This window comes from uncultured Tateyamaria sp. (assembly GCF_947503705.1).
In the GTDB taxonomy this organism is placed as follows: domain Bacteria; phylum Pseudomonadota; class Alphaproteobacteria; order Rhodobacterales; family Rhodobacteraceae; genus Tateyamaria.
This window is the reverse complement of record NZ_CANNES010000001.1, coordinates 504,574-560,817: the sequence shown is the minus strand read 5'-3', so window position 1 is coordinate 560,817 and position 56,244 is coordinate 504,574. Positions and strand designations below refer to the sequence as shown.

Annotated in this window: 57 protein-coding genes (2 of these 57 cut by a window edge); 35 read left to right on the top strand and 22 right to left on the bottom strand. The window is 58.8% G+C overall.

What is annotated here, in order from left to right:
• The 5 genes from gyrB to Q1A44_RS02760 form a co-directional block, all read left to right on the top strand.
• Positions 1-392 carry the final stretch of a DNA topoisomerase (ATP-hydrolyzing) subunit B gene (gyrB, locus tag Q1A44_RS02780; RefSeq protein WP_299619313.1) on the top strand. Its footprint begins 2,026 nt before the window's first position, so 392 of the gene's 2,418 nt are visible here — the last part of the coding sequence; its start codon lies beyond the left edge, outside the window; the stop codon is at positions 390-392.
• A gap of 25 nt (positions 393-417) precedes the next feature.
• Positions 418-1,107, top strand: coding sequence for a nitroreductase family protein (locus tag Q1A44_RS02775; protein WP_299619310.1), 690 nt, complete (start codon positions 418-420; stop codon positions 1,105-1,107).
• Positions 1,108-1,821 (top strand): extensin family protein, encoded by a 714-nt coding sequence (locus tag Q1A44_RS02770; RefSeq protein ID WP_299619307.1) that lies wholly within the window; start codon positions 1,108-1,110, stop codon positions 1,819-1,821. It abuts the gene before it with no gap.
• Between the two features lie 73 nt (positions 1,822-1,894).
• Positions 1,895-2,404, top strand: coding sequence for a PRC-barrel domain-containing protein (locus Q1A44_RS02765; protein WP_299619304.1), 510 nt, complete (start codon positions 1,895-1,897; stop codon positions 2,402-2,404).
• A gap of 185 nt (positions 2,405-2,589) precedes the next feature.
• Positions 2,590-2,931, top strand: coding sequence for a DUF2853 family protein (locus Q1A44_RS02760; RefSeq protein WP_299619301.1), 342 nt, complete (start codon positions 2,590-2,592; stop codon positions 2,929-2,931).
• A 231-nt stretch (positions 2,932-3,162) separates the two neighbouring features.
• Here the strand turns inward: Q1A44_RS02760 and Q1A44_RS02755 are convergent, their stop codons facing one another.
• The 5 genes from Q1A44_RS02755 to tsaD are packed head-to-tail and all read right to left on the bottom strand — an operon-like array spanning position 3,163 to position 6,355.
• Complete coding sequence (locus Q1A44_RS02755) at positions 3,163-3,564, bottom strand: DUF1761 domain-containing protein (RefSeq protein ID WP_366942590.1); 402 nt, start codon at positions 3,562-3,564, stop codon at positions 3,163-3,165.
• 58 nt (positions 3,565-3,622) lie between these two features.
• Complete coding sequence (locus tag Q1A44_RS02750) at positions 3,623-4,042, bottom strand: EVE domain-containing protein (protein ID WP_299619298.1); 420 nt, start codon at positions 4,040-4,042, stop codon at positions 3,623-3,625.
• Entirely contained in the window at positions 4,039-4,314 is a 276-nt protein-coding gene (locus Q1A44_RS02745; RefSeq protein ID WP_299619295.1) for a YciI family protein, read from the bottom strand. The genes Q1A44_RS02750 and Q1A44_RS02745 overlap by 4 nt, the downstream gene beginning before the upstream one ends.
• A gap of 2 nt (positions 4,315-4,316) precedes the next feature.
• Positions 4,317-5,264: an NAD(P)H-dependent glycerol-3-phosphate dehydrogenase gene (locus tag Q1A44_RS02740; RefSeq protein ID WP_299619292.1), complete on the bottom strand. Its 948-nt coding sequence runs from the start codon at positions 5,262-5,264 to the stop codon at positions 4,317-4,319.
• A complete protein-coding gene (gene tsaD, locus Q1A44_RS02735) occupies positions 5,261-6,355 on the bottom strand; it encodes a tRNA (adenosine(37)-N6)-threonylcarbamoyltransferase complex transferase subunit TsaD (RefSeq protein ID WP_299619289.1) in 1,095 nt (364 codons plus the stop codon). The genes Q1A44_RS02740 and tsaD overlap by 4 nt, the downstream gene beginning before the upstream one ends.
• Before the next feature lie 91 nt (positions 6,356-6,446).
• Between tsaD and Q1A44_RS02730 the strand changes: the two genes are divergently transcribed.
• The 4 genes from Q1A44_RS02730 to Q1A44_RS02715 all read left to right on the top strand — a co-directional run bounded on the left by Q1A44_RS02730 (position 6,447) and on the right by Q1A44_RS02715 (position 11,341).
• Entirely contained in the window at positions 6,447-7,127 is a 681-nt protein-coding gene (locus Q1A44_RS02730; protein ID WP_299619286.1) for a uroporphyrinogen-III synthase, read from the top strand.
• 73 nt (positions 7,128-7,200) lie between these two features.
• On the top strand, positions 7,201-8,592 hold the full coding sequence (locus Q1A44_RS02725) for a hypothetical protein (protein WP_299619283.1): 1,392 nt from the start codon (positions 7,201-7,203) through the stop codon (positions 8,590-8,592).
• 11 nt (positions 8,593-8,603) lie between these two features.
• Positions 8,604-10,079, top strand: a complete 1,476-nt coding sequence (locus Q1A44_RS02720) for a heme biosynthesis HemY N-terminal domain-containing protein (protein ID WP_299619280.1) — start codon at positions 8,604-8,606, stop codon at positions 10,077-10,079.
• Positions 10,080-10,231: 152 nt separating this feature from the next.
• The gene (locus tag Q1A44_RS02715) at positions 10,232-11,341 is read left to right on the top strand and encodes a polysaccharide biosynthesis/export family protein (protein ID WP_299619277.1); all 1,110 of its coding nucleotides are present in this window, start codon (positions 10,232-10,234) and stop codon (positions 11,339-11,341) included.
• A 51-nt stretch (positions 11,342-11,392) separates the two neighbouring features.
• Here Q1A44_RS02715 and Q1A44_RS02710 read toward each other — a convergent pair whose 3' ends face one another.
• From Q1A44_RS02710 to Q1A44_RS02700, 3 genes are all read right to left on the bottom strand, one after another.
• A complete protein-coding gene (locus tag Q1A44_RS02710; protein WP_299619274.1) occupies positions 11,393-12,256 on the bottom strand; it encodes a DJ-1/PfpI family protein in 864 nt (287 codons plus the stop codon).
• A 139-nt stretch (positions 12,257-12,395) separates the two neighbouring features.
• Positions 12,396-13,784 carry an adenosylhomocysteinase gene (gene ahcY / locus Q1A44_RS02705; protein ID WP_299619271.1) on the bottom strand — a complete coding sequence of 463 codons (1,389 nt, stop codon included), beginning with the start codon at positions 13,782-13,784 and terminating at the stop codon, positions 12,396-12,398.
• A gap of 83 nt (positions 13,785-13,867) precedes the next feature.
• Positions 13,868-14,170 carry an S-adenosyl-L-homocysteine hydrolase gene (locus Q1A44_RS02700; RefSeq protein WP_299619268.1) on the bottom strand — a complete coding sequence of 101 codons (303 nt, stop codon included), beginning with the start codon at positions 14,168-14,170 and terminating at the stop codon, positions 13,868-13,870.
• Positions 14,171-14,240: 70 nt separating this feature from the next.
• Between Q1A44_RS02700 and Q1A44_RS02695 the strand changes: the two genes are divergently transcribed.
• A complete protein-coding gene (locus Q1A44_RS02695) occupies positions 14,241-14,837 on the top strand; it encodes an HD family hydrolase (RefSeq protein ID WP_299619265.1) in 597 nt (198 codons plus the stop codon).
• The gene (locus Q1A44_RS02690; RefSeq protein WP_299619262.1) at positions 14,834-15,319 is read left to right on the top strand and encodes a GNAT family N-acetyltransferase; all 486 of its coding nucleotides are present in this window, start codon (positions 14,834-14,836) and stop codon (positions 15,317-15,319) included. The genes Q1A44_RS02695 and Q1A44_RS02690 overlap by 4 nt, the downstream gene beginning before the upstream one ends.
• A 71-nt stretch (positions 15,320-15,390) precedes the next feature.
• On the opposite strand, the gene Q1A44_RS02685 is transcribed toward Q1A44_RS02690, so the two are convergent.
• Together Q1A44_RS02685 and Q1A44_RS02680 are read right to left on the bottom strand one after the other, a co-directional pair.
• Positions 15,391-15,945 carry an ActR/PrrA/RegA family redox response regulator transcription factor gene (locus tag Q1A44_RS02685; RefSeq protein WP_299619258.1) on the bottom strand — a complete coding sequence of 185 codons (555 nt, stop codon included), beginning with the start codon at positions 15,943-15,945 and terminating at the stop codon, positions 15,391-15,393.
• A gap of 88 nt (positions 15,946-16,033) precedes the next feature.
• Entirely contained in the window at positions 16,034-16,654 is a 621-nt protein-coding gene (locus Q1A44_RS02680; protein WP_299619255.1) for an SCO family protein, read from the bottom strand.
• Between the two features lie 78 nt (positions 16,655-16,732).
• On the opposite strand from Q1A44_RS02680, the gene regB reads away from it, so the two are divergent.
• The 8 genes from regB (at position 16,733) to trxA (ending at position 28,597) form a co-directional block, all read left to right on the top strand.
• On the top strand, positions 16,733-18,133 hold the full coding sequence (gene regB / locus Q1A44_RS02675) for a sensor histidine kinase RegB (protein WP_299619252.1): 1,401 nt from the start codon (positions 16,733-16,735) through the stop codon (positions 18,131-18,133).
• 87 nt (positions 18,134-18,220) lie between these two features.
• Entirely contained in the window at positions 18,221-19,735 is a 1,515-nt protein-coding gene (locus Q1A44_RS02670; protein WP_299619249.1) for a PAS-domain containing protein, read from the top strand.
• A 48-nt stretch (positions 19,736-19,783) separates the two neighbouring features.
• The gene (tsaE, locus tag Q1A44_RS02665) at positions 19,784-20,251 is read left to right on the top strand and encodes a tRNA (adenosine(37)-N6)-threonylcarbamoyltransferase complex ATPase subunit type 1 TsaE (protein ID WP_299619246.1); all 468 of its coding nucleotides are present in this window, start codon (positions 19,784-19,786) and stop codon (positions 20,249-20,251) included.
• A complete protein-coding gene (locus Q1A44_RS02660) occupies positions 20,244-21,266 on the top strand; it encodes a phosphotransferase (RefSeq protein ID WP_299619243.1) in 1,023 nt (340 codons plus the stop codon). Before tsaE ends, Q1A44_RS02660 begins: the two co-directional genes overlap by 8 nt.
• Positions 21,242-21,934 (top strand): nucleotidyltransferase family protein, encoded by a 693-nt coding sequence (locus Q1A44_RS02655; protein WP_299619240.1) that lies wholly within the window; start codon positions 21,242-21,244, stop codon positions 21,932-21,934. Before Q1A44_RS02660 ends, Q1A44_RS02655 begins: the two co-directional genes overlap by 25 nt.
• Positions 21,927-24,878 carry a double-strand break repair protein AddB gene (addB, locus tag Q1A44_RS02650; RefSeq protein ID WP_299619237.1) on the top strand — a complete coding sequence of 984 codons (2,952 nt, stop codon included), beginning with the start codon at positions 21,927-21,929 and terminating at the stop codon, positions 24,876-24,878. Before Q1A44_RS02655 ends, addB begins: the two co-directional genes overlap by 8 nt.
• Positions 24,875-28,237, top strand: coding sequence for a double-strand break repair helicase AddA (gene addA / locus Q1A44_RS02645; protein ID WP_299619234.1), 3,363 nt, complete (start codon positions 24,875-24,877; stop codon positions 28,235-28,237). The genes addB and addA overlap by 4 nt, the downstream gene beginning before the upstream one ends.
• A gap of 39 nt (positions 28,238-28,276) precedes the next feature.
• Positions 28,277-28,597: a thioredoxin gene (gene trxA / locus Q1A44_RS02640; protein ID WP_299619227.1), complete on the top strand. Its 321-nt coding sequence runs from the start codon at positions 28,277-28,279 to the stop codon at positions 28,595-28,597.
• 54 nt (positions 28,598-28,651) lie between these two features.
• Here the strand turns inward: trxA and Q1A44_RS02635 are convergent, their stop codons facing one another.
• Positions 28,652-29,629 (bottom strand): phosphotransferase, encoded by a 978-nt coding sequence (locus Q1A44_RS02635; RefSeq protein WP_299619224.1) that lies wholly within the window; start codon positions 29,627-29,629, stop codon positions 28,652-28,654.
• 84 nt (positions 29,630-29,713) lie between these two features.
• On the opposite strand from Q1A44_RS02635, the gene hslV reads away from it, so the two are divergent.
• The 4 genes from hslV to Q1A44_RS02615 all read left to right on the top strand — a co-directional run bounded on the left by hslV (position 29,714) and on the right by Q1A44_RS02615 (position 34,317).
• The gene (gene hslV / locus Q1A44_RS02630; protein WP_299619221.1) at positions 29,714-30,280 is read left to right on the top strand and encodes an ATP-dependent protease subunit HslV; all 567 of its coding nucleotides are present in this window, start codon (positions 29,714-29,716) and stop codon (positions 30,278-30,280) included.
• Between the two features lie 334 nt (positions 30,281-30,614).
• On the top strand, positions 30,615-31,922 hold the full coding sequence (gene hslU, locus Q1A44_RS02625) for an ATP-dependent protease ATPase subunit HslU (RefSeq protein ID WP_299619218.1): 1,308 nt from the start codon (positions 30,615-30,617) through the stop codon (positions 31,920-31,922).
• Between the two features lie 56 nt (positions 31,923-31,978).
• On the top strand, positions 31,979-33,076 hold the full coding sequence (locus Q1A44_RS02620) for an alpha/beta fold hydrolase (RefSeq protein ID WP_299619215.1): 1,098 nt from the start codon (positions 31,979-31,981) through the stop codon (positions 33,074-33,076).
• Positions 33,076-34,317, top strand: coding sequence for an MFS transporter (locus tag Q1A44_RS02615; protein WP_299619212.1), 1,242 nt, complete (start codon positions 33,076-33,078; stop codon positions 34,315-34,317). The genes Q1A44_RS02620 and Q1A44_RS02615 overlap by 1 nt, the downstream gene beginning before the upstream one ends.
• Here Q1A44_RS02615 and Q1A44_RS02610 read toward each other — a convergent pair.
• The 3 genes from Q1A44_RS02610 to Q1A44_RS02600 are packed head-to-tail and all read right to left on the bottom strand — an operon-like array spanning position 34,300 to position 36,574.
• Positions 34,300-34,890 carry a Smr/MutS family protein gene (locus tag Q1A44_RS02610; RefSeq protein WP_299619209.1) on the bottom strand — a complete coding sequence of 197 codons (591 nt, stop codon included), beginning with the start codon at positions 34,888-34,890 and terminating at the stop codon, positions 34,300-34,302. The two genes, Q1A44_RS02615 and Q1A44_RS02610, sit on opposite strands and share 18 nt — an antisense overlap.
• Positions 34,887-35,876 carry a murein transglycosylase A gene (locus Q1A44_RS02605; RefSeq protein WP_299619206.1) on the bottom strand — a complete coding sequence of 330 codons (990 nt, stop codon included), beginning with the start codon at positions 35,874-35,876 and terminating at the stop codon, positions 34,887-34,889. Before Q1A44_RS02605 ends, Q1A44_RS02610 begins: the two co-directional genes overlap by 4 nt.
• Positions 35,877-35,914: 38 nt before the next feature.
• Positions 35,915-36,574 (bottom strand): Tim44/TimA family putative adaptor protein, encoded by a 660-nt coding sequence (locus Q1A44_RS02600; protein ID WP_299619203.1) that lies wholly within the window; start codon positions 36,572-36,574, stop codon positions 35,915-35,917.
• A gap of 115 nt (positions 36,575-36,689) precedes the next feature.
• Between Q1A44_RS02600 and Q1A44_RS02595 the strand changes: the two genes are divergently transcribed.
• Positions 36,690-37,175 (top strand): FxsA family protein, encoded by a 486-nt coding sequence (locus Q1A44_RS02595; RefSeq protein WP_299619200.1) that lies wholly within the window; start codon positions 36,690-36,692, stop codon positions 37,173-37,175.
• 59 nt (positions 37,176-37,234) lie between these two features.
• Positions 37,235-37,735: a protein-export chaperone SecB gene (secB, locus tag Q1A44_RS02590; RefSeq protein ID WP_299619197.1), complete on the top strand. Its 501-nt coding sequence runs from the start codon at positions 37,235-37,237 to the stop codon at positions 37,733-37,735.
• Positions 37,736-37,785: 50 nt separating this feature from the next.
• On the opposite strand, the gene dnaQ is transcribed toward secB, so the two are convergent.
• From dnaQ to Q1A44_RS02570, 4 genes are read right to left on the bottom strand one after another with little or no spacing between them, the layout of a single operon-like run.
• Entirely contained in the window at positions 37,786-38,472 is a 687-nt protein-coding gene (gene dnaQ / locus Q1A44_RS02585; protein ID WP_299619194.1) for a DNA polymerase III subunit epsilon, read from the bottom strand.
• Positions 38,465-39,058 carry a dephospho-CoA kinase gene (gene coaE, locus Q1A44_RS02580; protein WP_299619191.1) on the bottom strand — a complete coding sequence of 198 codons (594 nt, stop codon included), beginning with the start codon at positions 39,056-39,058 and terminating at the stop codon, positions 38,465-38,467. The genes dnaQ and coaE overlap by 8 nt, the downstream gene beginning before the upstream one ends.
• Positions 39,055-39,885, bottom strand: coding sequence for a shikimate dehydrogenase (locus Q1A44_RS02575; RefSeq protein ID WP_299619188.1), 831 nt, complete (start codon positions 39,883-39,885; stop codon positions 39,055-39,057). Before Q1A44_RS02575 ends, coaE begins: the two co-directional genes overlap by 4 nt.
• Positions 39,886-39,898: 13 nt before the next feature.
• Positions 39,899-40,498 (bottom strand): nucleoside triphosphate pyrophosphatase, encoded by a 600-nt coding sequence (locus tag Q1A44_RS02570; RefSeq protein WP_299619185.1) that lies wholly within the window; start codon positions 40,496-40,498, stop codon positions 39,899-39,901.
• Positions 40,499-40,903: 405 nt separating this feature from the next.
• On the opposite strand from Q1A44_RS02570, the gene Q1A44_RS02565 reads away from it, so the two are divergent.
• The 7 genes from Q1A44_RS02565 to Q1A44_RS02535 all read left to right on the top strand — a co-directional run bounded on the left by Q1A44_RS02565 (position 40,904) and on the right by Q1A44_RS02535 (position 48,240).
• Positions 40,904-41,353 (top strand): CopD family protein, encoded by a 450-nt coding sequence (locus tag Q1A44_RS02565; protein ID WP_299619182.1) that lies wholly within the window; start codon positions 40,904-40,906, stop codon positions 41,351-41,353.
• Positions 41,354-41,489: 136 nt separating this feature from the next.
• Positions 41,490-42,767 (top strand): transcription termination factor Rho, encoded by a 1,278-nt coding sequence (gene rho, locus Q1A44_RS02560; protein ID WP_299619179.1) that lies wholly within the window; start codon positions 41,490-41,492, stop codon positions 42,765-42,767.
• Positions 42,768-42,788: 21 nt separating this feature from the next.
• Complete coding sequence (gene mnmE, locus Q1A44_RS02555; protein WP_299619177.1) at positions 42,789-44,072, top strand: tRNA uridine-5-carboxymethylaminomethyl(34) synthesis GTPase MnmE; 1,284 nt, start codon at positions 42,789-42,791, stop codon at positions 44,070-44,072.
• 4 nt (positions 44,073-44,076) lie between these two features.
• Entirely contained in the window at positions 44,077-45,945 is a 1,869-nt protein-coding gene (mnmG, locus tag Q1A44_RS02550; protein WP_299619174.1) for a tRNA uridine-5-carboxymethylaminomethyl(34) synthesis enzyme MnmG, read from the top strand.
• Entirely contained in the window at positions 45,942-46,553 is a 612-nt protein-coding gene (gene rsmG / locus Q1A44_RS02545; protein WP_299619171.1) for a 16S rRNA (guanine(527)-N(7))-methyltransferase RsmG, read from the top strand. The genes mnmG and rsmG overlap by 4 nt, the downstream gene beginning before the upstream one ends.
• On the top strand, positions 46,546-47,352 hold the full coding sequence (locus tag Q1A44_RS02540) for an AAA family ATPase (protein ID WP_299619168.1): 807 nt from the start codon (positions 46,546-46,548) through the stop codon (positions 47,350-47,352). The genes rsmG and Q1A44_RS02540 overlap by 8 nt, the downstream gene beginning before the upstream one ends.
• A gap of 3 nt (positions 47,353-47,355) precedes the next feature.
• The gene (locus Q1A44_RS02535; protein ID WP_299619165.1) at positions 47,356-48,240 is read left to right on the top strand and encodes a ParB/RepB/Spo0J family partition protein; all 885 of its coding nucleotides are present in this window, start codon (positions 47,356-47,358) and stop codon (positions 48,238-48,240) included.
• Here Q1A44_RS02535 and hemW read toward each other — a convergent pair.
• From hemW to rph, 3 genes are read right to left on the bottom strand one after another with little or no spacing between them, the layout of a single operon-like run.
• Positions 48,237-49,382: a radical SAM family heme chaperone HemW gene (gene hemW, locus Q1A44_RS02530; RefSeq protein WP_299619161.1), complete on the bottom strand. Its 1,146-nt coding sequence runs from the start codon at positions 49,380-49,382 to the stop codon at positions 48,237-48,239. The two genes, Q1A44_RS02535 and hemW, sit on opposite strands and share 4 nt — an antisense overlap.
• Positions 49,375-49,986, bottom strand: a complete 612-nt coding sequence (gene rdgB, locus Q1A44_RS02525) for an RdgB/HAM1 family non-canonical purine NTP pyrophosphatase (protein ID WP_299619157.1) — start codon at positions 49,984-49,986, stop codon at positions 49,375-49,377. Before rdgB ends, hemW begins: the two co-directional genes overlap by 8 nt.
• A complete protein-coding gene (gene rph / locus Q1A44_RS02520) occupies positions 49,983-50,696 on the bottom strand; it encodes a ribonuclease PH (RefSeq protein ID WP_299619154.1) in 714 nt (237 codons plus the stop codon). The genes rdgB and rph overlap by 4 nt, the downstream gene beginning before the upstream one ends.
• Before the next feature lie 96 nt (positions 50,697-50,792).
• Between rph and hrcA the strand changes: the two genes are divergently transcribed.
• Together hrcA and Q1A44_RS02510 are read left to right on the top strand one after the other, a co-directional pair.
• A complete protein-coding gene (hrcA, locus tag Q1A44_RS02515) occupies positions 50,793-51,863 on the top strand; it encodes a heat-inducible transcriptional repressor HrcA (RefSeq protein ID WP_299619151.1) in 1,071 nt (356 codons plus the stop codon).
• A 3-nt stretch (positions 51,864-51,866) separates the two neighbouring features.
• Entirely contained in the window at positions 51,867-52,430 is a 564-nt protein-coding gene (locus tag Q1A44_RS02510) for a nucleotide exchange factor GrpE (protein WP_299619148.1), read from the top strand.
• Positions 52,431-52,463: 33 nt separating this feature from the next.
• Here the strand turns inward: Q1A44_RS02510 and mutS are convergent, their stop codons facing one another.
• Complete coding sequence (mutS, locus tag Q1A44_RS02505) at positions 52,464-55,094, bottom strand: DNA mismatch repair protein MutS (protein WP_299619145.1); 2,631 nt, start codon at positions 55,092-55,094, stop codon at positions 52,464-52,466.
• Between the two features lie 124 nt (positions 55,095-55,218).
• Here mutS and Q1A44_RS02500 point away from each other — a divergent pair, with 124 nt between their 5' ends.
• Positions 55,219-56,244, top strand: the 5' end (the start) of a protein-coding gene (locus Q1A44_RS02500; RefSeq protein ID WP_299619142.1) for an NADP-dependent malic enzyme. 1,230 nt of this gene lie beyond the right edge of the window; 1,026 of the gene's 2,256 nt are visible here — the first part of the coding sequence; its start codon is at positions 55,219-55,221; the stop codon falls past the right edge of the window.

Below are 56,244 nucleotides of genomic sequence, written 5' to 3'. Positions count from 1 at the left end.
GGACGTTGGATGGCCCAATGCTGCGCTCGGGCGAGGCGCGCAAGACGGGCACGTTTACCCAATCGCTTCAGGACGTCTATGACCAGCCTGCCACGCTGAACCGCAAGGACAGAACGCAGCAGATCATGGGGCCGATGGACCTGCTGGATGCGATTTTGGCCGAGGGCGAAAAGGGTCTTTCGCTGCAACGCTATAAGGGTCTGGGCGAAATGAACCCCGATCAACTGTGGGAAACCACGTTGGACCCCGATGCACGGACCCTGTTGCAGGTGCGGGTCGAGGACATGGCCGAGGCCGATGATCTGTTCACCAAGCTGATGGGCGACGTGGTGGAGCCGCGTCGCGAGTTCATTCAGCAAAACGCGCTGAGCGTGGAAAACCTCGACTTCTGACACCGATCAACAGGGGATGTGCCGCATGTTCTCCAAGGACAAGCTTGAATACCGTCAACTGCCCCTGCCCGACCGGCAGGGCCTGAGCGATGCAGAGATGCTGCGCAAGGCAGAAGACTATCGCGACTTTATGGCGACCCGCCACACGGTGCGCGACTATACTACCCAAGCGGTGGACCGCGCAGTCATTGACGCTTGTGTGGCAGCGGCGGGCACGGCCCCCTCTGGCGCAAACCATCAACCCTGGCATTTCGTGGCCATTCAAGAACCCGCAATCAAGAAACAGATCCGCGACGCCGCCGAAGAGGAAGAGCGCAAGTTCTATGCCGGTGGCGCCAGTGACGAGTGGATCAAAGCCCTGGAACCCATCGGGACAAATGCCGACAAGCCCCATCTTGAGGATGCGCCCTGGCTGATCGTCGTTTTTGCCCAGCGTTATGGCACCTTTGATGATGGCACACGGTACAAGAATTATTATGTCCCCGAAAGCGTCGGCATCGCCACTGGCATGTTGCTCACGGCACTGCATATGGCGGGGCTGGCAACACTGACGCATACGCCCAATCCGATGAAGTTTCTGGGTGATCTGCTGGACCGCCCCGACAGCGAAAAGGCCACGATGATCATCACCGTGGGCCATCCGGCAAAGGATGCGACCATTCCCGCGGTGGCCAAGATCAAGAAGCCGTTGGACGAGATCCTGACGGTCCGCTGAATGCGGATCGTATCGCTTGTCTATGCGCTGTTGACGATTGCGCTCATGGCTTTGGCCGGTGGTGCGCTGTTGATCTATGCAACCGACACGCCCTTGCCGGATGAATGGAACCCGATCAAACCGCTGGTTATTTCAGACCCCGTGACCCCCCTGACCGCGGCCAAGATGCAGCGCGCGCTGCGCGATGGGCCAAGTTGCCGGGCCGCGTTGGCGACCGGAGCCACCTTTGACGCGATGGACGACCTTGTGACCTCGCCGCAATGCGGGATCGCGGATCGGGTGCGCCTGACGGCTATCGGAGGGGCAGGGTTGAGCCCGGTGGAAACCCGATGCCAGACCGCGCTGCGCCTCGCGATGTGGCAGGCCCACGGGATTGAGCCCGCCGCCCAACGCCACTTTGGTCAGGGCATCGCGCGGATCCACCATGCGTCCAGCTACAATTGTCGCCAGATCAGGACCACCTCGGGCAATTCAGGGCGGATGAGCACCCATGCAACCGCCAATGCCATCGACATCAGCGGCGTGACATTGGACGACGGGCGGCGGTTGAACCTGTTGGATGGGTGGCCAGCCGCCGACGCTCGTGCCCCGTTTTTCCGCGACCTGCGCGACAGCGCGTGCATGTGGTTCCGCCTTACACTCGGCCCTGATTACAACCGTCTGCACGCCGATCATTTCCACCTTCAGCATACCGGTTGGGGACTGTGCCGCTAAAAAATTCTTAGGCCCCAGGGAACCGTTTTGGCGGTCCAAAGTTGTCCTCTCAGATGAAACAACGGAGGTCACTATGACACGCAACGTATTGAAAACAAATGCTGCCATTGCCGCTCTGATTGCTGCCCCCGCCTTTGCCGGTTCAATGGGCGACAAGGACGAAACCGCCATCGACAGCCAGGTTGGCACCGCCACTCTGGCCACAGCCGAGCAACTGGCAAACGAAACCCAGGACGGCTTTGAAACAGCGCTGGACAGTGTGGATGGCGTTGAGGCTGGCGCGCCGATGATGGTCTCTGAGATCATTGGCACCAACGTGCTGACCGCCACAAACGAAACCGTGGGCGAAATCGACTATGTCATCAAGTCCCCCGAGGGCTACGCAGCCGTGATCGGTATCGGCGGTTTCCTGGGTCTGGGCGAATACACGGTTGCCCTGCCGCTGGATCAGTTTGACATGACCAGCGAAGACGAACTGCGCCTGGCCACATGGACCGAAGCAGAGCTGGAAGCCCTGCCCGAAATCGACGAAAGCGAGTTGGAAAGCCTGCCATCGGACTACAAAATTCGCGTCCAGTCCTAAACGCTGAGCGATCTTTCGACATCAAGGGGTGCCTGTCGGGCGCCCCTTTTTGCAGCGTTAGGCCCTATTTTCCCCCTCGAATTTGTTTGTCCTCTGACAATTTGCCGTTATCGTACCGCCACATTAACGCAAAGCCTTGCGCCTTGGCCGAAATCTTGGCGCGTCCAACTGGTAGGAGACAAAATATGGGCAAACGGGACGATCTGATCGCGCAATATGCAGACGATCTGAAGAACAAGTGCGGCATGACACCGGATATGGACCTGCTGACCAAAGTCACAATCGGCTGCGGCCCGGCGATCTACAATGCCGATGCGTCCACTGTTGCGGGCAGCCAACCCTCTGAGTTGGAAACCGTCAAAGAGAACTTCCTGAAGAAAAAGCTGGGCCTTGCAGATGGCCCCGAATTGATGGATGCGATCAACAAGGTCATTGAAATCTATGGCAAATCCGAGCGCAACAAGTACCGTGCCGTGGTCTATTACATGTTGACCAAGCACTTTGGCAAAGAGGCCGTCTACGGCTGAGCCAAACTCAGATTTACGACGACACAACACCCGCTGGTAAAGCGGGTGTTGCTGTTTTGGGTCCAATTCGAACAATCAAAATGTTGTAAAATCCGTGGCCCCCAACTAGGTATCTCAGTGTTCGACCAGAACGGTCAGACCCGAAATTCTTACGACAGTGCGGTGGCTCATGGGAGCTGCGAACGGGTGAGAGAGGGTTCTGATCGCAATTGGTCAGAACCCTTTTTTTCGTCAAAACAGCATCAGAACCGCGCCGATCACGGTGCAGCCGAATGTGGCGTAACCCCCGTCGATCAGCGTCAACGGGAAGGGTCGGCCGCTAAACCCGTAGAATGTGGCAATCCAGGGCGATACCAGAAACAGCCCCACGCCAAGGCCCGACACCAACCCTTCGCCAAAGGTGTCAATTCCGCTCAGCGCAAAGACATGCCGCATCATCCCTGCGACGAGGATCGCGCCGATGATGCTGGTGATGTAGGGAATTGGGTCTGATTGGTTCGCCGGGGCATCCCCCGCATCATTCAGGGCCACTCCCGATGCGGCCATCCACGGTTTGGCCAGGGCCGTGTACCAGACAGCCCCAAACATGAAGCCCGCCACACCCGCGACAACAACTGCAAGAAAATCCATCATTCCCTCCTTTGGCTTTGTGAGCCCAAAGGTGCCAGACTTTCGCACAAATCCCTAGGAATTATAGTGCAACACCCGCCATCTCGCAGACGATTTGCCATTCGGCCTCTGTGACCGGCTGCACCGACAGGCGCGAATTGCGGATCAGCGCCATGTCCGATAGGCGCGGGTCGTCCTTGACCATCTCAAGCGTGACGGGCGTTTTCACCGGACCAATGGCCTTGATGTCGACACAGTCCCAACGGTCATCATCGGTCGTGCTGTCGGGATGTGCCTCGGCGATCACCTCGACGATACCAACCACCGATTTTTCCTTTTGCGAGTGGTAAAAGAAGCCCCGGTCGCCCACCTTCATCTCGCGCATGAAATTGCGGGCCTGATAGTTGCGGACGCCATCCCATTCCTCGCCCGCATCCCCTTTGGCAACCTGATCATCCCAGCTCCAGGTGCTGGGCTCGGATTTGAACAGCCAGTATTTCATCCGCCGATCACCTGTTTCCAGGCGCTGATCTGCACATCGCGAAACAGGCCCGCTTTGGCATAGGGATCGTTGTCGGCCCAGGCTTGTGCCGCCGCCATGTCATCCACTTCAAGCACGATCAGCGAACCGCAAGGCTGACCATCGTCGTTCAGGAACGGGCCCGCCTGCCGCACGACGCCGGTGCTGTCGAGATAGGCGAGGTGATCAGGCCTGTTTTCCATCCGCACATCCAGCGCGCCATCCTTGTCCCAGGCCATCAGGGCATAAAGCATTATCATTCCTCCCGCAGGGGGCGCGCCAGCAAACGGTCAATCGCCCCGGTTATCGTCAACGTGCCGTCCACCAGATCGGCAATGGTCAGGCAGATGGGCAAATCCAGCCCGTGATTTCGGGCCATTTTGCGCAAGGCCCGCGCCGTCGCCGCACCCTCGACCGTAATGGCACCATCAAAATCCGTTCCCGCACCAAGGGCAAGGCCAAGCCGGTAGTTTCGCGACTGGTCTGACGTGCATGTGAGCGTGAGATCACCAAGACCACTGAGACCCATCAACGTTTCAGGTTCCGCGCCCATCGTGGCCGCAACCCGCTGCATCTCGGCAAAGCCACGTGTCATGAGGGCCGCGCGCGCGCTGTCGCCAAGCCCTGCGCCCATGACCGCGCCGCAACCAATGGCAATCACGTTTTTTAATGCGCCGCCGAGTTCGGCCCCGATGACATCGGTGCTGGAATACAGCCTGAGCGTTGGCGTCGAAAGCATCTGCTGTAGCTGTGTCGCTATGTCGGCGGAGGCACAGGCGAGGGTCAGGGCGGTCGGCAGTCCAGTGGCGATATCCTTGGCAAAGCTTGGGCCCGTCAGGATGGCCACGTGCGCGGCATCCGCAAGGATCGCGCTTGGGCCTTGGCCCGTGGTCAGGTCGATGCCTTTGCAGCAAGCAACGACCGTTTTGGTGCTTAGATCGTTGGCTTTTGCAAAACCCGCCAGCGCCTGCATCGGCATGGCGAGAAGGATGATATCGACGTCTAAAACGGTCTCTAAATTGGTCGAAACGGTAAGTTGGTCAGGAAAAAGGGCACCCGAGAGCCGCCTTTTGTTTTCTCGATGCTTCGCCATTTCGGTCACATGATCCGCGTCCCGCGCCCAAAGCGTTATGGGCTGCGTTTGTGCCAAAGCGATGGCCAGAGCGGTGCCAAAGGCCCCCGCGCCAATAACGGCCACGCTCATGCCTTGGCCCCCTTTTTACCCGATCCGAGCATGGCAGCGCTTTGCGTGTCCAGCGGCATTCGGGGTCGCGCGGACAGCCCCATGTCGTCGGGCGGCCGCAGCGGCATTTGTTCGATCCCGGCGGCGGCGATCATGGCTGCGTTATCAGTACAAAGCGACAAGGGCGGTGCGAGGAAGGTGGTGTTTGCGGACGCCGAAACAGTCTCTAACAAGTCACGAATTGTCATATTTGCGGCCACGCCCCCGGCCACACAGAAGGTGGGTACCGCCGGCGACAGCTCTGAATACCGTTGCAGGGCACGGGTGCTTTTGCCCGCCAGGCTGTCGGCCACGGCCATCTGAAACGACGCGGCAAGGTCGGCCTGATCCTGTGCGTGCAGTCCGCCCTGACCCGCCACCAGACCATCCCGGGCGCGCAGAACAGCGGTCTTGAGGCCGGAAAAGCTGAGGTCGCAGCCGGGCTTGTCCCGTAGCGGCCGGGGGAAAGCGAAACGCTTGGGGTCGCCGGTTTTCGCAGCCGCCTCGACCGCCGGGCCACCGGGCTGTCCCAGACCAATCAGCCGGGCGACCTTGTCAAAAGCCTCGCCGGGGGCGTCGTCGATAGTGCCACCCAAACGCTCGAACCTGTCCGGCCCATGCGCAATCAGGAACTGGCAGTGCCCGCCAGAAACCAGCAGCATCAGATAGGGAAAGGGCACGCCATCGGACAAGCGCGGCGTCAGCGCATGACCCGCCAGATGGTTCACCCCATAAAGCGGTTTACCAGTGGCTGCCGACAGCCCCTTGGCCATCATCACGCCCGACACGACCCCGCCGATCAGACCCGGGCCACATGTCACGGCAATCGCATCGACGTCGGCCAAAGCGACACCTGCTTGCTCCAAGGCGCCGACGACGCTGACATCCAGCCGTTCGGCATGGGCGCGCGCGGCAATCTCGGGAACAACACCGCCGAAGGACGCGTGCAATTCCGTCTGCCCAAAGACGACTGAAGACAGGATTTCCATATCCCCCGGCACACCACGCACAACAGCCGCTGCTGTATCATCGCAGCTGCTTTCGATGCCGAGAAGGGTCAAAGGGGTCGTCATTTCTGTCTGCTTTTGTTGCGCGGCGCACGCGGGCGAGGTAACACCCAAAGCCGTGGCAAACAATGCATCCCCTGATCCAGTCCCTTTGTTGATGACGCGCCCGCGCGGCGCGGCAGAACGGTTTGTGGCGTCGTTGCCCGCCGTCCTCCGCCCAAAGGTCGTGCCGGTTTATGCCCCCCTGATCGCGATCAAACCGCTGAACGTTGCGATCGCCTTTGAGGATGAGGCAGCGATTTTCACCTCTGCCAATGGGGTGCATTATGGGCCGGATGGCGCGGAGCGCGTGGCCTATTGCGTCGGCGCGGCCACGACCGACGCCGCCTGCTCCAGAGGGTGGATCGCCGAGCGGCGGGGCAGGAATGCCGATGATCTGGTTGCCAGCCTGATCGCAGATCCCCCGTTATCGCCCCTGATCCATGTGTCGGGCGTGCACAAACGCGGCGATATCGCCGAACGGCTGACCGCCCATGGTATCCCAACCCGATCCGTGGCCGTTTACGATCAGGTCGCCCAAGACCTGACACATGAGGCCCGCGCACTGATCCAGGGGGGAAAGCCCCTGATCCTTCCCCTTTTTTCGCCCCGCACCGCGCATCAATTTGCCAGCCAGGTGCCTCAGGCCGGGACAGTGCGCGCAATCGCCCTAAGTGAAGCGGTTGCAGATGCTCTGGTGCAAGGGTCTTATGGCGCTGTGTCCGTTGCTGCCACCCCGGATGCCACTGCAATGTGCGACGCAATCGCCCGCGTGCTTTCTGACCTGCCTTCGGGTTGAGGGGGGGCAAGGGTCAGAGTAGACTTCCCCGGTGGGTTACGGCCCACAAGGTGAGAATCGGAAAGGTAGGATCTTGGCCAAGCGTAAAAGTTCAAAGACAAAAGCCACCAGTGATCCGACCACCGCAGAGGATGTAACAGCCGAAACGGTCATTGCGACGACCGAAGACGGCGCGCCATCTGAAGCCGAAAATGACAGTTTGTCCGCAGCTGAAACCCCCGCCCCGGAAATGGGCGCGGCGGGCGACGATACGGTTATGACGGATGAGGCCGGGGCCGATACCTCCGATACCAGTCTTGGCGATGATAACGCGACTCTGGATGCAGAGATTGCCGATAGCGTAACGGGCGATGCGGACGCCGCTGATGCGATTTCGGATAAGGATGAATTATCGGTGACCGCCGATGGCGACGCAATTTCTGAGCCTGAGCCTGAGCCTGAGCCTGAGCCTGAGCCTGAGCCTGAGCCTGAGCCTGAGCCTGAGCCTGAGAAAGCGGCCCCTGCCCCACTGCCCGTTGTCCAGCCTGAGCCTCAGCGCAGCATCTTTATTCCTCTCGTCTTTGGCGGGATTGTGGCCGCCATGGTCGGCTTTATCGCGGCGCGCGCCACGGCACCCGAAGAAACGCCAGCGGCAGCGGTCTATGATGACAGCGCGCTGACCAGTGATCTTGCCACCACCAATGATCGGCTGGCCGAATTGGAGGCAACCGTTGCCGCACTGCCCGAACCCCAAGCGCCTGCAGTACCAGCCCCTGCCAGTGACCCGGACCTGAGCGGGATCGAGGCAGAACTGGCCGCGTTGGCGGATCGGATCGCGGCACTGGAAAACCGGCCCGTCACTGGCGGACCCGTCCCAACGGACGCCATAGATGCCGCGGTTGCAGAACTGCGCGCCACGGCCACGGCCCAACAAGACGAGATTGATCGCCTTTTGGCAGATGCCCGTTTGGTCAAGGACGACGCCGAAACCGCAGCGCAAGCGACACTCGCCCGTGCTGCGATGACTCGCATCCTGTCCGCCGTTGACACAGGCGCGCCTTTTGCGGCGGCCTTGGGTGATCTGGAACAATCGGGCACAGCGGACGTGCCGCAGGCGTTGCGGGATGCGGCTGCCGATGGCGTGCCATCGCTTGCCACGCTTCAGGATACGGTGCCGGATGCCGCCCGAGCCGCATTGGCGGCCGCACGGGGCGCAGACGCAGGTGGCGGTGGCCTAGGCGGGTTCCTGCAACGGCAATTGGGCGCACGATCGGTTGAACCGCGCGAAGGCTCAGACCCCGATGCGGTACTGTCGCGGATCGAGGCAGCGGTGCGCGCAGGTCGTTTGGGGGACGCATTGGCAGAGTCCCAGACCCTGCCCGCCCCCGCACAAGACGCCATGGCGACATGGATTGAACAGGCGCAATCGCGTCACGATGCCGTTTCGGCGGCCAACGCATTGGCGGAACGCCTGTCGGCATTTTAAGGGGCCCCTTCATGATCTGGTCTTTGGTAAAAATTATCGTTTTCATCGCGGCTGTGGCTGCGCTGGCACTTGGCGCCGGATGGCTTCTTGAATCCGAGGGCGGCGTGCGCATCGTGGTGGCGGGCAGTGAATATACGCTCGACCCTCTGCAATCGGTTGTGGGCTTTGTCCTGTTGGTGCTGGCGATCTGGTTGGGCCTCAAGCTGATGGGTCTTTTGGTCGCGGGCTGGAAGTTCCTGAGCGGGGACGAGACCGCGCTGTCCCGGTACTTTGAGCGTAACAAGGCGGCCCGTGGCTTTGACGCTTTGGCCGAAGGGATGATGGCGCTTGCCTCTGGTGATGGGCGCGCGGCCCTTGCCAAGGCGGAAAAGGCCAACAAGTATCTGGATCGCCCCGAGTTGACGAACCTGCTGACGGCCCAAGCTGCCGAAATGGCCGGCGACCGAAAGAAAGCCGAAGAAACCTATCGCAAGCTGGTGGAGAACGAGGCGACCCGCTTTGTCGGCGTGCGCGGCATCATGAAGCAAAAGCTGGCCGACGGCGACACCGATACCGCCCTGCAACTGGCCGAACGCGCCTTTGCCCTCAAGCCCAAGCACGAAGAAACACAGGATGTTCTTCTCAAGCTGCAGGCGGACAAGGAAGACTGGAAGGGCGCGCGCCAGACCCTGAGCGCCAAGCTGAAACACGGCCATCTGCCCCGCGATATTCACAAGCGACGGGATGCGGTCCTGGCCCTCAGCGAGGCACGGCAAATCCTCGATAAGGACGAAACCATCGAGGCGCGCGAGGCCGCCATTCAGGCCAACCGACAGTCACCCGACCTGATCCCCGCCGCCGTGATGGCCGCCCAGGGATATGTCGAAACCGGACAAAAGAAATACGCAACCCGCGTGCTAAAAAAAGCCTGGTCGGTGCATCCGCACCCTGACCTTGCCGCAGCCTTTGCCGCGATTGAACCGGATGAGGACGCCGCCGCACGGCTCAAGCGCTTTGCCCAATTGGCCAAGGCGCAGCCGAATGACCCGGAAACCCGGATGCTGATGGCCGAATTGCACATCGCTGCCGAAGATTTCCCGGAGGCCCGTCGCGCCCTTGGTGATCTGGTGGAAACCGATCCAACGACGCGCTCTGTCACCTTGATGGCTGCCATCGAGCGTGGGCAAGGGGCCAGCGACACGGTTGTGCAGGGCTGGTTGGCCCGCGCCCTGAGCGCACCGCGCGGCCCGCAATGGGTCTGCGATAACTGTCAGAACATTCATGGCGAATGGGGCCCCACCTGTGATAATTGCGGCGCATTTGACACCCTGGCCTGGAAACGCCCCCCGAACAGCGAAGTGGCCCTGCCCGGCGGATCAGAGATGCTGCCCCTGCTGGTCGGCAGCGCGCCATCGGGTGAAACGGCAGTTGCGGTGGTTGATCCTTCCGAGCCGGATGACATTATCGAAGCCGAAGATCTGGGCAATCCGCCCTCAAAGGCAAGTTAGGAACGATATACAACCGGCGATTCGGAATTATGGTGTTTTGGCAACGCCCCAAGCGGCAAGATGCCGATTGTGGGAAGGAGTGACTAGGTCTTGTCCTCGTTTCCGGCTACACCACAACAAATTTGAGCCGAACGAAGGCTAAGGAAGCTGCTGTGCAAAACCCAATTCGTGTTCTGACCGTTCTTTTGACAGTTTTGTTTGTTGCCGCCTGTAACCTGCCGCGTGGCGCGGCGATCCAGAGCGAAATCGTCGCCGGGCAAGACGAAGAAAGCGCGCCTTTCTCTGTGGTTCAGGTGAGCCGCTCGAACATCAATGACCTGAAAGCCTGGCCTGTGACAGGCTGGGCCGGGCACTATCACTGGTTTGGCGGGCAGCACGGCCCCAAATCCAACGTGATCCGCACCGGTGATCGCATCAGTCTGGTGATCTGGGACAACCAGGAAAACTCGCTTTTGACGTCCAGCCAGCAAAAGAACGTGTCGATGGACAACCTTCTGGTGGGCACCGACGGCACAATCTTTGTCCCCTACATCAACGAAGTGTTTGTGCGTGGCAGCACCCCGGAACGGGCGCGGAGCACGATTGCCGAACAGCTTGAGGTCGTTGTGCCCTCCGTGCAGGTTCAATTGTCAGTGACGCCCGGTCTGGATAACTCTGTCGATGCTGTGGGCGGCTTTGCCTCGCCCGGCACTTATCCTTTGCCCAACCGCAACTATTCTATTCTGAGCTTTATTTCCCAGGCGGGCGGTATTTCGTCTCAGCTCAGCAATCCGCTGGTACGCGTGATCCGGGGTGGCAACACCTATGAGATCCGCGCCGACACCCTGTACGAACGCGCGGCGGCCAATGTCGTCTTGCGCGGCGGTGACAAGGTTCTGGTAGAAGAAGACAGCCGGTATTTCGTGGCCTTGGGGGCCACCGGATCGCAACAGATCGTTCCCTTTGACCGCGAGCACATCACCGCCATCGAAGCCTTGGCAATGCTTGGCGGTTTGGCCGAAAACCGGGCAAATCCCGAGGGTATCCTGATCTTGCGCGAGTATTCGCAAGACGCGGTGCGTATTGACTACAGCGGCCCTGACAAACGCCAGGTCGTCTTTGCCATTGATCTGACAACGGCCGATGGCCTGTTTTCAGCGGGCAAGTTCCACGTCAATCCCGGCGATCTGGTTGTCGCGACTGAAAGCCCCGTCAACTCGGTCCGCACCATCTTTGGCCTGATCGGGTCGGTCGTGGGTGTTGGCAACGCGTTGAGCAACTAACCGGTAGGGCGGAGTTACATCCGCCTTCCGGGCCAACCCTTTGGTCTGGTGTCAGGTCCGCGCCATGCGTGAAACTGCATCCGCGATGGGTTGGTAAAACGCCGCCGTGACACCCGGCGAGGTCATCGCCTGATTGGTGATCCCATCGAGTTTGTGATCCAATGGATTGCCTCGCCCCACCCCTTCGGGCAATTGCGGCTCGTATTGGATCATCAGGCCGGACCAGTTTGCCGTCTCAAGGCCGCTTTCGAATTGTGCCATCAGCGCCAGCGCCAGATCGATCGAGGATGATACACCCCCGCCGCTGAACCGCTTGTGCTCCGTGTCGATGCACGACCGCGGGAAACCATCCGGCACCGCGCCAATCCACCCTTGTTCTACCAGATCAGGCAGCGCCGGGACCAACCGCCAATGGGTTGTCGCCTTGGCGCCCTTGAGCAGTCCAGCCGCTGCAATGATGAATGTACCGGTGCAAACCGCGCCGACCCATGGGCCGGATACCCCAGCGAACTGGCCCAGAAAATCCATATATCGCCGGTCATTCATCGCCGCCGCGACCGCAGCCCCGCCCGCACCCGGCACGTAGATGATGTCGAGATCAAGGTCGTCGCGCGGCGCACCGTTTGGATCGCAAAACGCCTGTTGTGGGATGACCGAACTGTTCTCAGAGGTCCAGATCGAGGCGGGTTTACCCCCGTCTTGCGGCACAAACTCGACCGCCCAGTCTGGATCGGGCATCGCCCCAGCCGGATCAACCGCGTCAAATTTGGATGCTGCCGCCGGGCCAAGCCAGACAGGCTCCCACCCGCCTTGAGTTGCCCAACTGGCAAAGACCTGTGTGGCCCCGGCGAAATCCAGCAGCGTATTCCCGGGATAAAGCACAAAGCCGACCCGTTTTGGTTTTTGTCCGCTCATCTCATGGCCCTTTGTTCAAACACTTCAACGCAATGCGCAAAGCGTAAGGGGATATGCCGCCAAAAGATACGGATTCAAACGCAAACCGCCGCGCTCCCTGGTGGGAACGCGGCGGTTCAGTTCAGTCTGGCAGGACAGATCAGTAGCGGTAATGCTCTGGCTTGAACGGCCCTTCGGGTGCGACGCCGATATAGGCGGCTTGTTCCGGGTCCAGCTTGGTCAGCTTCACACCGATCCGGTCCAAGTGCAGGCGGGCCACTTTCTCGTCCAGATGCTTCGGCAGGATGTAGACTTCGTTCTTGTACTGATCGCCACGCATCCACAGTTCCATCTGCGCCAACACCTGGTTGGTGAAGGAGGCCGACATCACAAAGGAGGGGTGACCCGTGGCATTGCCAAGGTTCAGCAAACGGCCCTCGGACAGCAAGATCAGACGATTGCCATTCGGCATCTCGATCATGTCCACCTGTTCCTTGATGTTGGTCCATTTGTGGTTCTTCAGCGCGGCAACCTGTATTTCGTTGTCGAAGTGGCCGATGTTGCCGACGATGGCCATGTCCTTCATCTCGCGCATATGCTCGATGCGGATCACGTCCTTGTTGCCGGTCGTGGTAATAAAGATGTCTGCACTGTCCAGCACGTCCTCAAGCAGGACAACCTCGAACCCGTCCATCGCGGCCTGAAGCGCGCAGATGGGGTCAACTTCGGTGACCTTGACGCGCGCACCTGCACCGGCGAGCGACGCCGCCGACCCTTTGCCCACATCGCCGTAGCCCATGACGACGGCAACCTTGCCGGCCATCATGGTGTCGGTGGCGCGGCGGATGCCGTCGACCAGCGATTCCTTACAGCCGTATTTGTTATCGAACTTCGATTTGGTCACGCTGTCGTTCACGTTGATCGCAGGGAAGGGCAGTTGGCCATTCTTGAACAGGTCATAGAGGCGGTGGACACCGGTGGTGGTTTCCTCGGAAACGCCAACGATCTGGTCGCGCATCTTGGTGAACCAGCCGGGGCTTGCTTCCATGCGCTTTTTGATCTGCGCCTTGATCGCGACTTCTTCCTCGGATTGGGGGACGGCGATGATATCTTCGCCAGCTTCGGCGCGAGCGCCCAGAAGGATATAGAGGGTCGCGTCGCCGCCATCGTCGAGGATCAGGTTGGGACCGTCGGGGAACATGAACGACTTGTCTAGGTAATCCCAGTGCTCTTCCAGGCTCTGGCCCTTAATGGCAAAGACAGGCGTGCCGCCAGCAGCGATCGCTGCGGCGGCGTGATCCTGGGTCGAGAAGATGTTGCACGACGCCCAGCGCACATCAGCACCCAACGCAACCAGTGTTTCAATCAGAACAGCCGTTTGAATGGTCATGTGCAGCGAGCCAACGATGCGCGCTCCCTTGAGCGGCTTTGATTCGCCATACTCTTCACGCAACGCCATCAGGCCCGGCATTTCTGTTTCTGCGATGTTCAATTCTTTGCGGCCATACTCGGCCAGCGCGATGTCTTTGACGATGTAATCTTGGCTCATCCTGAACGTCCTCAATTTGGGTCGGACGATCCGCTATCAGGTTCTGCCGCGCGGCTCAATGCGCCAGTTTGGCAAGGGTTTCCTCAGTCGCCCAATGCGGCAAGCATCAGGTCGGCGTGCTCACCCGCCCAATCTGTGCCCTGCGCCACGACACAAGAGGTGCCATCCGCCCGATACTTGACAAGAGTCCACGTGCCCGTTGCCTCAGATGCCCACAATTGCGTCTGTGGCGCGTCGGCTCCGGGAACCGGCGTCTCGCCGTACCAGTCCTTCAGGCTTGCTTCCATTTCCGAGGCGGGGCTGCAAACACGCTCTGCCACGGCCATGACAGGTGTCAGGATCATTGCGGCGCTCAGGGTCAGACCAGTCCAAAAAATGGGTTTCATAACACTCTCCTTCATGGAAAGAACGCAAGGAGGACGCGAGAAGTTCCCTACAAGATGAGAGAGGGCCCTCATGGCCAAGCAACCGCGCGCATGGCAACGCATGTTGTCCGGTCGCAGGCTCGACCTGCTGGACCCGACCCCGATGGATATCGAGATCGAGGACATCGCTCACGGTCTTGCTTTTGTTGCGCGGTGGAATGGGCAGACGATTGGCGACTATGCCTATTCGGTGGCGGAACACTCGCTGTTGGTGGAAACTCTGTTTTCCCGCATTGCGCCCAAGGCCCCGGCCAAATGGCAATTGGCTGCGTTGCTGCATGACGCACCTGAATATGTGATCGGTGACATGATTTCGCCGGTCAAGGCGGCTGTCGGCCCAGGCTATGGCGCGTTGGATGAACGGATCGAGGCGGCGGTACATATCCGCTTTGGCCTGCCTGCCAAGGTGCCCCAGAATATCAAGCGCCAGATCAAGAAGGCAGACAAGATCAGCGCCTGGATGGAAGCCACGCAGATCGCAGGCTTTACCGAGGCTGAGGCAAGCAAGTTTTTCGGCAAGCCGGACCCAAACCTGATAACCGACCTCGCCATCGTTCTGCGCCCGCCGGTCGAGACGCGCGCCGCCTTTACAGACCGCCACGCTACATTGCTGAGGCTCATCACATGATCAACGTCCGCGCTGCTATCGCCCTTGATGCGTCCTCCATGGCGCGGCTTTTGAACGTCATTATTGCCGAAGGCGGCACAACAGCCCTGACCAAGCCCGTCACCGGCAGCGATATTCAGGATCGGATGAACGCGAGTGACGGCAGATCCGCCTGGCATGTGGCGGTCAACGAAGCCGAAGAGGTCGTCGGTTTTCAATGGATCGCCTCGGCCACCTATCTGCCCGCCGAGGCGGCGGAAATTGCCACCTTTGTGCAAGTGGGCCAAACGGGCCTCGGCATCGGGTCGAAGCTGTTCAAGGCGACAACCGCCGCGGCCAAGGACATTGGTTACAAGTGGATCAATGCGAACATCCGTGCCGATAACGAGGGCGGACTGATCTATTACCAGTCGCGCGGTTTTGTGGATTACGGACGGATCGAGGATTACGAACTGGCCGACGGTACGTTGGTCGACAAAGTGCTCAAACGCTACGACCTATAGACACAGCGTCGTTACCTTCTCTGTTCAGAAAGTCTTCCAACGTCTGGGGTGGAAAACCCCAGTCTGACGGCTCAACGCGGTGAACGTTTTGCCAATATACGCTGCAAGGTCCGGCGGTGCATGTTCAACCGGCGGGCCGTTTCGGACACATTGCGGTCGCACAGCTCGTAAACGCGCTGGATATGTTCCCACCGAACACGGTCTGCGCTCATCGGATTTTCGGGGGGCGGAGGCAAATCGTCGCCCGTGGCCAAAAGTGCGTTGGTGATGTCAGTCGCATCCGCGGGCTTGGACAGATAATCCGTCGCCCCGATCTTGACCGCGGCCACAGCAGTAGCAATCGCGCCATAGCCAGTCAGAACAACAACTCGGGCCTCGGGGCGCTTGGCCCGCAACACTTCGACCACATCCAGGCCGTTGCCATCCTCAAGACGCAGATCAATCACCGCATAAGCCGGAGGCCGGGCTGTCGCCACAGCCTTGCCCGCAGCCACCGTTTCGGCGGTTTCAACATCGAACCCGCGTTTTTCCATGGCCTTGGCAAGCCTGCGCAGAAACGGCTCGTCATCGTCCAGCAACAGCAGCGAACGGTCGTCGCCCAATTCATTCAGCGCAGTGTCAGCCATGGTTTCCTCCGGTTCTCCACCGCTTCTTTAGGGCGGGTTTGGGTGAATATGGCCCGGCACATGGCGGTCGTCAATTTTTTCCGTGTTTTCAGCTATTTTCAACAAAGCAGGCGATGCGGTCTGCCATGGCGTCGGCTGTCACGTCGCGGCGAAAGAATTCGACAAAGCCATGTTCGGGTAAAACCAGATAGCTGAAGGTGGAGTGGTCCACCAAATAGAACTCATCACTTTTGTCCTGCGCCCGGTAATACGTCCGGTAGGCTTTGCTGGCTGCCGCCACCTGTGCTTCGGATCCGGTCAGGCCGATCATCTTTTCATGCAGGTTATAAGCAAAATCGCCAACCACCTCGGGTGTGTCCCGCTCTGGATCAATCGAGATAAAGACGGGCGTGGCCGAAACACCCCGTTCCGCCAGCAGGTCAATGGCCTCAGCGTTGCGCGCCGTGTCGAGGGGGCACACATCGGGGCAGAACGTATAGCCGAAATAGACCAAGCTCGGCTCGGTGATCACATCGGCATCTGTCACGGTTTCGCCTGCGGCGTTCACCAATTCAAACGGCCCACCGATGCTGTTTCCGTCGCCCGCCACCTGTGTGGCCTGACATTGACCAAAGGGGCCCGTGGCCTGATCGCTTTGTGTCATCCACCAGACCCCACCCAGAAAAAGGGCGGCGACAATGGCGGCGATGGGTGCGATGATACGTGTCATGGAAAACCTCGGTTCAAGCGGTCTTGTTGACAGCTAATCAGACGCAGGTTTGAGTGCAATAAACGAAGTAGTGACACAATGGCGCAACCCGACATCGGCCTTTTGACCGGACAGCAACGATCCAACTGGATCAGGCTGCGCACGATGATCTTGCTGCGCTGGGTGGCCATTGTGGGTCAGTTGATCGCGATCACGGTGGCCCAACGCGTCTATGACCTCCAGTTGGAATTGGGCCTGTGTTACCTTGCTGTCGGTGTTTCGGTCATCGGCAACCTGATCGCCATCTTTATCTTCCCGGAAAACAAGCGTTTGACGGAAAGCGAGAACCTGATGATGGTTCTCTTTGACCTGTTACAGCTCGGCTTTCTGCTGTTTCTGACGGGAGGCTTGCACAATCCCTTTGCCTTGCTGCTTTTGGGCCCTGTGACCATTTCGGCCACGGTTCTGACCACCCGGTCAACCCTTTTGCTTGGGGCCACCGCCATCGTCATTGTGACATTGCTCTCTGAATTTCATCTGCCTTTGCGGACGTATCAGGGGTTCATCCTGCGCATTCCCGACATCTTTGTCTTTGGGAACTGGATCGCGCTTGTCATCGCCATCTGTTTCATCAGTGCCTACTCGCGCCGCGTAACTTCGGAAATCCATTCCATGTCCGACGCCTTGTCCGCCACGCAACTGGCCCTGTCGCGCGAACAGAAACTGACTGATCTGGGTGGTGTTGTGGCCGCCGCCGCGCACGAGTTGGGCACGCCTCTGGCCACCATAAAATTGGCCAGTTCCGAGTTGTTCGAAGAGTTGGAGGACCATCCTGACCTGCGCGAGGATGCGGCCCTGATCCGCGAACAGGCCGACCGCTGTCGAGATATCCTCCAAGACATGGGCCGCGCCGGCAAGGATGACCTGCATCTGCGCCAGGCCCCGTTGATGACCGTCGTGCAAGAAGCGGCGGAACCACATGTCAACCGGGGCAAAACCGTCGAATTCATGTTGGACCCTGATGCTGGCGCCGCAACGGAACAGCCCGCAATCCTGCGGCAACCCGAGATTATTCACGGTCTGCGCAATCTGGTACAAAACGCCGTCGATTTTGCCCGGTCCAGCGTATCGGTCGAGGCACATTGGAACGACGAAACCATTTCTTTGCGGATCATGGATGATGGGCGTGGTTTCCCACCCCAGCTCCTGGGGCGGATTGGCGACCCCTTTGTCCGACGTCGCAAGACGACAGCAGAACGACAGCAGCGTCCCGAATATGAGGGGATGGGGCTTGGCCTCTTTATTGCCAAAACGCTGCTTGAGCGGTCGGGTGCCGAATTGACCTTTGCCAATGGCCGCGACCCTTATGCCAATATTGATGCTTCAACTCCGCATGTGGGTGCTATCGTCGAAGTCATCTGGCCCCGCGCCAAGATTGATGCTCGCAGCGGCGACAATGCCATCCCACAAGACCGTAGAAATGAGCTGATCCGGGTCTGAAAATAACCGAACGGTTACATTTCTTAACGTGCTGTTAACTTCGATGTCGGATCGTCGACACGTCCGTAATCAAAGGGTTGGAAGTGCATGTCGCTGGTCGAGATGTCGTTTGTTGTGCTGTGCGCACTGGCCGCTGTTGCTGCGGGGCTGATCTTTGTCGCGCGGGGCCGCCCCGTTCGGGTCGCCTTGCCGGATACCGACACGCTCAGCATGCATTTTCTGTTTCGCGATCTCGATCTGGAACATGCCTCGAACGGGGCGGAACCCTTTGTCAAAAATGATGAAACCTCGACCGATTGGGGCGCGTTGCGTCGCAATCTGGGCACCCGTTTTCCCGGCCTGCCTGACGAGGCGCAGTTGCGCGGCGTCAATCGCCTGACCCTGAACGCCGTGGGGCAGGGCGATCAGGCCGTCATTCACCTGGATCGCGAGGATGACATCACCCGTCTCACGATCGAGGACGCGGCCGCCAAAGACCTGCGGTCGACGCATACGGTCAAATCAATGGAAGCTGAGCTAGGCACCTTGCGGTTGGCAGCCGTCGGTGCGCCCTACCCGATCTGGCTGATGGATGATGATGGGGCTGTGATCTGGCGCAACACGGCCTATGACGCGTTACAGGCCAACACCGCGAGCCACGAGTCTCACCCTGCAAAGTCGCTGTTCGGCAGCGAGGCCGCGCAAATTCAGCCTGGCCACACTGTGCGCGTCTCTATCCCGAACCAGACGGACGATACCCTCGAATGGTTCAGCGTGACCGCCACCGACGCGCCCGACAGTACCATTTTTCATGCGGTCAACATCAATGCGGTGATCCACGCCGAGGTGGCCCAGCGCAACTTTGTCCAGACTCTGGCCAAGACCTTTGCCCAGCTGTCCATCGGCCTCGCCATCTTTGACCGGAACGGGCAGCTTGCCCTGTTCAACCCAGCCCTTGTCGATCTAACCTCGCTGCCTGCCGAGTTCCTGAGCGCGCGGCCAGACCTTTTGTCGTTCTTTGACCGTCTGCGCGACAACCGTGTCATGCCAGAGCCAAAGAATTACGTGTCGTGGCGCCAAGAGATTTCAAACGTGATCGCAGCGGCCAGCAATGGCAGCTATCAAGAAACCTGGTCGCTGGACACTGGCCACACTTTTCGTGTCATTGGCCGCCCGCACCCGGACGGGGCCGTTGCCTTTCTGATCGAGGATATCACCGCAGAAGTGTCCCTGACCCGTAACTTCCGGGCCGAATTGGAACTGGGCCAATCCCTGATGGACACTTTCGAGGATGCACTGGTTGTATTCTCCTCGGCGGGCGTGCTGACCTTTTGCAACGCCGCCTATACCGAAATGTGGAAACTGGACCCGGACAACAGCTTTGCTGACGTGACAATCGTCGACTCCATCAAGGACTGGCAAGCGCAATGCCGGCCGGACCCTGCCTGGGGCGACATGCGCGACTACGTGATGAAGCTGGGGGACCGCGCCCCGTGGGATGCCCGCGTGCATCATCTGGCTAAAGGCGAGTTTGTGGCGCAGGTGTCGCCCATCGTCTCCGGCGCCACCGTGATCCGGTTCACCGAAGTGGTCGAAGCACCAATGCCCGCCAAGGTCACCTGACCGTTCCATTGTGCTTGCAGTGGCGGGCGGTAACGATACCTTGGCGCCATGACATCCCGTATGCTCCATCTGGCTGATGCCGACGCGACCGCCGCTTTCGCCGTCGTATTAGGTGCGCGCCTGACCCCCGGCGACACCGTGTTGCTGAGCGGACCAGTCGGCGCAGGCAAGACCCACTTTGCCCGCGCGTTGATCCAGTCGATCCTGCATGCGCCCGAAGATGTCCCGTCGCCTACTTTCACGTTGGTCCAGACCTATGACACGATCCGAGGGCCGCTTTGGCATACCGACCTCTATCGGGTCAGTGCGGATACAGAAATTGACGAGCTGGGCCTGATCGAGGCCTTTGATGACGCGATTTGTTTGGTGGAATGGCCTGATCGTCTGGGCTCTGTAACGCCCGCGGCTGCGCTGGGCATCGCGTTGCAGGCCGACGGCGACGCCCGCGATGCCGTGCTGACCTGGACCGATCCACGCTGGGTCGATCGTTTGGCCGGGGTGCTGCAGGATGCCTGACCGTGCTCACCAAATCACCATCTTCCTGCGCGGCACGAAATGGGCCAATGCGGATCGGCGAACTGTTGCAGGCGATGCCTCGAACCGGCGTTATCAGCGGCTGACCCTTGGCGACGGCACAACCTCTATTCTGATGGACGCTCCTCCTGATAAAGGCGAGGACACGCGGCCTTTTGTGAGAATTACCAGTTGGTTGCGCGATGCTTCCCTGTCTGCACCCGAAATTTATGCCCAAGATGCCGAACATGGTTTTCTCTTGATAGAAGATCTGGGTGATGACTTGTTTGCCCGGGTTATCAAGGCCGATCCAACGCTTGAACGCCCCCTTTATGAGGCGGCGTCCGACGTGTTGGTCAATCTGCACCGCGCTACCCCACCGACCCTCGCGCCCTATGATGCAAAAATGATGACCGACCTCGCCGCCCTTGCCTTTGTCTGGTACCAGCGGGGCGCTTGCGGCGAGACAGATGAAGCGGCCAAGATCGCCTTTGAATCCGCGTTTCTTGCGGCACTCACCCCATTGGACACCCGAATGGATGTGCTGATCCAGCGCGATTATCACGCCGAGAACCTGATCTGGCTGCCAGACCGTCAGGGCGTCGCCCGTGTCGGTCTACTGGACTATCAGGACTCGATGCTGGGGCACCGGGCCTATGATCTGGTGTCGGTTTTGCAGGACGCCCGCCGCGACGTGTCGCCGGATATCGTGCACGCGATGACCGCCCGATACATCACCGCCACCGGCGTGGATGCAGACCAATTTGCCGCCGACTTCGCCCTTCTGGGCTTCCAACGAAACATGCGCATTCTGGGCGTCTTTGCGCGCCTGTCGCTGGGTGCGGGCAAGCCGCATTATGTCGATCTGATCCCGCGCGTCTGGGACCATATTCAAACCAACCTCACCCACCCGGCGTTGCACCCTATTGCACCGCTGATCAACGGCCCGCTGCCTGCACCCACACCGGAAATCCTTCAACGCCTCAAAGACAAATGCGCCACGATCCCCTTGCCGTAATGCTCTTTGCCGCCGGGTTCGGGACACGCATGGGCACGCTGACACAGCATCAGCCCAAGCCCATGATCCACGTGGCGGGCAAGCCCCTGATTGACCATGCACTGGACATTGTGCGTGGTGCCGACACGGGTCAGATCGTGGTGAACCTGCATTACAAGGCCGAGATGTTGGCCGATCATTTGCAAGGCCGAGGCGTGCGGACGGTCACCGAACATCCCGATATCCTCGACACTGGTGGCGGGCTCCGCAACGCTTTGCCGCTGCTTGGCGACGGCCCCGTCATCACCAGCAACTCCGATGCGATATGGGCCGGGCCGAACCCGATCACGATGCTGCAAGAGGCGTGGAACCCTGACCTAATGGATGCCCTGTTGATCTGTGTGCCGGTGGCCCAGACGATTGGCCGCGTCGGTGGTGGCGATTTTCAGGTCGCCCCGGATGGGCAATTGGAGCGAGGCGGCGACACTGTCTATGGGGGCATCCAAATCCTGAAAACGGATTTGTTGCATGACGTGCCCGAGGCCAGTTTTTCCCTCAACCTGATCTGGAACAAAATGGCCGCCGCCCACCGCCTTTATGGCCTGCGGTATCCCGGGCGCTGGTGCGATGTGGGCCATCCAGACGGGATCGCACAGGCCGAGGCGCTGTTGGCGGATGCCAATGTTTGAGCCATCTGACAGCCCACGCCTTTTTGGATGTGCCATGGGCGTCGACTTTCCGGCCGCCGTTTTGCAAGGGCTGGAGGATCGGCTGAACACCGCCCCACCCCAGGCCTGGGCGCGCATCACCTTGTTGATCAATACGCAGCGGATGGCGCGGCGCTTGCGTACCCTGTTTGACGCAGGGCCCAATCGGCTTTTGCCGCGTATCCGCATGTTGACGGATCTGGACGGGCTGTTGCCAGGCACGCCTTTGCCCGCATCGCCGTCGGCTCTGCGACGTCGGCTGGAGCTGGTGACCCTCGTGGCCAAGCTGATTGAGGCGCAGCCGGACCTCGATGCCAAATCCTCCAGCTTTGATCTGGCCGACAGCCTTGCGACCCTTTTTGACGAGATGCAGGGCGAGGGCGTCACGCCCGAAGATATCGCCCGTTTGGATGTGACGGACCAATCGGGCCATTGGGCCCGTGCCCAGCGGTTCATTGGCATCGCAGAGGCCTATATCGACCAGGCCGCCGATGCACCCGATCCAGAAGCGCGGCAGCGTGCCACAGTTCTACGGTTGGCGGCCCATTGGCAGGCCAATCCACCCCGCGATCCCGTGATCATTGCCGGTTCCACCGGATCGCGGGGCACTACGCAGCTATTGATGCACGCCATTGCGCGGCTGCCCCAGGGGGCCGTGATCCTGCCCGGGTTTGACTTCGACATGCCGCACGATGTCTGGGACAAAATGGGCAATGAGACCACAGGCGAGGATCACCCCCAGTTTCGTTTCCTCAAATTGGCGCGAGGCCTTGATATGTCGCCGGGCTTGGTCGTGCCTTGGTCCGGGAATGTGCCGCCCTCGGGCGCGCGCAACCGGCTGGTTTCCCTGGCTTTGCGCCCCGCCCCTGTCACCGACGCCTGGCGGCGTGATGGCCCAAACCTGACCGATCTGAATCAGGCGACCGCGAATGTCACGCTGGTCGAGGCAGACACGCCACGGGCCGAGGCCATCGCCATCGCCATGCGCCTGCGCCAAGCAGCTGAAACCGGGCAGCGCGCCGCGCTGATCACCCCGGACCGCATGTTGACCCGTCAGGTGACGGCCGCGCTTGATCGTTGGGATATCCTGCCCGATGACAGCGCTGGCATGCCCTTGCAACTGTCGCCTCCAGGTCGATTCTTGCGCCATACGGCTGCGGTGATGGAGCGGGTTCTGGACGCTGAAGCTCTGTTAACCCTGCTCAAACATCCGCTGACCCATTCGGGCGGGGGTCGAAACCTGCACCAGTTGAACACCCAGTGGCTCGAACTTCAGATCCGCAAGGATGGCCTGCCTTATCCTGATCCCGTTGGTCTGGCCGCCTGTGCCACTCGCGCGGTCAAGGAAGATGATGGCAGCATGGTCGTCTGGGCGGAGTGGGTTGCGCGTACGATCTGCGACAAAACTGTGACGGCTTCCCTACCGCTTGCCGATTGGGTGGCCCGGCACCTCGCTCTGGCCGAAGCGCTCGCCGCCGGGCAATGCCCGACCCAGGACAGCGAGCTGTGGCTAAAAAAAGCTGGCGAAAAGGCACGTGCCGTCATGGACGACTTGCAAGACAATGCAGGTCATGGGGGCGACATGACCGCCGCCGACTACAGCGCTTTGGTCGGTGCGATCCTGTCAAAGGAAGAGGTGCGCGACCGCGATGCGCCGCATCCCGGAATCATGATTTGGGGCACGCTAGAGGCGCGGGTCCAAGGCGCCGATCTGGTCATTTTGGCGGGGCTGAATGATGGCACATGGCCAGAGCCACCCAAGCCTGATCCATGGTTGAACCGCAAGATGCGCTTTGACGCGGGCCTGTTGCTGCCAGAACGGCGGATCGGTTTGTCGGCCCATGATTTCCAGCAAGCGATTGCGGCACCCGAGGTGTGGCTGACCCGCTCGATCCGGTCCGACGATGCGGAGACCGTGCCGTCGCGGTGGATGAACCGGCTGGGCAACCTGTTGTCGGGCCTCGATACTTTGGGCGGGCCTGCCGCATGGGCGGCGATGAAAAACCGCGGTAATCACTGGTTGGCCTTGGCCCGGCAAGTTGATGCCGCCCCGCCCGTGGACAAGGCCCTGCGCCCGGCCCCCTGCCCGCCTGTCGCGGCCCGGCCCCGCCGCTTTACCGTCACTGAAATCCAGACGCTGATCCGCGACCCTTATGCGATCTACGCCAAACACTGTCTGCGGCTGCGCGCCCTGCGCCCCTTGGTCCAAACCCCGGACGCGTTGTTGCGCGGGATCATCTCGCATGAGGTGATGGAGCATTTCGTAAAAACCTCTATCGACCGTCCCGAGATGCTGCGCGCCGATGCGTTGATGGATCTGGCTCAAGAGGTTCTGACCCGCGAGGTGCCTTGGCCCGCCGCCCGCGCGCTATGGCTTGCCCGTTTTGGCCGCGCGGCACAGTGGATCGTCGACACCGAAGGCGACCGGCAAAGCATCGCAACGCCCACTTTGTTCGAGGATACGGCCATTGGCCGACTAACCCTGCCAAGCATTGGCACGACGCTTGAGGGGCGAGCCGACAGGATTGACCTGGATGGGGCGGGCGCTGCGATCCTGTATGATTACAAGACGGGGGCACCGCCGACAAAAGACCAGCAAAAGCATTTCGACAAACAGCTGCTGATCGAGGCGGCAATGGTCGAGGAAGGGGCTTTTGACAGCCTCGGGCCCCGCCCTGTTCGGGCCGCCCAATTCATCGGGATCGGTTCGAACCCCAAGGCCGAGGATGCGCCCCTGGACGACGAACCGCCGCGCCAGATCATTGCCGAACTGCTCAGCTTGTTGGGCGCGTATCTTGAGGTCGAAAAAGGATATACCTCGCGCCGCGCGCTCTATGAAGACCGGCAGGCGCGCGACTTTGATCAATTGGCCCGCTTTGGCGAATGGGACGTCACGGATGAACCGCACCCTGAGGTGCTGACATGAGCATCGCAAACGAAGCCACCCGCAGGCAACAGGACGCGGCGCGGCCCATGGCCTCGACCTGGCTTTCCGCCAATGCGGGATCGGGCAAAACGCGCGTACTGACCGACCGGGTCGCCCGTCTGCTGCTGGAGGACGTAGAACCACAGCACATCCTGTGCCTGACCTATACCAAGGCCGCCGCGTCCGAGATGCAGAACCGATTGTTCAAACGTCTGGGCGCCTGGGCGATGTTGGAGGATGACCCGCTGCGCGCGGCGCTGGCGGAACTGGGGTTGGAACGACAGCCGACAGCCGACGATTTGCGGCACGCGCGCACCCTCTTTGCCCGCGCAATCGAAACACCCGGCGGGTTGAAAATACAGACGATCCACTCGTTCTGTGCGGCTCTACTCAGGCGTTTTCCGCTTGAAGCGGGCGTCAGTCCCCAGTTTTCCGAGATTGAGGACCGCGCCGCAGACCTGCTGCGGGCCGAGCTGGTGGATACGATGGCCGATGGGCCTGATGCGCCGCTGATGACGGCCCTTGCCCAGCAATATACCGGCGAAGATATCCTGAAACTGACCAAGCAAATCGTGTCCGAAGGTGATGCGCTTGGTCCCCTGTCTGTGGACGATGCTTTGGCCCTCTTTGGCGCAAAGCCCGGTTTAACGCGCGACCGGATCGTGGCTGACACCTTTGCGCCCGGCGATGCCGCCTTGATCCACGATGTGATTGCCGCGCTGACTGCGGGCAGCGCCAATGACGTCAAAGCGGCGGCCAAATTGCGCTTAGTCGATAGCCTCGACTTTGCCGCTCTGCCCCTACTGACGTCCATATTTGTAAACGCGTCCGGCAAGAATGCGAACGAACCCAAGATCGGAAGCTTTCCCACCAAAGGCACGCAAAAACAGATCGCGCATCTGATGCCCGCACTCGAGGCGCTGATGCAGCGCGTGGCAGATGCACGCGCCGCACGGCTGGCCTTGTTGGCCGCCGAGACAACCGTGACACTACACCAATTCGGGGCCGCCTTTGCCCAGCGCTATGCGCAGGCGAAACAATTGCGAGGGTGGTTGGACTTTGACGACCTGATCCAAAAGGCGCGCCAATTGCTGAGCGATGATCGCGTCGCGGCTTGGGTTCTCTACCGTTTGGACGGTGGCATCGACCACATTTTGGTGGACGAGGCCCAAGATACCAGCCCCGCGCAATGGGATGTGATCCGAAAACTGGCCGAAGAGTTTTCCAGCGGCCAAGGTGCGCGCACCGACGTGACGCGGACTATTTTTGTGGTCGGCGATAAAAAGCAATCGATCTATTCATTCCAGGGTGCAGACCCACGCGAGTTTGATCGGATGGAGGCTGAATTCGGCTCTAAACTGGCGGAAGTGGGCCAAAGGCTGCACACTTCAACGCTTGATTTTTCGTTTCGGTCCTCGCCTGCGATCCTGCGTTTGGTGGACATGGTATTTGACGGCGCGGCCTCGGCCGGATTTGCCGATGGCGGCACGCATCTGGCCTTTCACACCGACATGCCGGGGCGCGTTGACCTATGGCCGCTGGTGCCCAAACCGGAAAAGGAGGCGGAGCGGGAGTGGCACGATCCGGTGGATCGGCGCAGCGCCATGCACCAGCACCGCATTCTGGCACAAGCCGTCGCGGGCCAGATCAAGACGATGTTGGATGATCATGTAATGATACCCGATAGCGCGTCGGCCCGTCCCGTTCAGCCGCGCGATTTCCTTATTCTGGTACAGCGGCGGTCGGGTATTTTCCCCGACATCATCCGGGCCTGCAAGGAAATCGACCTGCCCATTGCAGGGGCGGACAGGCTCAAGGTCGGGGCTGAAACTGCGGTGCGTGATCTGGGGGCGCTGCTGTCCTTTCTGGCAACGCCGGATGATAGCCTTGCCCTGGCTACGGTATTGCGCTCCCCGCTCTTTGGCTGGTCCGAGCAAGCGCTGTTCACCCTCGCCCACCACCGGGATACGGTGCATTTGTGGCCCACCTTGCGGGACCGCGACGCAGAGTTCCCTGAAACCGTCGCCATCCTCAAGGACTTGCGCGCCAATATTGATTTCCTGCGTCCCTATGATCTGATTGAACGGATGCTTACCCGGCATGGCGGGCGGATGCGTCTTCTGGCACGGCTGGGGTCAGAGGCTGAGGATGGCGTCAACGCGCTTCTGTCCCAGGCACTTGCCTACGAACGTGCGGCCGTGCCCAGCCTGACGGGGTTTCTGACCTGGATGGAGACTGACGACCTTGAGATCAAGCGGCAGATTGACAGCGCCTCGAACCAGATCAGGGTGATGACGGTACACGGATCCAAAGGGTTGGAAGCGCCCATCGTGATCCTGCCGGAATGCGGAAAACGCACGCTGACCATTCGCGATGATATCATTACGATGAACGGTACACCGGTTTGGCGCATGTCCGCAGGGCAACAACCCGACACCATGGTCGAACGGTTGGAAGAGATGAAGGCGGCCCAGCGCGAAGAGTCGCTCCGCCTGCTTTATGTGGCTCTGACACGGGCAGAAAAGTGGTTGATCGTCGGCGCCTCGGGCGAATTGGACAGCAAGGGCGATGACTGGCATCAGCGCGTCGCAGCGGGGATGCAGGCCGGCGGCGCCACCGGCCTGGATACGCCCGTCGGCCAAGGGCTGAGGATGGAACATGGCGATTGGGTATTTGCGCCAAGCACCGGGGCGGCAGAGACAACTCGCCCTGTGCCGGACTTGCCGGGGATGTACGCCGCATCTGCGCCCTCTCCGACACCTGCGGCCAAAACCCTCTCGCCATCTGACTTGGGCGGGGCCAAGGCCTTGCCCGGCGACGGCTTGGATGAGGAGACCGCCAAGGCTTATGGCACCTATGTGCATGCCTTGCTGGAAATTTTGCCAACTGTAGAGCCCGGCAATTGGCCCGAAGCGACGGAACGCTTGGCGGAAAAATCACCGCTAAGCGCCACGCTTGTACAGGAGGCTGCCCATGAGGCCGCACATGTTTTGAACACATCGGCGCTGGCCCCAATCTTTGACCCCGACACGCTGGCCGAGGTGGCAGTAACGGCCGCAATTGGGCCGACCCGCATTCATGGCAATATCGACCGGCTGATCATCGGGCCGGACCGCATCCAGATCATCGACTTCAAGACCAACAGACAGGTGCCCGACACCCCAACCGAATGCCCCGAAGGCGTGAAACGGCAGTTGGGGGCCTATGCCCGGGCGATCAGTGACATCTACCCTGATCACCAGATCGAAACACACATCTTGTGGACCCGCACCGCCCACCTGATGCACTTGCCACACGATATCGTGACGGATGCGCTGTGGCGTTCGCCATATCTTGACGATCCGGGTACGGGTTCCTAGGTTCTCCCTCTACGTTTGATCCCTGTCAGGAGAGACAAAATGGCGACCGTGCCTGTGACCGACCAAAACTTTGACACCGAAGTCCTTCAGTCCGATATCCCCGTTGTTGTGGATTTCTGGGCCGAGTGGTGCGGTCCCTGCAAACAGATTGGCCCGTCGCTCGAAGAGCTGTCTGACGAACTCGCAGGCAAAGTAAAAATCGTCAAAGTCGACGTTGATTCCAACCCGAACTCACCTGCACAGATGGGCGTTCGCGGTATTCCTGCGCTGTTCATCTTCAAAGACGGTCAGGTCGTTTCGAACATGGCCGGCGCCAAACCCAAAGCGGCGTTGCAAAGCTGGATCAACGACTCGATCTAAACCGGGTCACACAATAGAATTTCAAAGGCGGTTCCGATCCGGAGCCGCCTTTTTCTATTCCACGCCAAAACCATTCTGCGCCAGGCGAATGATGGCCTCATAGCGTGTCTTTTGCCGCCAACTGCGCTGTGATGGGTCAGGCGGGATCAAACGCCAATCGTTCAAAAGCTGGACAAAAGGCAGAAACCTCACCGCCGGATCATCGCGACTGACGAGGTCATAGCCACCAAAGAACGCATCCAACGCCCGATCGGATAAAACGGTGCCACTGACCTGCGGCGTTGGTTGAAAGAGTTCGGCATAGTCCATCAGCACCCGCGCAATATCGAAGCCGACCGGCGCGCTGCTGGGCGGTTTGAAATCCAACCCGGTTTCTCCATCCGGCCCGAGCAATATGTTGCGCAGGTTGAAATCCCCGTGCTTGGTCGCTGATACCGTTTCTTGGCCCGATGCGGTCTGGGCCAGTTCGGCAACCTTGTCACAACAGGCAACAAACCTGTCAGGGTCAGCCACAGCCAGATCATTGGCGCGCACTGCCTCGGCCATCCGCGTGATATGCCCAACCATGAAACGGGGTTGATAGGTTCGTTCCTCGACAGGGCCGGCAGAATGAAAGGCGGCCAGCCAAGCACCCGTCCGTCTGAGCATCTGAGAAGGGTCACGCCCGCCCGTCAAATGATCGTTAAGGGTCTTGCCAGAGGCCTCTGCCATCACAACGATGTCACCTCTTTCGCTGGCAAACAGAACCTCCGGGGCGTGCGCTTTGGGAAAATCCTTCAGCCGCTGATGGGCGGCCTTTTGCGCAGCAATGGCGTCGACCAACTCCTCGCCTGCGGGCGCCTTAAACACTCGTTTCAGGATCAGCCTGCGCGGGCCTTTCAATCGTATAACGACGTGGCTGCGCACGGCCTCGTCCTTTTGCCAAATCAGCTTGGACCGGAACGCACCGGGATCATAGCCAAGCTCGGGCGCGATTTGAGCCCATTCGCCCAGCACCTGTTTCACCCGTGGATCTGTAAAGCCCAACACCATGCGTTGACTTGAACATATCACCGCCCCGGATTGAAGCCGGGACGCGAAACCCGCATATAGGTTCCAACCAAATGGAGGCGCCACATGTCACAATCCGATTTCCCCGGCTGGCACGGGACCACGATCATCGGTGTCAAAAAGGATGGTGAGGTCGTGATTGCGGGCGACGGACAAGTGTCGCTGGGCCAAACAGTGATCAAGGGCACCGCACGAAAGGTGCGCAGGTTGTCGCCCGGCGGCTTTGACGTGGTCGCAGGTTTTGCCGGATCGACGGCAGATGCGTTCACATTGCTTGAGAGGCTGGAAACAAAGCTGGAGGCAACCCCCGGCCAACTGGCCCGCGCCAGCGTGGAGCTGGCCAAGGATTGGCGCACCGACAAATACCTGCAAAAGCTCGAAGCAATGTTGATCGTGACAGACGGCGATACGCTTTTGGTGATCACCGGCGCCGGTGATGTGCTGGAGCCTGAGCACGACGTGACGGCCATCGGATCGGGCGGCAATTATGCCCTGGCCGCGGCGCGCGGCATGATGGACAGCGACAAGGATGCCGAGACTGTGGCGCGCGCCGCGATGGCGATTGCCGCTGATATATGTGTTTATACGAACGGCAATCTTACGGTTGAGGGATTCAAGCGCGACGCGGGTTAGACAATGATTGCGCTGCTTGGCTGATCATTCAGAGGCCAGCGCGGTTTTCCCAAAATGTCATTGGCCTGAAGCCCTTGCAAGGTGATGACGCCCGACACCTAGATCGCAACGGCGGCGTGATTGGCCAGCTTGTTTTCACTACAATACTCTGTGCGATCTTTCATTTTGAACGCCGCATATCCTTTGGCCATAACTCTTGGTCTTTAAAAAAAGACTTGGGGTTGTTTTTTCGGCATCCAGGTTGGCGTGTGTCAAACACTGCGATTGCGCGGCGCTGGTTGGAATGCGCCCGCATATCCCCTATGTCGGTTCCAACAGTTTTGATGGAAGTTACATGTCCGATTTGACCCCCCGCGAAATCGTCTCCGAACTTGATCGGTTCATCATTGGCCAAGCCGATGCCAAACGGGCCGTGGCTGTCGCCCTGCGCAGCCGATGGCGGCGGCGGCAATTGGGCGATGATCTGCGCGACGAGGTCTATCCAAAGAACATTCTGATGATTGGCCCCACCGGTGTGGGCAAGACAGAGATCAGCCGACGTCTGGCCAAACTGGCCCGTGCCCCGTTTCTCAAGGTCGAGGCGACCAAGTTCACCGAAGTCGGCTATGTCGGGCGGGACGTGGAACAGATCATTCGCGATCTGGTAGACAGCGCCATCGCCATGACCCGCGACCACATGCGTGAAGACGTCAAGGCTAATGCCCGCGCTGCTGCCGAAGAACGCGTGATCGAGGCCATCGCTGGCACCGATGCCCGCGACGCCACGCGCGAGATGTTTCGCAAGAAACTGCGCGCCGGTGATCTTGATGACACCATGATCGAGCTCGACATCGCCGACACGTCCAATCCGTTTCCGGCCATGGATATTCCCGGCCAGCCCGGCAGCAACATGGGGATGATGAACCTCGGTGACCTGTTTGGCAAAGCCATGGGCGGTCGGACCACCCGCAAAAAACTGACCGTCGCCCAAAGCTATGATGTGCTGATCGGGGAAGAGGCGGACAAACTGTTGGACGACGAGATCGTGACCAAAACCGCGCTTGAAGCGGTGCAGGAAAACGGGATCGTTTTTCTGGACGAAATCGACAAGGTCTGTGCCCGGTCGGATGCGCGCGGCGCCGATGTCAGCCGCGAAGGGGTGCAGCGCGACCTGTTGCCCTTGATCGAAGGGACCAGCGTCAGTACCAAACACGGGCCGGTCAAAACCGACCACATCCTGTTCATCGCTTCGGGCGCATTCCACATCGCCAAGCCATCTGACCTGCTGCCCGAACTGCAAGGGCGCCTGCCCATCCGGGTCGAGTTGCGCGCGCTGACCGAGGATGATTTTGTCCGTATCCTGACCGAGACCGACAATGCGTTGACCCTGCAATATTCCGCTCTGATGGGGACCGAAGACGTCACCGTCATTTTTGAACCCGATGGCATCCGCGCCCTGGCCCGGATTGCAGCCGAGGTAAACCAAACGGTCGAGAATATCGGCGCGCGTCGTCTTTATACAGTGCTCGAACGGGTGTTCGAAGAATTGTCATTCACGGCCCCCGATCGTGCGGGCGAAACCATCACTGTCGATGCCGCCTTTGTTGAACAGCACTTGGGCGAATTGGCGAAATCCGCCGATCTCAGTCGCTACGTCCTCTAGCTGAGTCGACACATCTGGGCTACATGAGGATCAACGCTTTGATCCTGGGGTCTCTCATGCGCTGGTTTCTTGTTTTTCTGACGATTGCGCTGGCGGGCTGCAATGACCGGACGGCGGCCCCGATCCGACCTGATGCCCTCGCGGTTGGTCTGAACAAAAACGTCTTCATCGGCACAACCCGCGCCATCAATGAGGCGGGCGAGTACGGCATTGATCGTTCAACCGAGCTAAGCCTGCTTCAAGCGACGGTGTCGATACCGCCCAACCGCACATTGGGCAGCGTGTCTGATGGCCTCGACAAGCCCAAGCCGGAACGCGACTTTACTCTTGCGGCACTGTCAGAATTCAACACGGCGTCCAAGTTTTCGCAAAGCCTACAGCGTGACATTGCAAGCAACAGCAGCGGACGACGCGAAGTGACGATCTTTGTTCACGGCTTTAACAACAGCTTTACGGACTCGGCCTTTCGCCTTGCGCAATTGGGCCATGATCTGGAACTGCCCGGTGCGTTCGTCAGCTATGCCTGGCCCAGCCGCGCCAACCCGCTAGGCTATGAATACGACCGCGACAGCGCGCTATTCGCGCGCGATGGTCTGGCCGATCTGTTGGAAGCGGTTGGCAATGCCGGTGATCCCGAAATTATCCTGGTGGCCCACTCGATGGGCAGCGCCCTTGTCATGGAAACACTGCGACAACTTGAAATTGCACAACCGGGATGGGCCGGTCGGCATATTCGCGGCGTGATCCTGATGTCGCCTGATATCAATGTCGATGTCTTCCGAAGTCAGATCAAGCGGATCAAGGTTGTACCGGACCCCTTTGTGGTGATCGTGTCGCGCAAGGATGCCGTGCTCAGGCTGTCGTCGCGGCTGCGCGGCCAAAAAACCCAGCTTGGCAATATCCAGAATATTGAGGATGTATCGGATCTGCCGATCACCTTGCTGGACGTATCTGAATTTTCTGATCGGCGATCAGGCAATCATTTTGTCGCGGGCAGCTCACCCGCCTTGATCCAATTGCTGCGACGCTCATCCGACCTTGATCGCGAGTTTTTGCGCGGGCGGGCTGGAACGACCATCACCCTTCCCGGGCAACGGCGTGTGGTTGCCCGCAAATTGACCCCCTCCGCCCTGGTGCCAGGGGAAGCCAGATAGTGACAGCCACCGCCCGCCCTGGGCTGTTCGCCTTTCTGTCGCAAAACAGTCGTTGGTTGGCGGCGGGCGGGTTGCTGACGCTTTTGTCGTCTTTTGGGCAAACCTTTTTTATCTCGATCTTTGCGGCCCAAATTCAGGCGGATTTCGGCCTGTCCCATGGCAGTTGGGGCGCGATCTATTCGGTGGGCACTACGGCCTCGGCGGTTGTGATGATCTGGGCCGGCGGCCTGACAGACCAGTGGCGCGCGCGCAGTCTTGGGGTCGTCGTTCTGGCGATGTTGGCAGCGTCTTGCCTCGCGATGGCCGTGAACCCCTATGCCGCCTTTCTGCCGGCAGTGATCTTTGCGCTGCGATTGACGGGGCAGGGGATGACCAGCCACATCGCCATCGTCGCCATGTCGCGGTGGTTTGTTGCAACGCGGGGCAAAGCGCTGGCGGTCGCCACTTTGGGTTTTTCGCTTGGCGAAGCAGTGTTACCGTTGGCCTTTGTCTCCCTGCTCACGATATTCCACTGGCGGAGCCTTTGGGTTGCAGCGGCAATCGTTGCCCTGATCGGCATTCCCATTCTGATGGCCTTGCTGCGCACGGAACGCACGCCGCAATCCATGGCCAAGGAAAACCAGAGTACCGGCATGGCCGGCGCGCATTGGACGCGGCGCAAGACGCTGAGCCACCCGCTCTTTTGGTTTATGGTGCCCGCATTGCTGGGGCCATCGGCCTTCAACACCGCCTTCTTTTTTCACCAGGTGTATTTCGCCGAAATCAAGGGCATGTCGCATCTGGCGCTGGTCTCATTGTTCCCAATTTACACGGTGATGGGCATCGCCGCGATGGTCGCATCTGGCGTCGCGCTGGATCGCTTTGGCACAGCACGGTTGATGCCACTTTACCAGCTCCCTTTGATCTTCGCGTTCCTGATGTTTGCGGCGTCCGGTTCCGTCTGGCATCTGGCGATTGGGTTCGTTTTCCTGGCCCTGACGACAGGCGCGAATTCGACCCTACCCAACGCGTTTTGGGCAGAATTCTATGGGACGCGCCACATCGGATCGATCAAGGCGATGGCCGCCGCGGTCATGGTGTTCGGGTCGGCCATCGGGCCCGGATTGACCGGTGTCCTGATTGATCTGGGCGTTGATCTGAACACGCAATATGTTGGCGTCGCCGCCTATTTCCTGTTTGCCAGTTTCATGATGTGGATCGGGATCAGACGCGCGCGCAGCAGCCTAGCGGCGTTTGCGTAGATAAACGTAGTAAGCCCCGCCACCGCCATGGCGCAGATGGGCCTGCGTCACCTGCAAAACCGCCGAAGACAAGGGCGGCATCGCCAACCACTGCGGCACCTGATGCCGCAACACGCCAAAGCGCACCGGGATCGGACCGCCATCGTCACGCTGCTTGCCCTTGCCCGTGACAACAAGAACCAAGCGTTTTCCATCCGCTTGCGCGCTCAGGATAAAACGGGTGAGGGCGGGATGCGCCCGGTCCAATGTCATGCCGTGCAGGTCGATCTTGCCCTCGGGGCGCAGCTTGCCCCGCTTCATCTGTTCAAAGGATTTACGATCCATCTGAACCTTGGCCGCGCCGACCTGATCCATGATCGACGGGGCGCGGCTGATCTGGGTCTGCGGTTTGGTAACGGGGCCAATAATCTTTTGGGGCACCGCATCAAAAACCTGACGACGGACCTTGGGCGCCGGGGTCGGCGTCACGAAATCGCTGGGGTCAAAGGGCTTTTCCGGATGCAGACGCTCCGCCTTGGCAGTCACCTTGCGCCACAGCTCTTCTTCGTCCGGGCGCAGGCGGCGCTTGCTCATATCGCACCCTCAGGCAGTAGGGCATAAGCGCGTTGAATCGGCATCAAGACCATCATCCGACCCGGATCGCGCAGCCGGCCCGCCTTGCGGCCAGCGGTATCACCGGTGCCAAAAAACACATCGGCCCGCTGCGCCCCTTTGATGGCAGAACCGGTATCTTGTGCAATCATCAGACGGCGCAGCGGATCGGCCCCATCCTTTTCCACCCAAACCGGTGCACCCAACGGAACAAAGGACGGATCAACCGCGACCGACCGCATCGTCGTGATCGACCTGTTCATCGCACCCAAAGGGCCGCGGTCGGCGGGCACTTCGCTCACCTCGCGGAAAAAAACGTAGGAGTTGTTGTGATACAGCAGTTCCTTGCCATCCACCGGGTTCCGTTTCACCCAATTCTTGATCACCTGTGCACTGACCTGATGCGGAGAATAGACGCCACGCCGGACAAGTTCAGCACCGATGGAGCGGTAATTATGTCCATTGGCCCCGGCATAGCCCACGCGTATAAATTCGCCGCTGGGCAGCCGGATACGACCAGAGCCCTGGATTTGCAGAAAAAACAGTTCAACCGGGTCATCAACCCAGGCAATTTCAAGGCCCCGACCGGACATGACCCCACTTTCCAGAATTTCGCGGCGGGTCAGCCACGGGCGCAATACCCGCGCCTCGCGGGGCATGGCATAAACGGGATAGCGATAGCGGCTTGACCGGCGCAGCGACCCATCCAACTCTGGTTCGAAATAACCGGTGAAAAGGGCGTCAGCGCCGTCCTCGATCAGGACGGGGCGAAAAAACAGCTCAAAGAACGCCTTGGGATCAGGGTCGTCACTCGCCAAAGCACATAGCGATGACCAATCGGGATCGTTCATATCCTGGCAAGTGTTGCGAAACACGGTGAGGGCAGCCGCATGGTCGTCACGGTCCCAACCATCAAGGCTGGCGTAGTCCATAACCGTGTAACGCACATCGGCGGACGCTGAAGTCATCAGGCCCGCCGCACAGAATGCACCAACAAGGGCACTTTTTAAGCGTCTGTAGAAACCAGCAACCAATTCGGGTCATCGGCCCCCATGGTTCGCGCAAAAGACCAGGTGTCCTTTTGCCGTTTCACTTCGGACAAGCTGCCTTCGATAATGTCGCCACCTTGATCCCGTACAGCAGAGGTCAGTTCGGCGACAAAGCGAATGGTCAATTCGCCCTCGCGCGTGTCCTCGTCAAAGGTGGCATCGACAAGCTTGAGTTCTCGCACGCCCATGAACTCAGCCTCGATGGTAAGGCCCTGATCTTCGCGCGCGGCCACGCCGTCAACAAAGGATTCGTAGATGTCTTCGGACAGGAAGGGCTGAATTTCGGCCAGGTTTCCCTGTTCATAACCCATCACGATCATCTCGTAAGCGCCGCGCGCTCCGGCAAGGAAGTCAGCGACGTGGAATGATGGCTCGGCTCGTTTCATCGCGGCAAGCGCCTTGGCGGCGTCGCTGTCTTCGTCCACGTGATCCGTGATGTCGAGGTCAGGACCGCCCTCGATCACTTCAAGATCCGGACGCGTGCTGCGGGGTGCAGCCGGCCGGGGTGTCGGCGGCTGTTCAAAACCTTCGCGGGTGCCGAGCACATTTTTCAGACGCAAAATCAGAAAGACGGCGATCGCGGCCAGGACCAGCAACTGGATCAGCGGAGAGTTCATTTATACCTCGTTAAGCGGGCTTGGGTGGCATCACCCTGTCAGGGGTCTTATGTAGGGTCTAGGTGGTCCCAAGTCCACCACGGCACTGAAAAGGCCAATGGAAAGGATGTCGCATATGTGGCTGTTTTTAGCATTTCTGGCGGTTCCGCTTATCGAGATCGCCCTGTTCATTCAAGTTGGCGGCGCGATTGGGCTGTTTCCAACCCTCTTGATTGTGATCATTACGGCCATTTTGGGCACCTTTCTGGTTAGAAACCAGGGGCTGCAGGCGCTTGAGCAAGTGAAATCCTCGTTTAACCAGATGCGCGACCCAAGCGAGGCGCTAGCACACGGCGCCATGATCGTGTTTGCCGGTGCGCTGCTGCTGACTCCCGGCTTTTTTACCGATGCTGTCGGATTTGCCCTGTTGGTGCCCGGGTTTAGGTTGGCCGTTTTTCGCTGGGTACGTGCGCGGGTCAAAGTGACGACCGTTTCAGGCGGCCATTCGCACGGTCCGCATGGGCAAAGACATCCGCCAGCAGATGTCATAGACGGCGAATACTCAGAAGTATCCGCCGAAACCCCTGAAATGCGCGGCCCTTCGGGTTGGACCAAGGATTGAGGCCCGCCCGCCAAGCTGTTACCAGAGCCAAAATCTGATTGCCTCGGGAGAATTTGAAAATGGCAGAAGAACAAGAAGCGCAGCAACCCGCCCAAGCCGCGGGGCCACAAATGCGTGTGCTGGGTCAGTTTGTGCGCGACATGTCGTTCGAGAACATCATCGCGCAAAAGGGCGGTTCGCCCGATATGCAGCCTGATGTTCAGGTACAGGTGAACCTGGATGCCAAAAAGCGTGGCCAGGACAACCAGTTCGAGAGCTCGATCAAGTTGAACATCACGTCCAAGGACAAAGACAGCGATAGCGTTCTGTTTGTTCTGGAAATCGACTATGTCGGCCTGTTCTTTATCGACAACGTGCCAGAGGCGCAGATGCATCCGTTCTTGCTGATCGAATGCCCGCGCATGATCTTCCCGTTCCTGCGCCGCGTCGTCAGTGACATCACACGCGATGGCGGTTTCCCGCCGCTGAACCTGGAAAACATCGACTTTGTGTCGCTGTACCGGAATGAGATCGCGAAGCGCCAGGCCGCCGAGGCCCCCCAGGACGCGGCGATCAACTGATCAATTGATTGTAGAAAAGCAAAACCCGGTGGCGTTGCTGCCGGGTTTTTTCATGCCTGCCACATGGCATTGTCACCCAGCTTGGCAACAAAGGCGGAATGCGCTTCCTTCTCATCTTCCGTGACCCGGGGTTTCAACGGCGTTGGTCGCGCCGATGGGGCCCAGGCCCCCGCTGGATCAGAACTGTTTGACGTGCTGGAGACGGTCGACAAGCCAAAGTCAGGCTGCCGTCCCCCGATCAGCTCCAGATAGACTTCCGCAAGGATTTCACTGTCGAGCAAGGCACCGTGCAGCGTCCGCGACGAGTTATCGATGCCAAAGCGTCGGCACAGCGCATCGAGCGACGCAGGCGAGCCGGGGAATTTGCGCCGTGCAATTTCAAGCGTATCAAGCGCCTGATCATAGGGCAGGGTAGGCAGGCCCATCCACCTCAACTCGGCATTGAGGAATTTCATGTCAAAGGCGGCGTTGTGGATCACAAGTTTTGCATCGCCCACGAAATCCAGGAACTTTTGACCAATCTGGGCAAATTTCGGTTTGCCGCGCAGGAAATCATCGCCCAGCCCATGCACTTCAAACGCCTCCTGAGGCATCGACCGCTCGGGGTCGATATACTCGTGAAAGACATTCTGGGTTGGCACATGCCGGATCAACTCAATCGCCCCGATCTCGACAATCCGATCACCGGATTCGGGGTCAAAACCTGTCGTTTCTGTGTCGAGGACGATCTCACGCATGGGGTGATCCTTGGCTGATCTGACTGACTATATTTTGGACCTGTGCGCGGGCGTGTTCAAGGCTGTCTGTTTCGATCACATAATCGGCGCGGGCGCATTTTTCGGCTGCGGGGAGTTGTTTGGCCCGGATGGCCAGAAACTGATCACGGGTCATCGTACCGCGCGCCATCACACGCGCCTCTTGCACGTCATCGGGGACAAAAACGCAGGCGGTCGCATCCATGGCCGAATTCCCCCCGGTCTCAAAGAGCAGGGGGATATCAAACACCAGGATTTCAGCCTGCGCATTGGCGATGAATTCCGCCCGGTCTTGGGCAACCAATGGGTGCACTATCGCCTCGATTCTCTGTAACGCATTGGGATCGTTTGAAATAATATCACGAAGCGCGGCTCGCGACACAGCCCCGTCCACAATTGCGCCCGGAAAGGCATCGCGCATCGGCGCAACCGCGGTGCCACCCGCCGCATAAAGTCGATGTACCGCTGCATCCGCGTCCCAAAGGGCACAGCCCAGATCAACAAACATCTGCGCCGTTGTCGATTTTCCCATGCCGATGGAACCGGTCAGCCCCAGCTTGAAACTCATCGCAAAGCAGCCGCACGTGTGGCGCTGTCGACTTGGGGGCGGGTGCCAAACCAGCGTTCGAACGCGGGCACCGCCTGATGCAGCAACATGCCAAGGCCATCGACGGTGACACACCCAACCTCTTCCGCGGTGGCCAAAAGGTTGGTCCGCAAGGGTGCATAAACCAGATCGGTCACCACCGTCTGACGGCGCAACCCATCGAGGGGCACGCGCATCTCTTGCTTGCCAATCATCCCGAGGGATGTGGTGTTCACAACCAGTGCTGCATCCTCGATCACATTCCCGGCCTGAACCCAATCCACGACGGTTACGCGATTGCCAAAATCATCGGCCAGCTTTTCGGCTCGGACACGCGTCCGGTTGGTAAGGAAAATCTCGGGTACACCTGCATCCAACAACGACGCCACGACCGCGCGCGCCGCACCGCCAGCACCCAAGACCGTTGCAGGACCGGATTGTGGAATCCAATTGGGCGCACCGGCCTTGAGGTTTTCAACAAATCCGTACCCATCCGTATTGTCAGCGTGGATCTTGCCATCCTTGCGAAAGATCAAGGTATTGGCCGCACCGATAAGCGTCGCACGGTCCGTCACCAGATCGGCAATCTCCAGAATACTTTCCTTGTGGGGTATGGTGATGTTTACACCGACAAACCCTGCCTTGGGCAAAGTCCGCAAAACATCGGCCAGATCGGCAGAGCTGACATCCATAGGGATATAGTCGCCCGCCAACCCATAGGTCTTGAGCCAGTGGCGGTGTATCTGAGGCGATTTGGAATGTGCGATGGGCGAACCGATGACGCCCGCCAATGGTATTTTGTCCGTCATGATCGCCCCCCAATCAACCTTCGATCACGCCGCGCAAGGTCAGAAACGCGAGCAGCTCTAAAAGTGGCATACCAAGAACGTGAAAGTAATCCCCCTCGATGCTGTGAAACAGGCGCACGCCCTCGGCCTCCAGCATATAGCTGCCCACGGCGTGCTGAATCTCGGCCCAGTTCCGGTCGACATAGCCGCCAATATAAGCGTCAGACATGTTCCGCATCCGCAAGCGCACCTGGCCGATATGGCGCCAGATGGGTTTACCTTCGTGATAGATGACGGCTGCAGACAACAGCATATGGCGCTTTGTCCGCATCAGGCGCAATTGCGCGCGGGCATCCTCGGGATCTATGGGCTTGGACAGGATCGCGCCTTCGAATGCCAACACCTGATCGCAACCGATGACCATTGCTTCGGGATGCTTGTCTGCCACTTTGCGCGCTTTCATCTCGGCCAGGGTATCGGCAATGTCGCGCGGCGGTGCTTCGCTTGCCACCATGGCCTCTTTAACGGATTGTTCATCAATGCGCGCGACGATCTGTTCAAAGGACAGGCCTGCATTTTGCAGCAAAGTGGCCCGGATTGCGGAACCTGACGCAAGGATCAATGGGATAGACATGTGGATAACCCTGTGCGGGGCCGCGGGACGGCGATTGGATGAGGTTGTGCGAAATTCCGGTCAGGGCCGCAAGTGTGGGTTTGTCTGAACTTCCGCGCTGTTGCGCCTGATTTTGTCCCATCTGAGTAAGGATAAAAACACGTTCGAGGACAAAGTAATCCATACCAACTTGTCCACAATAATACTCAGATCATTGATGCTGAAAAACTGTTGCAACACGTTGTTTTCGATATATTTTTTAAGGATACAGGTCAATTTTCCCACCAAAGGGCCATTGAAATCCACACTGTGGGTAATCCGTGGATAACAGGGTAATCCACAGAAATCCGGGCCTCTACATAATCATCATCCTTTTTCTCTTTTCTTTATTTATTTATAGGGGGCGAGAACCAAGGGCGCTCGAACATGTTTGATCTCATCATCAGCCTCTATCCGTGGATCAAGGCATTCCATATCATGTCCGTCATCGCCTGGATGGCAGCGCTGTTCTATCTGCCTCGTCTTTACGTTTATCACTCAGAACAGGTGGGGCTAGGCGGTGAGACGCACGACCTGTTCCTGACCATGGAATATAAGCTGCTCAAGGTGATCATGAACCCGGCTATGATCGCAACCTGGGTGTTTGGCATATGCCTTGCCCTGATCCCCGGTGTGGTCGATTGGGGCGCTGTATGGCCCTGGACCAAGCTGGTGGGTATTCTGGCCATGTCCGGCTTTCACGGTTGGCTGGTGGGGCAGCGCAAAGCCTTTGCCGCCGGCGGTCCGATCAAGTCGGGGCGTAACTACCGGATGATGAACGAGGTGCCCACGATCCTGATGGCACTCATAGTGCTGTCAGTGGTGGTCAAGTTCTGAAATCGTTGACTCGCAGCGTTGGTACGCCTATCTGGCTGTATGCGCCCCGTCCGGGACCCGCAGCAGCATTCACATCTGACTGAACCGCAGCGCCTGCTTTCTGGCGCGCTATGAGTATTCCCATATGACCGAAGAAATGACCGAGACCACCGAACGTCTTGCCCTGGCCGAACTGAAGGCACAAAGCCCCAAAGACCTGTTGGACATGGCCGAAGAGCTTGAGATCGAGAATGCCTCGACCATGCGCAAAGGCGAGATGATGTTCCAGATTCTGCGCGAACGCGCGGACGAGGGATGGGAGGTTTCTGGTGATGGCGTGCTGGAGGTTCTCCAGGACGGCTTTGGCTTCCTTCGCTCGCCCGAGGCGAACTATCTGCCCGGCCCTGATGATATCTATGTTTCGCCCGAGATGATCCGTCAGTATTCGTTGCGCACGGGGGATACGATTGAGGGCGTAATCAAGGCCCCCGACGATGCCGAACGGTATTTCGCACTGACCAATGCCACCCGGATCAACTTTGAAGATCCCGAGCGGGTCAAACACAAGATCGCCTTTGATAACCTCACACCGCTCTATCCCGATGAACGCCTGACGATGGAAACTGATGACCCTGCGACGCGCGACCGCTCGGCCCGGATCATCGATCTGGTGTCCCCGATTGGTAAAGGTCAGCGGTCGTTGATCGTCGCCCCGCCGCGGACGGGTAAGACGGTTCTGCTGCAAAACATTGCGACAAGCATCGCAAAGAACCATCCTGAATGTTACCTGATCGTCCTGCTGATTGATGAACGCCCCGAGGAAGTCACGGACATGCAGCGTTCGGTTAAGGGTGAGGTTGTCAGCTCGACCTTTGATGAGCCCGCGACGCGCCACGTGGCAGTGTCGGAAATGGTCATTGAAAAGGCAAAGCGTCTGGTCGAACACAAACGAGATGTTGTTATCCTTTTGGATTCGATCACAAGACTTGGTAGAGCATTCAATACTGTTGTTCCATCCTCGGGCAAGGTTTTGACCGGTGGTGTGGATGCAAATGCCCTGCAACGGCCCAAGCGTTTCTTTGGTGCCGCGCGGAATATCGAAGAAGGCGGCTCGTTGACCATCATCGCCACCGCACTGATCGACACCGGCAGCCGGATGGATGAGGTGATCTTTGAAGAATTCAAGGGCACTGGTAACTCGGAAATCGTTCTGGATCGCAAGATTGCGGACAAGCGCGTCTTCCCTGCCATCGACATTCTTAAGTCTGGTACGCGGAAAGAGGATCTTTTGGTCGACAAGACGGACTTGGCCAAAACCTTTGTCCTGCGCCGTATCCTGAACCCGATGGGCACGACCGACGCAATCGAGTTCCTGATTTCCAAGCTGAAGCAGACCAAAACGAACGCTGAATTCTTTGACTCGATGAACACCTGATACCTGCCTGAGGGTATGCCGATGGACACGATTTTTGCGCTGGCAACGGCGCAAGGCCGCGCTGGCGTGGCTGTTATCCGTATTTCTGGCTCCGAGGCCTTTGAGGTGGCACAGGTGCTCTGTGGCGCCTTGCCGGGGGGTCGTGCGCCTGCCTTGCGGCATCTGCGAAGTGCAGGTGGCGTCGTGTTGGATCATGCGCTCATTTTGAAATTTGACGGCCCTGCGAGTTTTACCGGTGAGGATACCGTAGAATTTCATCTGCATGGCAGCGTCGCGGTTGTTGCAGCCGTTCTGCAAACCTTGGGTGCGGGTACGGCCAGGATGGCAGAGCCGGGGGAATTTACCCGTCGTGCCCTTGAGAACAACAAGATGGATCTGGCGCAAGTTGAGGGGCTCGCCGATCTGATCGAAGCCGAGACAGAGGCGCAGAGGCAACAAGCCTTGCGCGGCATGTCGGGTGATCTGAGCAACCGGATCGAAGAATGGCGCAGCAAGCTGATCCGTGCCGCAGCTTTGATCGAAGCCACAATTGATTTTGCGGACGAAGATGTACCCGTCGATGTAACGCCAGAGGTACGCGACCTTCTGGGCCAAGTTCGGCGGGACGTGGCGGAACAGCTCAAGGGATTTTCCGCGGCGGAACGTATTCGCACCGGGTTCGAGGTGGCGATCGTTGGTCCACCCAATGCGGGCAAGTCGACTTTGCTGAATGCGCTTGCCCGACGGGAGGCCGCAATCACTTCGCAGATCGCGGGCACAACGCGCGACGTTATCGAAGTGCGGATGGATATCGCAGGGCTACCAGTGACGCTCTTGGATACTGCCGGCCTGCGCGACGGGCAGGATGAAATTGAAGCCCAAGGGATCGAGCGTGCAATTGCTCGGGCAAGAGATGCAGATCTGCGTATTTTCCTGCAAGAGCCGGGAACAAGTCTGCCGATCTCCCCTCTGGATGGCGACATAATACTCGCGCCCAAAGCAGATGAGCGCAGCGACGATGCTGCCGCCGTCTCTGGTAAAACGGGGCAGGGGATTGCGAAGTTGGTTTCTGATCTCGAAATGCAATTGCTGCAACGGACGGCGGCCGCGGGACTGATCACACACGAACGGCACAGACAAGCGATGTCCCAATCGTTAAGCAATCTGGATGCGGCAATGGACCGTGTTGAAAGCGGCCCGGCCCTTTATGATATTGCTGCAGAAGAGATACGAACGGCGGTTCGATCCCTTGAAGTGGTGGTCGGTCGCGTCGATGTTGAAAACCTGCTAGACGAGATTTTCGCCAGCTTTTGCTTGGGTAAATGATGGAGTGTTTCACGTGAAACAATTCGATGTCATCGTCATTGGTGGCGGTCACGCAGGCAGCGAGGCAGCCCACGCGGCGGCGCGCATGGGCGTAAATACCGCCCTTGTGACGATGAAGCTTGAAGGTATTGGCGTCATGTCCTGTAACCCGGCAATTGGCGGGTTGGGTAAGGGGCACCTTGTCCGCGAGATCGACGCGCTGGATGGCGTCATGGGTCGCGTCGCGGATGCTGCCGGTATTCAGTTCCGTCTGTTGAACCGGCGTAAAGGGCCGGCGGTGCAAGGTCCACGTACACAGGCAGACCGCCAGGTTTACCAACGTGAAATGCAAAGCATCATGGAGAACACGCCGCGCCTCTCCATCATTGTAGGGGAAGTGACTGACTTCCTGATGCAAGGTGACCGTGTGGCTGGTGTTGTTTTGGGCGACGGGACCGAGATTGCGGCGAAATCTGTCATCCTGACCACAGGAACATTCTTGCGTGGCGTTATCCATATTGGTGATACATCTTATTCCGGCGGTCGCATGGGGGACAAAGCGTCTTCCAAGCTTGCCGAGCGGATCGACAGTTTTGGCCTGCCCCTTGGTCGGCTGAAGACAGGGACGCCGCCGCGCCTTGATGGGCGCACAATCGCCTGGGATCAGTTGAGCGTGCAGGAAGCCGATGACGAACCTGTCTTGTTTTCCTTTATGTCCAAGGCGCCAGCACTGCGGCAAGTTGCCTGTGGCATCACGCATACCAATGCGAAAACCCATGACATTATTCGTGAAAATCTTGAACGATCCGCGATGTATGGAGGGCATATTGATGGTGTGGGGCCGCGTTACTGTCCTTCGATTGAGGATAAAATTGTGCGGTTCGCCGACAAGGATTCGCATCAAATATTTCTAGAGCCGGAAGGGCTGGAGGATCATACGGTTTATCCGAACGGGATTTCCACCTCTTTGCCTCAAGATGTGCAAGAGGATTACGTTCATTCCATCGCCGGGCTTGAGCAAGCAAAGATCATTCAACCGGGCTATGCGATTGAATATGACTATGTCGACCCCCGTGCGCTGAACGCTGACCTCAGCCTATGCGATATCCCCGGGTTATACCTTGCGGGACAGATCAATGGGACGACCGGGTATGAGGAAGCGGCGGCCCAAGGGCTTGTTTCTGGACTGAACGCTGCGCGCATGGCCCAAGGTGGGGACGTTGTGCATTTCCGCCGGAACACAAGTTACATTGGGGTGATGATCGACGATCTTACCACCCGTGGTGTGACAGAACCTTATCGCATGTTTACATCCCGCGCCGAATTTCGCCTGTCTTTGCGGGCTGACAACGCAGATCAACGTTTGACAGAATTCGGCGTTGATCTTGGCTGTGTTGGGAACGCGCGGCGGATGTCGTACCAAACAAAGAAAGAAAAGCTTGAAAATGGCCGCGCGTTGTTGAGCGGGTCGTCTTACACACCCAAAGAAATTGCTGCGACCGGGATCCGGATCAACCAAGACGGCACACGGCGGACAGCGTTCCAACTGCTGGCCTTTCCCGATGTTGTGTTCAATGACGTTAAGCGGTTGGATGCAGCGCTGGAAGAGATGGAGCCTGAGATTCAGGAGCAGCTGTCGCGCGACGCGCTTTATGCGAATTACATCCAGCGACAGCAACAAGACGTGGAAAAACTGCGTAAAGATGAAAAGCATGCCATTCCGAGTGATTTCTCTTATGCGGATGTGACGGGGTTATCGGCGGAGTTGACCGGCAAATTGGAAAAAGTCCGGCCGTCCGACCTGGCTCAAGCTGGACGGATTGACGGAATGACACCTGCTGGGCTGGCCTTGATCCTGGGCCGGATCAGGTTTTTGGAAAAGAAAACCGCATGATGCATCCGCCAGACTGGTTCGCCCACGATGTTTCACGTGAAACATTGGATAAGCTTTCCGCCTATCATGACCTGCTGATCAAATGGACTGGCAAGATCAACCTGATTGCAAAGTCCACGATTGATGACGCCGCGCACCGACATATCTGGGATTCTGCGCAAGTTTATCAACCAGTTGCTGGTAAATGGGCCGATCTGGGTTCAGGAGGGGGCCTTCCCGGTGTCGTCGTTGCCATTCTGGCAGCGGGACAGGGCGATGCCATCAATATGACCCTGGTTGAAAGCGACCAGCGAAAAGCAACCTTTTTGCGCACATGTGCGAGAACGCTGGATATGCCGATGACGATTATCGCGCAGCGTATCGAGCAGGCGGAGCCGCAAGGTGCCGATGTTATCTCGGCCCGCGCTCTCGCCACTTTGTCTGACCTTCTGGGGCACAGCCAACGCCATATTGCGCCCAGTGGCACAGCCGTCTTTATGAAGGGCGGCAAGTGGGCGAGCGAAATAGAAGAAGCCAGGAAAAACTGGTGGTTTTCATATGACGTCACAGCAAGTAAGACAAATCCAGATGCTGCCATCCTGAGAATAAGGGATATAGAACGTGCCTGATCCTACGCGTCCTCCAGGGCCCAAAATCATCTCGGTTGCCAACCAAAAAGGCGGTGTTGGCAAGACCACGACAACAATCAACCTGGCCGCGGCTCTGGCAGAGATCGGGCATTCTGTTTTGGTCGTTGATCTTGATCCCCAAGGCAACGCATCGACTGGACTTGGCGTCGAGATGGATGAACGGGAGTTCACGACCTATGAGCTCTTGCTGGAAGACATTGATCTGAAGGATGTCATTCTGAAGACGTCTTTTGACAACATCGCGATTGTGCCCGCAACGGTGGACCTCAGTTCTGCTGATATTGACCTGATTTCCAATGAAAAGCGTAGTTTTCTACTCCACGATGCCCTGCGCCAGCCGCAAATGGATGAATACGCGTTTGATTACATCTTGATAGATTGCCCGCCGTCCCTGAACCTTTTGACAGTCAACGCGATGATTGCGTCACACTCGATCCTCGTTCCATTGCAAAGCGAATTCTTTGCCCTCGAAGGCTTGTCGCAATTGATGCTGACCATTCGGGAAGTACGCCAAACGGGCAATCCTGATCTGCGGATCGAAGGTGTTGTCCTGACGATGTATGATGCGCGCAATAACCTGTCGCAGCAGGTGGAACAGGACGCACGGGACAATCTTGGCGATGTGGTCTTTAAAACGCGTATCCCGCGCAACGTCCGCGTCAGTGAATCACCGTCTTTTGCAATGCCGGTTTTAAACTATGATACGACATCCAAGGGCGCGATTGCCTATCGCGAGTTGGCGCAGGAATTGGTCGATAACAACACAGCGAGGGCCTAAGCCATGGCGAGCGGAGATAAGAAACGAGGACTTGGGCGCGGATTGTCAGCACTGATGGCGGATGTGAACGAACCGCAGGCGACTGATACTTCCGCGATCCCGCTTGACCAGCAGATCCCGATTGAGAAAATTCGCCCGAACCCTGATCAGCCTCGAAAACAGTTCGAGGCGGCCCCGCTTGATGATCTGGTGGCGTCGATCAAGGAAAAGGGTGTCCTGCAGCCTTTGATCGTTCGCCGTGTCGGCGACGAATACGAGATTGTGGCTGGTGAACGCCGCTGGCGCGCGGCGCAACAAGCGCAATTGCACAGTTTGCCGGTCATTGTGCGTGATTTCACCGATACTGAAGTTCTCGAAGTTGCGATCATTGAAAACATTCAGCGCGCTGACCTGAACCCCATCGAAGAGGCGGCAGGCTATCACCAGTTGATGGAAAAGTTCGGCCATACTCAGGAAAAGATGGCAGAAGCCCTTGGCAAAAGCCGCAGCCACATTGCGAACCTTTTGCGTCTCTTGAACTTGCCCGCATCCATTCAGGACTATGTGGTCAAAGGCGATCTAAGCGCCGGTCACGCCCGTGCATTGATCACTGCGGATGAGCCAGAAGCTTTGGCAAAGAAGATCATCGCGGGCGGCCTGTCGGTACGCGCCGCCGAGGCGTTGGTCAAGAAATCTGCTGAGGGCGCTAAAAACATCTTTGGCGGTGGGGCAAAACCTGCCGCGGCCGAGAAGGATGCAGATACCAAGGCGCTCGAAAGCGATCTGTCGGCCGCGACTGGGATGAAAGTCTCACTGACTCATAAGCCAAATGGCGAGGCGGGTCAGATCACGCTGCACTACACGTCTTTGGAACAGTTGGATGATTTGTGCCGTAAGCTGAGCAGTTAAGCTGACAGCAACTCTCTGAGAACACCATTCAAAACGGTAAACCCTTGATCTGTAACAGTAATTCTGCTTTCTGAGCGAACGATCATACCAATATCTTGTAGATGTTGCAGCTTGCCCTCATCTAACGGCTGTTCAGCCAACGTCTCATAGCGTTTTATGTCCACACCTTCGGTCAGACGCAGCCCCATGAGCAGAAATTCACTGGCTTGATCCGTGCCAGACAGTCCATCCCGCGTTTCGCGGCCTTCGCCGCTCAACCACCCGGTCGGCATCCGCTTCTGTTCTGTCGCCCATCGTTTGCCCTGCCGCGTGATCCGTCCATGGGCACCCGGGCCTATCCCCACGTAATCGCCATAGCGCCAATAGATCAGGTTATGTCGTGACGCGTTGCCATCTGTGGCGTGGTTCGACACCTCATAGCGGGGCATTCCATGGGCTTCGCAAATCTCTTGCGTCAGCGCGTACATATCCGCCGATAAATCTTCGTCCGGCAAACCGCGCAGCTTGCCTGCCTTGTACCGCTCGCCAAAGGCGGTCCCGTTCTCGACTGTGAGTTGATAAAGCGATACGTGATCGAGGCCGAGGGACAAAGCGGTCGAAAGTTCGGTTTCCCACCCGGTTAGAGACTGGTTTTGCCGCCCATACATCAAATCAAAGCTGACCCGATCAAATTCGCGCCGCGCAATATCAAATGCTGCCAATGCCTCGTTGGCGGAATGCAGACGACCCAAAGCGGCAAGGTCGAGATCGTTCAGCGCCTGGATACCCATGGACACACGATTGACGCCAGCCAGATGAAAGTCGGCAAACTTGGCCGCCTCGACGGACGTTGGGTTTGCCTCCAGTGTGACCTCAAGATCGTTTGCGATGGGCCAGGTTGCATGCACCGTTTCCATGATCGCACCAACGGTCGCGGGGTCCATCAGGCTGGGTGTCCCGCCCCCAAAGAAAACAGAACGAAGCACGCGCCCCGATGTCTCTGACCCCATCCGTTTGATTTCTGACACATAGGCATCGCGCCAAGCGGGATGATCCACTGACCGCGTCACGTGGCTGTTGAAATCGCAATAAGGGCATTTGGCGGCACAGAACGGCCAATGGATATAGAGGCCAAAGCCCCCGTTTTCCCAATCCTCAGCCAAAGCAGCCCGCGATCAGTTTGTTAAAGCTGTCGGCGCGGTGGCTGATCGCGTTTTTCTCGTCATGGCTCATCTCGGCGAATGTGCGGTCATGGCCCACGGGCTGGAACATCGGGTCATAGCCGTGACCCAGCGTGCCGCGCACCGGCCAGACCAGAGTGCCTTCAACCGTACCTTCAAAGACTTCCTCGTGCCCGTCCGGCCAAGCCAGAACGAGGGTGGAGCAGAACCGCGCGTGGCGGGGATGTTCGGCATTGACGGCTTCAAGCTCGCGATGTGTCCGCTCCATCGCCATCATGAAGTCGCGGCCGTTTGGTGTTTCGGCCCAATCCGCGGTGTAGACACCGGGGCGGCCATCCAATGCGGCCACTTCGATCCCGGAATCGTCTGACAGGGCAGGCAGGCCCGTCGCCCGGACCGCAGCCAATGCCTTGATCCGGGCGTTTCCGACGAATGTGGTTTCGGTTTCTTCCGGTTCGGGCAGGTCCATCTCGGCCGCGCCCACGACCTTGACGCCGTAGGGGGCAAAGAGTTCTTCCATCTCTTCGAGCTTGCCCGCGTTGTGGGTGGCGACCAGGATGCGGTCGCCTTCGAAACGGCGTGTCATGCGCTGGCCGCTTGCTGGGCCGCGACCAGTTCACCAACACCTTTGTCCGCCAGATCCAACAGGTGGTTCATCTGATCGCGGGAAAAAGTCGAGCCTTCAGCGCTCATCTGCACTTCGATCAGCTGGCCGTTGCCGAGCATGATGAAATTACCGTCAACGCCGGCTTCACTGTCTTCGGGGTAATCCAGATCAAGCACGGGCTGACCCGCATAGATGCCGCAGGAAACGGCAGCAACCGGAGAGATGAGTGGATCAGTTGTTACATCGCCTGCCTTCATCAGCTTGTTCACCGCCAGACGCAGGGCCACCCAACCGCCGGTGATTGAGGCACAGCGGGTGCCGCCATCGGCTTGCAGCACATCGCAATCAACGGTGATCTGGCGTTCGCCCAAGGCAACCCGATCTACACCAGCGCGCAAGGACCGGCCAATGAGACGCTGAATTTCAACGGTGCGCCCACCTTGCTTGCCCGTCGCAGCCTCGCGGCGCATCCGGGTGTTCGTTGCGCGGGGCAGCATACCGTATTCGGCGGTTACCCATCCAAGGCCAGACCCTTTGATAAAGGGCGGCACGCGATCCTCGATCGTGGCGGTGCACAGCACATGCGTATCGCCCATCTTGATCAGGGCGGACCCTTCGGCATGTTTCGTGAATCCGGTTTCGATTGAAACGGGACGCATATCACTTAACTGTCTTCCAGAGGGACGCATGGGGGTATCCTTTTGCTGCTGTGTCGGGATACCGCTGGGGTGGGGCTGGTGGCAACCCCGATTGACCTTTGATTTTCACGGCTTTTAAGTGGGTTGATGACAGATACGCAGAAATTGCTGGATGAGATGAACGACCGGTCACGCGAAGTGTTTCGCCGCGTGGTTGAAGGGTATCTGTCAACCGGCGATCCCGTAGGTTCGCGCACCCTCACTCGCGATTTTAGCGAAAGCGTGAGCGCTGCGACCATCCGCAATGTGATGCAGGACCTTGAGTTCATGGGCCTGTTGGACAGCCCGCATGTCAGTGCCGGGCGTATTCCAACGCAACAAGGGTTGCGCATGTTTGTCGATGGCCTGCTTGAGGTGGGCGTGCCGGACGAATCGGATCGGGAAAAGATCGACGCAACGCTGGGCTCGAACGAGCGCGACATTGGCGGATTGCTGGACCGCGTCGGGTCGGCCCTGTCTGGTGTGACCCAGGGCGCCTCGCTTGTTTTGACGCCGAAATACGAGGCGCCGATCAAGCATCTGGAATTTGTGTCGCTGGGGCCGGAGCAGGCTTTGGTTGTTCTCGTCTTCGCGGATGGGCATGTGGAAAACCGGCTGTTTCAACCGCCGCCCGGGCAAACGCCGTCCTCTATGCGCGAAGCGGCGAACTTCCTGAATGCCGTGATCGAGGGGCGGACGCTGACCGAGGTGCGCACCATCGTACAGACGGAGATTGCCGAACGGCGGCAGGAGATTGATTCGCTATCGCACGCGCTGGTCAAAAGCGGTCTGGCCTCATGGGAGGGCGAGGGCGACACGCCTGAACGCCTGATTGTCCGGGGTCGGTCCAATTTGCTGAGCACGTCGACGGAAACTGAGGACCTGGATCGCATCAGAACCCTGTTTGACGACCTGGAACGCAAGCGTGATATCGCCGAGTTTCTGGACCTTACCCAGGACGGCGACGGCGTGCGCATTTTTATCGGCTCAGAGAACAAACTTTTCTCACTTTCGGGTTCCTCTTTGGTGGTTTCCCCTTATATGAACGCGGATCGAAAGATTATCGGTGCGGTTGGTGTGATTGGCCCTACGCGGCTCAACTACGGACGGATCGTTCCGATTGTGGATTACACAGCGCAGCTGGTCGGGCGCATGCTGACGGACCGCAGTGAAAGGTGAAACATGGCAGAGCCCAAGAACGACGATTTTCTTGATGATATTGATATGGCTGCGGACGAGGAATTCGCCGAAGACATGGCCGAGATTGATGATGAAGCGCTGGAGCTAGAACAGTTGCGCGCGGAGCGTGATCAGCTGAAAGATCGTTTCATGCGCGCGTTGGCGGATGCCGAAAATGCGCGCAAACGGTCGGACAAAGATCGGCGCGAGGCCGAGAATTACGGCGGGTCCAAGCTGGCCCGTGATATGCTGCCCGTCTACGACAACATGAAGCGCGCGCTTGAGGCGGCGACGGATGAGCAACGTGAAGTCTCCGGGCCGCTATTGGAAGGTGTCGAGCTGACCATGCGCGAGCTTTTGAACGTGTTCAAAAAGCATGGGATCGAAGTGATTGCGCCCGAGGTTGGTGATGCCTTTGATCCGCAGCATCATCAGGCAATGTTTGAAGCACCCGTACCAGGGACCAAGGCCGGTGACATTATCCAGGTCGCGGCTGAGGGTTTCATGCTGCACGACCGGTTGCTGCGTCCTGCGCAGGTTGGTGTGTCGTCGATGGTTGCCAGCTAGTTTTTGAGTATTTTTGGAACAATGAAGACGCGGTCAGGATTTGGCCGCGTCTTTTAGTTTGTAGATCAGATTGAGCGCGTCCTTGGGCGTGAGGTCGTCCGGGTGGATGTCGTTCAGCATCTCTAATGCAGGGGATGGGGCTGTTTTGACGGGTGGCGGCGCAGGGCTGGCCGAGAAAAGCGGCAGGTCGTCGATAAGCGTTTTTTGTGCGACACCGCCTTCGCGTTCACCTGATTCCAATGCGTCCAGAACGATCCGTGCCCGGGCGATAACGGCTGGGGGCAGGCCCGCGAGTTGAGCGACCTGCACACCGTAAGACCGATCTGCGGCACCCCGTTTGACCTCGTGGAGGAAGATGACTTCGCCATCCCATTCCTTGACCGTCACCGTTGCGTTTTCGACGCCGTCCAGTTTGGCGGCAAGCGCGGTCATTTCGTGGTAGTGCGTGGCGAACAGGGCGCGAGATTTGTTCACATCATGCAAATGTTCCAGTGTGGCCCAAGCGATGGATAAACCGTCATAGGTGGCGGTGCCGCGTCCAATCTCGTCCAGGATGACAAGGGCGCAGTCGTCTGCTTGGTTCAGGATCGCGGCGGTCTCGACCATTTCGACCATGAAGGTCGACCGCCCCCGGGCCAGATCATCGGATGCGCCCACCCGGCTGAATATTTGACTGACCAGACCGATATGCGCCGAGGTTGCCGGTACGTAGCTCCCCATTTGCGCCAGGATAGCGATCAGAGCATTTTGCCGCAGGAATGTGGATTTACCCGCCATGTTCGGGCCGGTGAGCAGCCAGACGGCGGCTGTCTGATCCGCAGAAAGGTTGCAATCATTGGCGATGAAGGGCGATCCATCCTGGTTGCGCAGTGCTTTTTCCACCACCGGGTGTCTGCCCCCCTCGATTTCGAATGCGCGAGAGGTGTCGAGCGCGGGTTTACACCAGTTCTCGGCCGTGGCGAGGTGGGCAAGGGCAGTGGCCAAATCAACCTCAGCGAGGGCGCGCGCGGTTTGGGCAATTTGTGCCGCGTGGCCGGTGATCAGGGTCCGAAGCTCTTCATAGAGACGCTTTTCAATTTCGAGGGCCCGTCCGCCCGCATTCAGGATCTTGGTCTCAAGTTCGGATAACTCAACAGTGGTGAAGCGCACCTGGTTCGCTGTGGTTTGCCGGTGAATGAACGTGTCGCTGAGCGGTTGCGACATCATCTTGTCCGCGTGGGTTGCGGTGACTTCAATGAAATAGCCCAGAACATTGTTGTGCTTGATTTTGAGCGAAGAAATACTTGTTAGAGCCGCATATTCCTGCTGATATTGCGCAATGACCGACCGCCCTTCGTCCCGCAAGGTGCGCGCCTCGTCGAGCTCATCATCGCAGCCCGACGCAATGAAACCGCCATCGCGCGCCAAAAGGGGGGGTTCAGCCACCAGCATCGTTTCAAGGCGGTCAATCAGCACGGCGTGCCCGTCCAGATCGCCGAATGCCTTTGACAGGAGGTCAGGTAAGTCGCTCGGCGCGGTGTCATGCAGGGTTTGAGCTTGGGTCAATCCATTGCGCAACGCGGCCATGTCGCGCGGCCCGCCACGGTCGAGCGATAGCCGCGAAAGCGCCCTGTCCATGTCTGGGACGCTGCGCATGGCGGATCTAATGGATTGGGTGAAACTTGAAATGGCGACAGCATATTCCACTGCTTCAAGGCGCTCTGAAACAGTGTCTAATGCGCGGGAAGGGGACGACAAACGGCGCTCCAACAACCTTGCCCCTGCCGATGTTACAGTATGATCCATCACGGCCAAGAGCGATCCGGCCCGGCCACCGGACAGAGCCGATGTCAGTTCAAGATTGCGACGCGTTGCGGCATCGATTTGAACCGTTTTGGCCTGGCTGTCTTGCTGTGGGGGACGCAGCAGGGGCAGTTTGCCTTTTTGCGTCATGTCCAGATAGTCGATCAACGCGCCCATGGCCCCGATCTCGGCCCGGTCAAAGGTGCCAAAGCCGTCGAGAGCGGCCACTTTGAACAAGGCGCACAGTTTGTCACTGCCCCCGGCGCTGTCAAAAGCGGCGCGCCCCAGTGGTGTGAGCGAAATGCCGAAATCCTCGACAACGGGGCGCAACTCACTTTCCTTATTGTCCGCCACGATCAGTTCAGAGGGGGCAAGCCGCGCCAATTCAGGCCCTAACAAGGCAAGATCCAGCGCCATGACCCGAAACTCACCGGTCGAGATATCGACCCAAGCCAAGGCACAATCACCGCGCACCTCGGCAAAGGCGGCGAGGAAGTTATGGCGGCGCGCCTCGAGCAGGGAATCCTCTGTCAGCGTGCCAGGTGTCACCAGCCGAACCACATCGCGTTTGACGATAGACTTGTATCCACGCTTTTTCGCCTCAGCCGGGCTTTCCATCTGTTCGCAGACAGCGACGCGGAAACCCTTGCGGATCAGGGTCAGCAAATAACCTTCGGCGGCATGTACGGGCACGCCGCACATCGGGATATCGTCGCCGTCATGTTTGCCCCGTTTGGTCAGGGCAATATCCAACGCCTCGGCCGCTGCGACCGCGTCGTCAAAAAACATCTCGTAGAAATCGCCCATCCGGTAGAACAGCAGCGCGCCCTCGTGGGCGGCCTTGATCTCAAGATATTGCGCCATCATGGGCGTGACGGTCATGGCATGTCCTCGGGCTGATGCCGCGTGACCTTACAAACGGGTGCGACCAAGGGAAAGCCAAAGTCGATTGAGGCGGGATGCGCGGTGCGTTAAACGGGTTGGACGCGAGGGAGGATTTACGCAGATGAGCAAGACCAAAGTGACGCCAGAAGAGGCGCTTGCGTTCCACCTTGAGCCGACGCCGGGCAAGTTCGAGATTACTGCAACGGTCCCGATGACCACGCAGCGCGATCTGAGCCTCGCCTATTCCCCCGGTGTGGCCGTCCCTTGCGAGGCAATCGCCGAGAACCCCGAGCTGGCCTATGACTATACCAACAAGGGCAACCTTGTTGCGGTGATTTCAAACGGCACCGCCGTTCTGGGGCTGGGCAATCTTGGTGCCCTTGGCTCCAAACCGGTGATGGAGGGCAAGGCGGTTTTGTTCAAACGCTTTGCTGACGTGAACTCCATCGACATTGAGCTGGATACCGAAGACCCCGATGCGTTCTGTCAGGCGGTCAAGCTGATGGGCCCGACCTTTGGCGGTATCAACCTTGAGGACATCAAGGCGCCCGAATGCTTTATCATCGAACAGCGGCTCAAAGAGGAAATGGATATTCCCGTTTTCCATGATGACCAGCATGGTACGGCGGTGATTTGTGCTGCGGGTCTGATCAACGCGCTGCACATCTCTGGTAAAAAGATCGAAGACGTGAAGATCGTTTTGAATGGTGCCGGTGCAGCGGGGATCGCCTGTATCGAGCTGTTGAAGTCCATGGGCGCGCGGCACGAAAACTGTATCATGTGCGATACCAAGGGCGTGGTTTATCAGGGCCGGACCGAAGGCATGAACCAATGGAAATCAGCCCACGCCGTGAAAACCGATCTACGCACGCTTGAGGATGCGATGGTCGGTGCCGATGTGTTCCTTGGCGTTTCGGTCAAAGGTGCGGTGACCCCCGATATGGTGCAAAGCATGGCCGACAATCCCGTCATTTTCGCTATGGCCAACCCTGACCCCGAGATTACGCCGGAAGAAGCGCATGAAGTTCGTATGGACGCCATCGTCGCCACCGGCCGTAGCGATTATCCCAACCAGGTGAATAACGTTCTGGGCTTTCCTTACCTCTTTCGCGGTGCGCTGGATATTCATGCCCGTGCCATCAACGAC

Excerpts from the sequence above, each read along its gene's own strand:
- Q1A44_RS02775 (WP_299619310.1), top strand. The coding sequence starts at position 418 with ATGTTCTCCAAGGACAAGCTTGAATACCGTCAACTGCCCCTGCCCGAC.
- Q1A44_RS02770 (WP_299619307.1), top strand. The coding sequence starts at position 1,108 with ATGCGGATCGTATCGCTTGTCTATGCGCTGTTGACGATTGCGCTCATG.
- Q1A44_RS02765 (WP_299619304.1), top strand. The coding sequence starts at position 1,895 with ATGACACGCAACGTATTGAAAACAAATGCTGCCATTGCCGCTCTGATT.
- Q1A44_RS02760 (WP_299619301.1), top strand. The coding sequence starts at position 2,590 with ATGGGCAAACGGGACGATCTGATCGCGCAATATGCAGACGATCTGAAG.
- Q1A44_RS02755 (WP_366942590.1), bottom strand. The coding sequence starts at position 3,564 with ATGATGGATTTTCTTGCAGTTGTTGTCGCGGGTGTGGCGGGCTTCATG.
- Q1A44_RS02750 (WP_299619298.1), bottom strand. The coding sequence starts at position 4,042 with ATGAAATACTGGCTGTTCAAATCCGAGCCCAGCACCTGGAGCTGGGAT.
- Q1A44_RS02745 (WP_299619295.1), bottom strand. The coding sequence starts at position 4,314 with ATGCTTTATGCCCTGATGGCCTGGGACAAGGATGGCGCGCTGGATGTG.
- Q1A44_RS02740 (WP_299619292.1), bottom strand. The coding sequence starts at position 5,264 with ATGAGCGTGGCCGTTATTGGCGCGGGGGCCTTTGGCACCGCTCTGGCC.
- tsaD (WP_299619289.1), bottom strand. The coding sequence starts at position 6,355 with ATGACGACCCCTTTGACCCTTCTCGGCATCGAAAGCAGCTGCGATGAT.
- Q1A44_RS02730 (WP_299619286.1), top strand. The coding sequence starts at position 6,447 with ATGACGCGCCCGCGCGGCGCGGCAGAACGGTTTGTGGCGTCGTTGCCC.
- Q1A44_RS02720 (WP_299619280.1), top strand. The coding sequence starts at position 8,604 with ATGATCTGGTCTTTGGTAAAAATTATCGTTTTCATCGCGGCTGTGGCT.
- Q1A44_RS02710 (WP_299619274.1), bottom strand. The coding sequence starts at position 12,256 with ATGAGCGGACAAAAACCAAAACGGGTCGGCTTTGTGCTTTATCCCGGG.
- ahcY (WP_299619271.1), bottom strand. The coding sequence starts at position 13,784 with ATGAGCCAAGATTACATCGTCAAAGACATCGCGCTGGCCGAGTATGGC.
- Q1A44_RS02700 (WP_299619268.1), bottom strand. The coding sequence starts at position 14,170 with ATGAAACCCATTTTTTGGACTGGTCTGACCCTGAGCGCCGCAATGATC.
- Q1A44_RS02695 (WP_299619265.1), top strand. The coding sequence starts at position 14,241 with ATGGCCAAGCAACCGCGCGCATGGCAACGCATGTTGTCCGGTCGCAGG.
- Q1A44_RS02690 (WP_299619262.1), top strand. The coding sequence starts at position 14,834 with ATGATCAACGTCCGCGCTGCTATCGCCCTTGATGCGTCCTCCATGGCG.
- Q1A44_RS02685 (WP_299619258.1), bottom strand. The coding sequence starts at position 15,945 with ATGGCTGACACTGCGCTGAATGAATTGGGCGACGACCGTTCGCTGCTG.
- Q1A44_RS02680 (WP_299619255.1), bottom strand. The coding sequence starts at position 16,654 with ATGACACGTATCATCGCACCCATCGCCGCCATTGTCGCCGCCCTTTTT.
- regB (WP_299619252.1), top strand. The coding sequence starts at position 16,733 with ATGGCGCAACCCGACATCGGCCTTTTGACCGGACAGCAACGATCCAAC.
- Q1A44_RS02670 (WP_299619249.1), top strand. The coding sequence starts at position 18,221 with ATGTCGCTGGTCGAGATGTCGTTTGTTGTGCTGTGCGCACTGGCCGCT.
- tsaE (WP_299619246.1), top strand. The coding sequence starts at position 19,784 with ATGACATCCCGTATGCTCCATCTGGCTGATGCCGACGCGACCGCCGCT.
- Q1A44_RS02660 (WP_299619243.1), top strand. The coding sequence starts at position 20,244 with ATGCCTGACCGTGCTCACCAAATCACCATCTTCCTGCGCGGCACGAAA.
- Q1A44_RS02655 (WP_299619240.1), top strand. The coding sequence starts at position 21,242 with ATGCGCCACGATCCCCTTGCCGTAATGCTCTTTGCCGCCGGGTTCGGG.
- addB (WP_299619237.1), top strand. The coding sequence starts at position 21,927 with ATGTTTGAGCCATCTGACAGCCCACGCCTTTTTGGATGTGCCATGGGC.
- addA (WP_299619234.1), top strand. The coding sequence starts at position 24,875 with ATGAGCATCGCAAACGAAGCCACCCGCAGGCAACAGGACGCGGCGCGG.
- trxA (WP_299619227.1), top strand. The coding sequence starts at position 28,277 with ATGGCGACCGTGCCTGTGACCGACCAAAACTTTGACACCGAAGTCCTT.
- Q1A44_RS02635 (WP_299619224.1), bottom strand. The coding sequence starts at position 29,629 with ATGGTGTTGGGCTTTACAGATCCACGGGTGAAACAGGTGCTGGGCGAA.
- hslV (WP_299619221.1), top strand. The coding sequence starts at position 29,714 with ATGTCACAATCCGATTTCCCCGGCTGGCACGGGACCACGATCATCGGT.
- hslU (WP_299619218.1), top strand. The coding sequence starts at position 30,615 with ATGTCCGATTTGACCCCCCGCGAAATCGTCTCCGAACTTGATCGGTTC.
- Q1A44_RS02620 (WP_299619215.1), top strand. The coding sequence starts at position 31,979 with ATGCGCTGGTTTCTTGTTTTTCTGACGATTGCGCTGGCGGGCTGCAAT.
- Q1A44_RS02610 (WP_299619209.1), bottom strand. The coding sequence starts at position 34,890 with ATGAGCAAGCGCCGCCTGCGCCCGGACGAAGAAGAGCTGTGGCGCAAG.
- Q1A44_RS02605 (WP_299619206.1), bottom strand. The coding sequence starts at position 35,876 with ATGACTTCAGCGTCCGCCGATGTGCGTTACACGGTTATGGACTACGCC.
- Q1A44_RS02600 (WP_299619203.1), bottom strand. The coding sequence starts at position 36,574 with ATGAACTCTCCGCTGATCCAGTTGCTGGTCCTGGCCGCGATCGCCGTC.
- Q1A44_RS02595 (WP_299619200.1), top strand. The coding sequence starts at position 36,690 with ATGTGGCTGTTTTTAGCATTTCTGGCGGTTCCGCTTATCGAGATCGCC.
- secB (WP_299619197.1), top strand. The coding sequence starts at position 37,235 with ATGGCAGAAGAACAAGAAGCGCAGCAACCCGCCCAAGCCGCGGGGCCA.
- dnaQ (WP_299619194.1), bottom strand. The coding sequence starts at position 38,472 with ATGCGTGAGATCGTCCTCGACACAGAAACGACAGGTTTTGACCCCGAA.
- coaE (WP_299619191.1), bottom strand. The coding sequence starts at position 39,058 with ATGAGTTTCAAGCTGGGGCTGACCGGTTCCATCGGCATGGGAAAATCG.
- Q1A44_RS02575 (WP_299619188.1), bottom strand. The coding sequence starts at position 39,885 with ATGACGGACAAAATACCATTGGCGGGCGTCATCGGTTCGCCCATCGCA.
- Q1A44_RS02570 (WP_299619185.1), bottom strand. The coding sequence starts at position 40,498 with ATGTCTATCCCATTGATCCTTGCGTCAGGTTCCGCAATCCGGGCCACT.
- Q1A44_RS02565 (WP_299619182.1), top strand. The coding sequence starts at position 40,904 with ATGTTTGATCTCATCATCAGCCTCTATCCGTGGATCAAGGCATTCCAT.
- rho (WP_299619179.1), top strand. The coding sequence starts at position 41,490 with ATGACCGAGACCACCGAACGTCTTGCCCTGGCCGAACTGAAGGCACAA.
- mnmE (WP_299619177.1), top strand. The coding sequence starts at position 42,789 with ATGGACACGATTTTTGCGCTGGCAACGGCGCAAGGCCGCGCTGGCGTG.
- rsmG (WP_299619171.1), top strand. The coding sequence starts at position 45,942 with ATGATGCATCCGCCAGACTGGTTCGCCCACGATGTTTCACGTGAAACA.
- Q1A44_RS02535 (WP_299619165.1), top strand. The coding sequence starts at position 47,356 with ATGGCGAGCGGAGATAAGAAACGAGGACTTGGGCGCGGATTGTCAGCA.
- rdgB (WP_299619157.1), bottom strand. The coding sequence starts at position 49,986 with ATGACACGCCGTTTCGAAGGCGACCGCATCCTGGTCGCCACCCACAAC.
- rph (WP_299619154.1), bottom strand. The coding sequence starts at position 50,696 with ATGCGTCCCTCTGGAAGACAGTTAAGTGATATGCGTCCCGTTTCAATC.
- hrcA (WP_299619151.1), top strand. The coding sequence starts at position 50,793 with ATGACAGATACGCAGAAATTGCTGGATGAGATGAACGACCGGTCACGC.
- Q1A44_RS02510 (WP_299619148.1), top strand. The coding sequence starts at position 51,867 with ATGGCAGAGCCCAAGAACGACGATTTTCTTGATGATATTGATATGGCT.
- mutS (WP_299619145.1), bottom strand. The coding sequence starts at position 55,094 with ATGACCGTCACGCCCATGATGGCGCAATATCTTGAGATCAAGGCCGCC.